Origin of the sequence: Verrucomicrobium sp. 3C (genome assembly GCF_000379365.1) — a bacterium.
Classification (GTDB): Bacteria; Verrucomicrobiota; Verrucomicrobiia; order Methylacidiphilales; family Methylacidiphilaceae; genus Methylacidimicrobium.
In genome coordinates this window covers 55,975-110,454 of sequence record NZ_KB901875.1, presented here as the reverse complement: position 1 = coordinate 110,454, position 54,480 = coordinate 55,975, and the positions used below count along the sequence as shown (strand labels likewise).

General features: G+C 60.1%; 60 protein-coding genes, 7 pseudogenes and 1 riboswitch (1 of these 68 only partly in view). Of the genes and pseudogenes, 44 read left to right on the top strand and 23 right to left on the bottom strand.

What is annotated here, in order from left to right; genetic code table 11:
* The 3 genes in view from A37A_RS0100705 to A37A_RS0100695 are tightly spaced (at most 38 nt apart) and all read left to right on the top strand, a layout consistent with a single transcriptional unit that may run on beyond the window.
* On the top strand, window positions 1-195 hold the final stretch of the coding sequence (locus A37A_RS0100705) for a hypothetical protein (protein WP_018289635.1). The gene continues 243 nt to the left of window position 1, outside the view; only the last 195 of its 438 coding nucleotides appear in the window; the start codon falls outside the window, past its left edge; its stop codon occupies window positions 193-195.
* A complete protein-coding gene (locus A37A_RS0100700; RefSeq protein ID WP_018289634.1) occupies window positions 192-1,532 on the top strand; it encodes a hypothetical protein in 1,341 nt (446 codons plus the stop codon). The genes A37A_RS0100705 and A37A_RS0100700 overlap by 4 nt, the downstream gene beginning before the upstream one ends.
* A gap of 38 nt (window positions 1,533-1,570) precedes the next feature.
* Window positions 1,571-2,392, top strand: a complete 822-nt coding sequence (locus A37A_RS0100695; protein WP_018289633.1) for a hypothetical protein — start codon at window positions 1,571-1,573, stop codon at window positions 2,390-2,392.
* Window positions 2,393-3,033: 641 nt separating this feature from the next.
* On the opposite strand, the gene A37A_RS0100690 is transcribed toward A37A_RS0100695, so the two are convergent.
* Entirely contained in the window at window positions 3,034-4,407 is a 1,374-nt protein-coding gene (locus A37A_RS0100690) for a hypothetical protein (RefSeq protein ID WP_155996376.1), read from the bottom strand.
* Window positions 4,408-4,607: 200 nt separating this feature from the next.
* Between A37A_RS0100690 and A37A_RS0100685 the strand changes: the two genes are divergently transcribed.
* The 8 genes from A37A_RS0100685 (at window position 4,608) to A37A_RS0100650 (ending at window position 10,557) form a co-directional block, all read left to right on the top strand.
* The gene (locus A37A_RS0100685) at window positions 4,608-5,405 is read left to right on the top strand and encodes an RDD family protein (RefSeq protein WP_018289631.1); all 798 of its coding nucleotides are present in this window, start codon (window positions 4,608-4,610) and stop codon (window positions 5,403-5,405) included.
* 49 nt (window positions 5,406-5,454) lie between these two features.
* The gene (locus A37A_RS0100680; protein ID WP_018289630.1) at window positions 5,455-5,994 is read left to right on the top strand and encodes a hypothetical protein; all 540 of its coding nucleotides are present in this window, start codon (window positions 5,455-5,457) and stop codon (window positions 5,992-5,994) included.
* Window positions 5,991-6,347, top strand: coding sequence for a hypothetical protein (locus A37A_RS0100675; RefSeq protein WP_018289629.1), 357 nt, complete (start codon window positions 5,991-5,993; stop codon window positions 6,345-6,347). Before A37A_RS0100680 ends, A37A_RS0100675 begins: the two co-directional genes overlap by 4 nt.
* A 133-nt stretch (window positions 6,348-6,480) precedes the next feature.
* Complete coding sequence (locus tag A37A_RS14855) at window positions 6,481-6,996, top strand: DUF29 domain-containing protein (RefSeq protein ID WP_018289628.1); 516 nt, start codon at window positions 6,481-6,483, stop codon at window positions 6,994-6,996.
* Between the two features lie 299 nt (window positions 6,997-7,295).
* Window positions 7,296-7,643 (top strand): hypothetical protein, encoded by a 348-nt coding sequence (locus tag A37A_RS0100665; RefSeq protein WP_018289627.1) that lies wholly within the window; start codon window positions 7,296-7,298, stop codon window positions 7,641-7,643.
* 16 nt (window positions 7,644-7,659) lie between these two features.
* Window positions 7,660-8,718 (top strand): hypothetical protein, encoded by a 1,059-nt coding sequence (locus A37A_RS0100660; protein WP_018289626.1) that lies wholly within the window; start codon window positions 7,660-7,662, stop codon window positions 8,716-8,718.
* 154 nt (window positions 8,719-8,872) lie between these two features.
* Window positions 8,873-10,153, top strand: a complete 1,281-nt coding sequence (iscB, locus tag A37A_RS0100655) for an RNA-guided endonuclease IscB (RefSeq protein WP_155996571.1) — start codon at window positions 8,873-8,875, stop codon at window positions 10,151-10,153.
* Window positions 10,154-10,197: 44 nt separating this feature from the next.
* Window positions 10,198-10,557, top strand: coding sequence for a hypothetical protein (locus A37A_RS0100650; protein WP_018289624.1), 360 nt, complete (start codon window positions 10,198-10,200; stop codon window positions 10,555-10,557).
* On the opposite strand, the gene A37A_RS0100645 is transcribed toward A37A_RS0100650, so the two are convergent.
* Window positions 10,554-10,976: a hypothetical protein gene (locus A37A_RS0100645; RefSeq protein ID WP_018289623.1), complete on the bottom strand. Its 423-nt coding sequence runs from the start codon at window positions 10,974-10,976 to the stop codon at window positions 10,554-10,556. The two genes, A37A_RS0100650 and A37A_RS0100645, sit on opposite strands and share 4 nt — an antisense overlap.
* Before the next feature lie 61 nt (window positions 10,977-11,037).
* Here A37A_RS0100645 and A37A_RS0100640 point away from each other — a divergent pair, with 61 nt between their 5' ends.
* The 9 genes and pseudogenes from A37A_RS0100640 to A37A_RS0100600 all read left to right on the top strand — a co-directional run bounded on the left by A37A_RS0100640 (window position 11,038) and on the right by A37A_RS0100600 (window position 20,180).
* The gene (locus A37A_RS0100640; protein ID WP_018289622.1) at window positions 11,038-12,189 is read left to right on the top strand and encodes an ATP-dependent RecD-like DNA helicase; all 1,152 of its coding nucleotides are present in this window, start codon (window positions 11,038-11,040) and stop codon (window positions 12,187-12,189) included.
* A 44-nt stretch (window positions 12,190-12,233) separates the two neighbouring features.
* Window positions 12,234-12,578 carry a hypothetical protein gene (locus A37A_RS0100635; protein WP_018289621.1) on the top strand — a complete coding sequence of 115 codons (345 nt, stop codon included), beginning with the start codon at window positions 12,234-12,236 and terminating at the stop codon, window positions 12,576-12,578.
* A complete protein-coding gene (locus A37A_RS0100630; RefSeq protein ID WP_018289620.1) occupies window positions 12,575-13,369 on the top strand; it encodes a hypothetical protein in 795 nt (264 codons plus the stop codon). The genes A37A_RS0100635 and A37A_RS0100630 overlap by 4 nt, the downstream gene beginning before the upstream one ends.
* The gene (locus A37A_RS0100625) at window positions 13,366-13,770 is read left to right on the top strand and encodes a hypothetical protein (protein WP_018289619.1); all 405 of its coding nucleotides are present in this window, start codon (window positions 13,366-13,368) and stop codon (window positions 13,768-13,770) included. The genes A37A_RS0100630 and A37A_RS0100625 overlap by 4 nt, the downstream gene beginning before the upstream one ends.
* Before the next feature lie 265 nt (window positions 13,771-14,035).
* A complete protein-coding gene (gene iscB / locus A37A_RS14850; RefSeq protein ID WP_018289618.1) occupies window positions 14,036-15,391 on the top strand; it encodes an RNA-guided endonuclease IscB in 1,356 nt (451 codons plus the stop codon).
* Entirely contained in the window at window positions 15,340-16,707 is a 1,368-nt protein-coding gene (locus A37A_RS0100615) for an AAA family ATPase (RefSeq protein ID WP_020493824.1), read from the top strand. Before iscB (A37A_RS14850) ends, A37A_RS0100615 begins: the two co-directional genes overlap by 52 nt.
* A complete protein-coding gene (locus A37A_RS0100610; RefSeq protein WP_018289616.1) occupies window positions 16,691-18,058 on the top strand; it encodes a hypothetical protein in 1,368 nt (455 codons plus the stop codon). Before A37A_RS0100615 ends, A37A_RS0100610 begins: the two co-directional genes overlap by 17 nt.
* 140 nt (window positions 18,059-18,198) lie before the next feature.
* Window positions 18,199-19,142, top strand: a pseudogene (locus A37A_RS14845) (IS1595 family transposase).
* A 75-nt stretch (window positions 19,143-19,217) separates the two neighbouring features.
* Window positions 19,218-19,279, top strand: a riboswitch (Fluoride riboswitch).
* A gap of 367 nt (window positions 19,280-19,646) precedes the next feature.
* Window positions 19,647-20,180: a hypothetical protein gene (locus A37A_RS0100600; protein WP_231363708.1), complete on the top strand. Its 534-nt coding sequence runs from the start codon at window positions 19,647-19,649 to the stop codon at window positions 20,178-20,180.
* 229 nt (window positions 20,181-20,409) lie between these two features.
* Here A37A_RS0100600 and A37A_RS0100595 read toward each other — a convergent pair whose 3' ends face one another.
* From A37A_RS0100595 to A37A_RS0100575, 4 genes are all read right to left on the bottom strand, one after another.
* Window positions 20,410-21,090, bottom strand: coding sequence for a hypothetical protein (locus tag A37A_RS0100595; protein ID WP_018289613.1), 681 nt, complete (start codon window positions 21,088-21,090; stop codon window positions 20,410-20,412).
* A gap of 243 nt (window positions 21,091-21,333) precedes the next feature.
* Window positions 21,334-22,614 carry an RNA-guided endonuclease IscB gene (gene iscB, locus A37A_RS0100585; protein WP_020493821.1) on the bottom strand — a complete coding sequence of 427 codons (1,281 nt, stop codon included), beginning with the start codon at window positions 22,612-22,614 and terminating at the stop codon, window positions 21,334-21,336.
* A 225-nt stretch (window positions 22,615-22,839) separates the two neighbouring features.
* Window positions 22,840-23,250, bottom strand: a complete 411-nt coding sequence (locus A37A_RS0100580) for a hypothetical protein (protein ID WP_018289611.1) — start codon at window positions 23,248-23,250, stop codon at window positions 22,840-22,842.
* A 21-nt stretch (window positions 23,251-23,271) separates the two neighbouring features.
* A complete protein-coding gene (locus A37A_RS0100575) occupies window positions 23,272-23,817 on the bottom strand; it encodes a hypothetical protein (RefSeq protein ID WP_018289610.1) in 546 nt (181 codons plus the stop codon).
* A 146-nt stretch (window positions 23,818-23,963) separates the two neighbouring features.
* Here A37A_RS0100575 and A37A_RS0100570 point away from each other — a divergent pair, with 146 nt between their 5' ends.
* Both A37A_RS0100570 and A37A_RS0100565 read left to right on the top strand, forming a co-directional pair.
* The gene (locus tag A37A_RS0100570; RefSeq protein WP_018289609.1) at window positions 23,964-24,278 is read left to right on the top strand and encodes a hypothetical protein; all 315 of its coding nucleotides are present in this window, start codon (window positions 23,964-23,966) and stop codon (window positions 24,276-24,278) included.
* Between the two features lie 28 nt (window positions 24,279-24,306).
* Complete coding sequence (locus tag A37A_RS0100565; RefSeq protein WP_018289608.1) at window positions 24,307-24,786, top strand: hypothetical protein; 480 nt, start codon at window positions 24,307-24,309, stop codon at window positions 24,784-24,786.
* Between the two features lie 351 nt (window positions 24,787-25,137).
* On the opposite strand, the gene A37A_RS0100560 is transcribed toward A37A_RS0100565, so the two are convergent.
* Entirely contained in the window at window positions 25,138-27,084 is a 1,947-nt protein-coding gene (locus A37A_RS0100560) for a GspE/PulE family protein (protein ID WP_231363706.1), read from the bottom strand.
* A gap of 60 nt (window positions 27,085-27,144) precedes the next feature.
* Here A37A_RS0100560 and A37A_RS0100555 point away from each other — a divergent pair, with 60 nt between their 5' ends.
* From A37A_RS0100555 to A37A_RS20965, 4 genes are all read left to right on the top strand, one after another.
* The gene (locus A37A_RS0100555; RefSeq protein ID WP_155996372.1) at window positions 27,145-28,638 is read left to right on the top strand and encodes a hypothetical protein; all 1,494 of its coding nucleotides are present in this window, start codon (window positions 27,145-27,147) and stop codon (window positions 28,636-28,638) included.
* Window positions 28,639-28,654: 16 nt separating this feature from the next.
* Window positions 28,655-31,297, top strand: coding sequence for a VirB4 family type IV secretion system protein (locus A37A_RS0100550; protein WP_018289605.1), 2,643 nt, complete (start codon window positions 28,655-28,657; stop codon window positions 31,295-31,297).
* Complete coding sequence (locus tag A37A_RS0100545) at window positions 31,279-33,645, top strand: hypothetical protein (RefSeq protein WP_018289604.1); 2,367 nt, start codon at window positions 31,279-31,281, stop codon at window positions 33,643-33,645. Before A37A_RS0100550 ends, A37A_RS0100545 begins: the two co-directional genes overlap by 19 nt.
* A 182-nt stretch (window positions 33,646-33,827) precedes the next feature.
* Complete coding sequence (locus A37A_RS20965) at window positions 33,828-33,971, top strand: hypothetical protein (protein WP_231363705.1); 144 nt, start codon at window positions 33,828-33,830, stop codon at window positions 33,969-33,971.
* Window positions 33,972-34,284: 313 nt separating this feature from the next.
* Here the strand turns inward: A37A_RS20965 and A37A_RS0100540 are convergent, their stop codons facing one another.
* On the bottom strand, window positions 34,285-34,752 hold the full coding sequence (locus A37A_RS0100540) for a PH domain-containing protein (RefSeq protein WP_020493819.1): 468 nt from the start codon (window positions 34,750-34,752) through the stop codon (window positions 34,285-34,287).
* Window positions 34,753-34,899: 147 nt separating this feature from the next.
* A pseudogene (locus tag A37A_RS20960) lies at window positions 34,900-35,113 on the bottom strand (IS30 family transposase); the annotation flags it as partial.
* Window positions 35,114-35,375: 262 nt separating this feature from the next.
* On the opposite strand from A37A_RS20960, the gene A37A_RS21950 reads away from it, so the two are divergent.
* From A37A_RS21950 to A37A_RS17860, 5 genes and pseudogenes are all read left to right on the top strand, one after another.
* Complete coding sequence (locus tag A37A_RS21950; RefSeq protein ID WP_343122727.1) at window positions 35,376-35,606, top strand: hypothetical protein; 231 nt, start codon at window positions 35,376-35,378, stop codon at window positions 35,604-35,606.
* Window positions 35,603-36,025: pseudogene (locus A37A_RS14835) on the top strand (transcriptional regulator); the annotation flags it as partial. The gene A37A_RS21950 and the pseudogene A37A_RS14835, both read left to right, overlap by 4 nt.
* A pseudogene (locus A37A_RS14830) lies at window positions 36,018-36,296 on the top strand (nucleotidyl transferase AbiEii/AbiGii toxin family protein); the annotation flags it as partial. The pseudogenes A37A_RS14835 and A37A_RS14830, both read left to right, overlap by 8 nt.
* 263 nt (window positions 36,297-36,559) lie before the next feature.
* Window positions 36,560-37,393: a type IV toxin-antitoxin system AbiEi family antitoxin gene (locus tag A37A_RS0100515; protein WP_018289599.1), complete on the top strand. Its 834-nt coding sequence runs from the start codon at window positions 36,560-36,562 to the stop codon at window positions 37,391-37,393.
* Window positions 37,390-38,112 (top strand): nucleotidyl transferase AbiEii/AbiGii toxin family protein, encoded by a 723-nt coding sequence (locus tag A37A_RS17860; protein ID WP_018289598.1) that lies wholly within the window; start codon window positions 37,390-37,392, stop codon window positions 38,110-38,112. The genes A37A_RS0100515 and A37A_RS17860 overlap by 4 nt, the downstream gene beginning before the upstream one ends.
* Window positions 38,113-38,122: 10 nt before the next feature.
* Here A37A_RS17860 and A37A_RS14820 read toward each other — a convergent pair whose 3' ends face one another.
* From A37A_RS14820 to A37A_RS21670, 8 genes and pseudogenes are all read right to left on the bottom strand, one after another.
* A complete protein-coding gene (locus tag A37A_RS14820) occupies window positions 38,123-38,551 on the bottom strand; it encodes a type II toxin-antitoxin system VapC family toxin (RefSeq protein WP_018289597.1) in 429 nt (142 codons plus the stop codon).
* On the bottom strand, window positions 38,548-38,820 hold the full coding sequence (locus A37A_RS0100500) for a type II toxin-antitoxin system VapB family antitoxin (protein WP_018289596.1): 273 nt from the start codon (window positions 38,818-38,820) through the stop codon (window positions 38,548-38,550). Before A37A_RS0100500 ends, A37A_RS14820 begins: the two co-directional genes overlap by 4 nt.
* A gap of 217 nt (window positions 38,821-39,037) precedes the next feature.
* Window positions 39,038-39,688: a PD-(D/E)XK nuclease family protein gene (locus A37A_RS17855; RefSeq protein WP_018289595.1), complete on the bottom strand. Its 651-nt coding sequence runs from the start codon at window positions 39,686-39,688 to the stop codon at window positions 39,038-39,040.
* 292 nt (window positions 39,689-39,980) lie between these two features.
* Window positions 39,981-40,895, bottom strand: coding sequence for a Fic family protein (locus tag A37A_RS14810; RefSeq protein WP_255324839.1), 915 nt, complete (start codon window positions 40,893-40,895; stop codon window positions 39,981-39,983).
* A gap of 82 nt (window positions 40,896-40,977) precedes the next feature.
* Window positions 40,978-41,046 (bottom strand): annotated as a pseudogene (locus A37A_RS21945) (hypothetical protein); the annotation flags it as partial.
* A 111-nt stretch (window positions 41,047-41,157) separates the two neighbouring features.
* Window positions 41,158-41,505, bottom strand: coding sequence for an endoribonuclease MazF (gene mazF / locus A37A_RS0100480; protein WP_026195560.1), 348 nt, complete (start codon window positions 41,503-41,505; stop codon window positions 41,158-41,160).
* Window positions 41,499-41,738, bottom strand: coding sequence for an AbrB/MazE/SpoVT family DNA-binding domain-containing protein (locus A37A_RS0100475; protein WP_020493816.1), 240 nt, complete (start codon window positions 41,736-41,738; stop codon window positions 41,499-41,501). Before A37A_RS0100475 ends, mazF begins: the two co-directional genes overlap by 7 nt.
* 84 nt (window positions 41,739-41,822) lie before the next feature.
* The gene (locus tag A37A_RS21670) at window positions 41,823-41,951 is read right to left on the bottom strand and encodes a hypothetical protein (RefSeq protein WP_018289590.1); all 129 of its coding nucleotides are present in this window, start codon (window positions 41,949-41,951) and stop codon (window positions 41,823-41,825) included.
* Window positions 41,952-42,162: 211 nt separating this feature from the next.
* Between A37A_RS21670 and A37A_RS0100465 the strand changes: the two genes are divergently transcribed.
* From A37A_RS0100465 to A37A_RS14795, 6 genes are all read left to right on the top strand, one after another.
* A complete protein-coding gene (locus A37A_RS0100465; RefSeq protein WP_020493814.1) occupies window positions 42,163-42,354 on the top strand; it encodes a hypothetical protein in 192 nt (63 codons plus the stop codon).
* A 235-nt stretch (window positions 42,355-42,589) separates the two neighbouring features.
* Window positions 42,590-42,823, top strand: a complete 234-nt coding sequence (locus A37A_RS0100460) for a hypothetical protein (protein WP_018289588.1) — start codon at window positions 42,590-42,592, stop codon at window positions 42,821-42,823.
* 293 nt (window positions 42,824-43,116) lie between these two features.
* Complete coding sequence (locus tag A37A_RS14800) at window positions 43,117-44,070, top strand: Fic family protein (protein ID WP_020493813.1); 954 nt, start codon at window positions 43,117-43,119, stop codon at window positions 44,068-44,070.
* A 401-nt stretch (window positions 44,071-44,471) separates the two neighbouring features.
* Window positions 44,472-45,119 carry an AAA family ATPase gene (locus A37A_RS0100450; protein WP_018289586.1) on the top strand — a complete coding sequence of 216 codons (648 nt, stop codon included), beginning with the start codon at window positions 44,472-44,474 and terminating at the stop codon, window positions 45,117-45,119.
* Between the two features lie 33 nt (window positions 45,120-45,152).
* Entirely contained in the window at window positions 45,153-45,401 is a 249-nt protein-coding gene (locus tag A37A_RS0100445; RefSeq protein WP_018289585.1) for a CopG family transcriptional regulator, read from the top strand.
* A gap of 284 nt (window positions 45,402-45,685) precedes the next feature.
* Window positions 45,686-46,258 (top strand): replication protein RepA, encoded by a 573-nt coding sequence (locus tag A37A_RS14795; protein WP_018289584.1) that lies wholly within the window; start codon window positions 45,686-45,688, stop codon window positions 46,256-46,258.
* A 367-nt stretch (window positions 46,259-46,625) separates the two neighbouring features.
* On the opposite strand, the gene A37A_RS0100435 is transcribed toward A37A_RS14795, so the two are convergent.
* The 3 genes and pseudogenes from A37A_RS0100435 to A37A_RS21940 all read right to left on the bottom strand — a co-directional run.
* Window positions 46,626-46,850, bottom strand: a complete 225-nt coding sequence (locus tag A37A_RS0100435) for a DUF6290 family protein (RefSeq protein ID WP_018289583.1) — start codon at window positions 46,848-46,850, stop codon at window positions 46,626-46,628.
* A gap of 651 nt (window positions 46,851-47,501) precedes the next feature.
* Window positions 47,502-48,380 (bottom strand): arsenite methyltransferase, encoded by an 879-nt coding sequence (locus tag A37A_RS18675; RefSeq protein ID WP_343122726.1) that lies wholly within the window; start codon window positions 48,378-48,380, stop codon window positions 47,502-47,504.
* 126 nt (window positions 48,381-48,506) lie between these two features.
* Window positions 48,507-48,728: pseudogene (locus tag A37A_RS21940) on the bottom strand (ArsR/SmtB family transcription factor); the annotation flags it as partial.
* 76 nt (window positions 48,729-48,804) lie between these two features.
* Between A37A_RS21940 and A37A_RS0100420 the strand changes: the two are divergent.
* The 6 genes and pseudogenes from A37A_RS0100420 to A37A_RS0100400 all read left to right on the top strand — a co-directional run bounded on the left by A37A_RS0100420 (window position 48,805) and on the right by A37A_RS0100400 (window position 51,538).
* A complete protein-coding gene (locus A37A_RS0100420) occupies window positions 48,805-49,407 on the top strand; it encodes a hypothetical protein (protein WP_018289581.1) in 603 nt (200 codons plus the stop codon).
* A gap of 32 nt (window positions 49,408-49,439) precedes the next feature.
* Window positions 49,440-49,694 (top strand): hypothetical protein, encoded by a 255-nt coding sequence (locus tag A37A_RS0100415; protein WP_020493810.1) that lies wholly within the window; start codon window positions 49,440-49,442, stop codon window positions 49,692-49,694.
* Window positions 49,695-49,999: 305 nt separating this feature from the next.
* Window positions 50,000-50,200 carry a hypothetical protein gene (locus tag A37A_RS18670; protein WP_018289579.1) on the top strand — a complete coding sequence of 67 codons (201 nt, stop codon included), beginning with the start codon at window positions 50,000-50,002 and terminating at the stop codon, window positions 50,198-50,200.
* Window positions 50,197-50,453 (top strand): annotated as a pseudogene (locus A37A_RS14790) (hypothetical protein). Before A37A_RS18670 ends, A37A_RS14790 begins: the two are co-directional and overlap by 4 nt.
* A 66-nt stretch (window positions 50,454-50,519) precedes the next feature.
* Window positions 50,520-50,819 (top strand): HipA domain-containing protein, encoded by a 300-nt coding sequence (locus tag A37A_RS20345; protein ID WP_343122719.1) that lies wholly within the window; start codon window positions 50,520-50,522, stop codon window positions 50,817-50,819.
* Window positions 50,816-51,538 (top strand): DUF6088 family protein, encoded by a 723-nt coding sequence (locus tag A37A_RS0100400; RefSeq protein WP_018289577.1) that lies wholly within the window; start codon window positions 50,816-50,818, stop codon window positions 51,536-51,538. Before A37A_RS20345 ends, A37A_RS0100400 begins: the two co-directional genes overlap by 4 nt.
* A gap of 116 nt (window positions 51,539-51,654) precedes the next feature.
* Here the strand turns inward: A37A_RS0100400 and A37A_RS0100395 are convergent, their stop codons facing one another.
* From A37A_RS0100395 to A37A_RS0100385, 3 genes are all read right to left on the bottom strand, one after another.
* Window positions 51,655-52,632 carry a nucleotidyl transferase AbiEii/AbiGii toxin family protein gene (locus A37A_RS0100395; protein WP_018289576.1) on the bottom strand — a complete coding sequence of 326 codons (978 nt, stop codon included), beginning with the start codon at window positions 52,630-52,632 and terminating at the stop codon, window positions 51,655-51,657.
* A complete protein-coding gene (locus tag A37A_RS14785; protein WP_018289575.1) occupies window positions 52,629-53,426 on the bottom strand; it encodes a hypothetical protein in 798 nt (265 codons plus the stop codon). Before A37A_RS14785 ends, A37A_RS0100395 begins: the two co-directional genes overlap by 4 nt.
* A 252-nt stretch (window positions 53,427-53,678) precedes the next feature.
* Window positions 53,679-53,987, bottom strand: coding sequence for a transposase (locus tag A37A_RS0100385; protein WP_018289574.1), 309 nt, complete (start codon window positions 53,985-53,987; stop codon window positions 53,679-53,681).
* Between the two features lie 73 nt (window positions 53,988-54,060).
* On the opposite strand from A37A_RS0100385, the gene tnpA reads away from it, so the two are divergent.
* Complete coding sequence (gene tnpA / locus A37A_RS0100380) at window positions 54,061-54,474, top strand: IS200/IS605 family transposase (RefSeq protein ID WP_081616143.1); 414 nt, start codon at window positions 54,061-54,063, stop codon at window positions 54,472-54,474.
* Window positions 54,475-54,480: the final 6 nt, after the last annotated feature.

Genomic DNA, 54,480 nt, shown 5'->3' with positions numbered 1-54,480 from the left:
CAGAAGTTCGCGTTACGCGAAAAAGGAGTTCGCCAGATCTACGAGCTGATCTCCGTCCGGGACGACGGCGCGACGGTTCAGGGTCAGGATGGGGAGCCGCAGACGCTTCCGTTCGTTCGCGAAACCGATGCGATGGAACCGGAGATGCCGGCGTTTGGTGGACCGCGGCTCTCCTTGAGGGGATCAAATCCGTGAAACGGCTGGCGCTGACGTTGCTTCTGGTTGGTATGGCGAATCCGTCGTGGGCGTCGAAGATTCCGGAGATTGAGGTTGATGTCGAGGGAGGGGCACGGACGACATCGGCTCCTCCCTCCTCCGGTTGGTCGATCAGCGAAATGCCGCTCGACGACCTGATCGCGGCGATGCTGTCGGAAACGGGACTCATCGGCGCTCCTCCCGGGGACCGACACCGGGTGAGCGTGGAGGTCCCGTCCGGCGAGCCGGTCGATGTGATCATGGCGGCCGCGAGCCGGGCTGGCTATGAGACCAGCTTTGAGAGCGGGAAGGTGTCATTCAAGCACATCGATCTGGCGACCGTCGGGAAACAATCGTTCGTGTACACTTTCCGCTACGCCCATCCGAACAAGTCGGAACCCGAGATGGAGCGCTGGCTGTACCAGGTATTGGGACTCTCGCTGACGTCGGGAGACGTTTGCCGTTACGATTCGCGGACGCGGCAGGTCGCGATTCTAGTGGATCGGGCGCGAATTCCGGCAATCCAGAAGACGCTGCAGGAGTTGGACGCCCGGGGCGCCGCGGTCGAGCTCCGGGTCGCGCGAGTCGAGGTCGACCGGCAAAAGCTGGCGGATGGGACGGCGTTCCCGAACAACCTGGTGGGACAGGTCGTGGCCTTTTTCTCGGGACAGACTCCGGAAGGTGATCTTCGAATGAGCCTTCCGGAAGCGGAAAGCGCTCTGGATGCCTTGCAGAGGCAAGGCGTCGTCCGAACGAAGGTGGCGACGGTGGTTCTTGATGATGGATCGACGTGGCGGACAAGAGTCGGCGAAGGGAAGACGACTCTTGACGTCGCTCCGACCGTGATCGGGCGCAATGCGGTGAAGCTCGATGTGAGCTCGAAGGCCGATGCCTCCGACGAGGCTTACTCGTTCGTGGCTCAGGCTGGCGACGCGCTGCTTTTCGATCCGGATCAGCCGATCCTGGAAATGCGCAGGACGGCATCCGGCGGTCTGCTTCTGGCTCCCGCATCGGTGCTGGGCCCTCGCTCGGCAGCCGAGGACCAGGCGCCTCACAGCTCGGACATTCCGTTCTCGATGCAGTCGGTTGCCCGGTCGATCGGTCGAAGCGGGCTGCCGCGGACGCCGGCGAGGGGACTCATGCCGGAGGCGGGCAACGGATTCGCCGTGAGGAAGACGAGCCTGACTACGGGGGGCGGCCAGCCGAAGACGGCGGCAAAGAAGCTAGCGGTCGGTGATCCGAAGAAGATTGATCCCAAGAAGAAGCATCTATCGAAAAAGGAGATTGAGGAGCTTAAGAAACAGCAGGCGAAGAAGAAGCACGATTTCTGGTGGTGATTGTCCTGAGGGGATTTCCGGTACATACTTAGCCTGACGTGAGCGCCTCCATCCACTCCACTGACGACATTTTGGCCGCCCTGCGGGAGCATCCGGACTGGCGCAAAGCCGTCTGGAGGGCCTTTCTTGCCGACGATCAGGAAGCGGCGGAGATCCGTAAAAACCTACTGACGGACGACCTTCTCAAGCTGCCAGCCCGATTCGAAAAGGCGGAAGAGGAACGGAAGAATGACCAGAAGAAGGTCTGGGAGGCGATTCAAGAGCTAACGGAGGCGCAGCGGCAGACCAACACGACTCTCCAGACATTCATGGAGTCGACCGACAAGAGGTTCGCCGCTCTCGAGAAGAAGGTGGACGGCATCGAGTCGGAGCTGAACTATGTTTCGGGCAAGACCATACAGGTTGATGCCAAAGAGAAGCTGAGCAGTTACCTCCAGTCTCACGTAAAAAGGATACGCCGATGCGACCGGGAGATGATCGATTGGATCATCGACACGGCATCGGAAAGCGGAGTCCTTACGGAAAGGGAAGGCAGCGATCTTCGCAGCGTAGACATAGCAGCTGCCGGAAAGGATATGGAGTCTGGTAAGCTTGCGTGCGTGGCAGTTGAGGTCTCAAGGACTGTGAACACATATGATGTGGAACGGGCCGCTAGACGCGCCAAGCTATTTCTTAAAGCCAGCCGGGCGGTAGTCACGGCGGATCCGCCGGAGTTCAGAAAACTCTTCCCCCAACTGCCCGAGAAAGCCTATGGGTTGGTCGTAGGCAGGCACATCGCCGAGGGAGCCTGCCGGGAGGCCGAGACAAAAGGTGTCCTCTTCGCAAAGTACCACAACGGCCATTACCGGGAAGGACGGTAAAAGGGCTTTCCGCAAGCCCAGTAGCTGGCAAAAATCCCCTTGACGCTTGAGCGCAATACTTTCTTAAAAAAGGGACCGCCATGCGAATCCTGCTGCTACCGATGATCCTGGCCGTTGGGATGCCGACCTGCTCGTACTTCGGAGGAGGCGGTCAGCCGCAGCAACCCGTCCAGCAGGCTGGTCAGGCCACGCAGGCTGCTGCGGCGGTGCCTGGTGGGTCCGCGTCCAATGGCATGTTTGGATTTCTCCCCGGCGGTTGCCCGGCGATCACGGAAGCGACCAGGGTGGAGGTTAACAACTGGATCTACACGGCGATCAGTGAAGAGGGGATGGCAACGCCGCCAGTTGTATCAGCAAGTAGTGTAAATACGCCATTCCTTACGTTAACATCACTTGTAGTAGCGCCAAGTCGCACGCTCCCTTGCGGAGTGTTTGCACAATGGACGACAGCTTATCGTTATTATAACTTCAACAGGACCATTGCTGGTTCAGCGGATTTGCCGCGAACCAGTAGCGGTGCTGTCGACCCTTCGGCAATCTCTACGCTAAAAGCGTGGACAAAAATGGTAGCCAATAATTATTGGGGGCCAGATATGGGTGCTTGGTGTGCTGCACACTGGCCTGGTCCTCGATAAGAAAAATCACGGACCAGGAGGACCTTTTCGCCTGGGCAAGCCGCGGAAGAAATCACCAGCTTGCTGAAACATCCCTCCGGCCATCTGACCAATCCCGCCGCTGACCGCTCCACCGATCCGGTCCATATGCTCCCGATGGGCATTGATCCAGGCGTTCGCCGCTGCCGAGAACGAGTTTGTCCACGAGAAAGCGACCTGAACGGCCGTGACCGCTACCGTCGTTGCGACGGCAATAAACGCTCCAACGATAGTGACTCCTACGACATACCGCAGGAAGTAACCAGAAAACTGAAACATCCATAACAAATATTGATCAAGGTGCATTCCACTGTTGGATCCTATGGGTCCGAGCACGGTACCTAAGCCAATATTGTTCATCGCTTGGCTAATCCATTGCCAAATGACGCCCAATGCTCCGCCCGTAAGTCCCGATGCGGCTCCTCCCGCAGCTCCCGCCGCACCGTTTATGGTTCCTCCCGTCGCTTGCACTACCGCACTGCGTATGAACGTGCCTACACTCCCGAGCGTGCCCAATCCGAAAATCGCATTGAAGAGCGTCGCCATGATCGCAACGCCGATCCCCGCCATGATCCAAAAGAGAGCAGGCAGGATTGCCAACGCAACCAATGTGACAAGGTAGTGCCGCCAGTAAGCTCGGCACATACCAAAGTATATCAACGGGATCAGAAGCATCCCGAGTGGGATGTACAGGTTCCAGGCCAGTTCTCCTCCTCCTAGGACGAAAAGTTGAGTTAGGGCGAAGGAAAAGATGGACACAATGGCCGTGAGGTAAGCGCCGAGCAAGGCGACGAAGATTGATCCGAGTCCAAAAAGAAATGCGCTGTAAAGGCCGATAGCCCAAGCGGTTTGTTGAATCTTAGCTGCACCGAGAGCAGCGTCAACAGACTGGGAACTGGTCTTAAGAGAGGCAATCAAACTTTGATCCTGCCACAAGCCCACGGGAGAGTCTTGGATCCAGTACATTGAGAATTTGCATGTGGGATTGTTGAGATTGAGACCGCCGATGGTTGCTCCCCCGTTGATCCAACTCATGAGCCATTGCGTCGGCGTGTTGCCCATCAGCCCGGCAGAATGCGCGATTTGGTTTCCAAGCTGCACCGCTGGCATGAGCAGCGCAGACCTCAAGTTGCCGAGAAGGGTCTGCGGCCACATCCCCACACAAAACACCCACACAATGGCCGAGAGAGCACAGACCTCGACAAATGTGCTTGCGATGGATCGGCCACGTCCACCGAAGGCCATGCTCAAGCCCGCCATCGCGAGGCCGATCTGGAGAGCGTACTGTCCGATGACCCGCAAAGAAGGAACTAAGGATTGGTAGAGGAACTGCCCGATTTCCACGGCTTTCTGCTGGAGCAAGGTGAGCTCCTCCGTTGGATCCGGTAGCGGCATCATCTCTCCTCCGCCTCCGACTCCGGGCATGCCGCCTCCGGCCGGGGTCTGCGCAAAGGACGGGGCGACAGACAAACAAAGAACGGAAAGCAGGAGAAGGACGGACCATGTGTTTCGGTGGCGCATAGTATGCCTATGCGCCGATCCGATCGTCGCATTATCGACTCATGAGCACGGAACAAGTCGTTGGAGGGGAAGCAAGCATCTGGCGACGAATGGGAGTTGGGTTGATCGACGCGATGGTCGTCTGGTTTCTCGTGACGCCGGTCAACTTCCTGTTGGCGTCAGCGCTGATGTCGCTGGATCCCGAGACCAGACTGCATATGGTGACCGACCAGCACGCGATCTTTCTGGTCGGTGGGCCCGAGGTGGCCGTCTGGTGGATCCTTGCTGCGATTTACTACGCGCAACCCGTGACGGTCGGGTGTCGCATCATGCGGGTCGCGTGGTTTTCCGGCGACACCATAGCATCAAGATGGAAGCGTGCTGTTCGCGGAGCGGCACTCGCGTTGCTCCTGCTTATGGTCTTCCCATTCAACTACCTTGTCTTATCGTTCTTCTGGCGCGAAGAACTCGCTCCCGTTAGCGAGAACTACCGCTTTCCCGAGCGAGCTACCTACTGGCGGCGATTCGTGGCGGGCCTCATCGACCTTCCGCTTCTCTTCCTTCCCTACACCATGGCAGTCAGCGCCGCTTTCCCCCATGGGAAGGTCGGCTGGATTCTGTGCAGCTCGTTCCCGCTCGTCTGGCTCGGGTATGCCGCGCTCGCCGAGCACTGGTTCGGCTGTACCCTCGGCCATTTCCTGTTAGGCCTACGCGTTGCCGACCTGCGCACGGAGAAGCCTCCCGGCTTGCTTCTGGCCTTCAAGCGCAATGCGTCGAAGCTCCTGGGCCTAACGGCCGTCATCGCGGATTCCTGCGGAGTGGCGGTGGTCACTCGACGGCAGTTGGACTCGGCGGCGTGATACGGCCGACCGCATTGTCTTTCCGACTTATCCAGATTAGAGTTCAGACGTGAGCGCTCCCATTCATTCCACCGATGACATCCTGGCCGCCCTTCGGGAACACCCGGAGTCAACCACTCCCGCCAACCGCTTTGCGGTATGGCCGGAGCTTGTGTTGAAAGTTTTCCTGGCCGATCCCGTGGAGACGGAGGAGATCAGAAGCAGGCTGTTGACCAGGGAGCTAATCGAACTGCCAGGCAAATTCGCCGCTGCGGAGGAATCTAGAAAGAGCGATGCCAACACCATCCTCGATTTGATCCAAAAGGGAGAGGAGGCGAGGCAGAAGGATTCCCAGGCCGTCTTGGAGGCGATCGGCAAGCTCACGGAGCGGATGGACCAGTTGGCCGAAGCTCAGCGGAAGACTGACGAGACTCTCAATGCCTTCATGCAAAGCACGGACAAACAGTTTGGACAATTGAAAGGGAAGATTGGAGATCTCAGGGGAGATATCTTTCAGATCAAGGCTTTGCCGATGTTCATCCGCAAACTCGCGAGCAAGATGGATGGCGTAGCTATTGTGGACGCGAATACGGAAGGCGCCTTATTGTGAAGATCGCAACGCGCAACGAAGAAATTACCGTGGAGCAAAGCGACGAAATAGCCAACGCTGATGCTCTTGCGGTCGGCAAGGACTGGGACACGAACAAACTCGTCTGTGTCGCTGCGGAAATCTCAAAAACCGTGCGGGACGACGATGTGGAGCGTGCCGCCAAGCGTGCCTCCCTGCTGTTGAAAGCCTCTAGAAACGTTCTCGCCAGTCATCCACAACGTTTCGGTTTCATTTTTCCTGAGCCGCCAAGCAACAGCCTTGGCGTCGTTATGGGAACGAGCATCACCGACCATGCAAACCGAAAGGCGGAACGCGAAGGCGTGCTTTTTATCCATTGCCACGAAAAGGACTAGGGCTGGGACTAGGGGTCAGCTCACGAAACGGAAAAAATCGTCCGCCAATCCTCGTGGAGGAAATGGACAGACAAGGCGGTGGAGAGCGGTTTTTCCGCTTGCGCGTCTTCTGGCGCAGCATGATTGTGACCACATGACGACGAAGGAGCTTTACGAGCGTGACCTGTATGCCTGGACGCAGGAGACGGCGCGGCTCCTGCGGGCGCGCCGATTTAGCGAGCTGGACCTAAAAAATCTCATTGAGGAGGTCGAGGACTTGGGAAGTAGCGAGCGACACAGGTTGGAAGGCCAGCTTGAGGCGCTGATCGAGCACCTCCTGTACATCGGGTATCTGACCACGGATCCAGAAAGGGACGGGCATGGATGGCGGTATGCCGTCGAACGCGCGAGAGACAAGGCTCTTCGCGTGCTGAAGAAAAATCCCAGTTTTAAACACGATTTGGGCGAGGTTATCGAGGATGCGTATCGCAGTGCTAGGGAGAGTCTTCTTGAAAAAGCGGACATCATGAAGGCCGACCGCAAGATCTGCTATTCTATCCGCAGAGAAGAGCTTCCGCCTCAATGCCCATGGCCCGACAAAGAATTATTTGAGAAAGAACGCTATTTCACGCGCGCGGAAATTGAGCGGCGGGAATTGAGACAAGGTTAGGGTGTCGTCGATTTCTGAGGCAACAGGAGCGTGCTTTATTTTCCGTTTCGTGAGACGATCTCCTACTTGGTGAAGTGAAGACGGGGAGCGGCTTAGCGTCCGATTTTTTCCGTTTCGTGAGCTGATTCCGACTACAGCAGATAACCTTCTTCTCTCTTCCGGAGTCCTGGCTCCAGAGTGGCATCATTGCTTGTGATAGGTTGGTGAAGGCGCCAGGGTTCTCCTGATTCTTTTCGGCAAGCGCTGCGATGATCTCGACCTTGATGGTCGCCGCGCTCTGATCGGCGCATAGCCATTTTATGAAATGGCTGTCTCTTCTTCTGCTCCCTCTGGCGTTCGTCGGCTGCGCCCACGCCCCGGATTCGGTCAAACACACCAGCGAGAATCCGCCCGTGCCGCCCTACGATCATCCCGAGTGCGATCCGAAGGTCGCCAAGTATCGGAAATGGATCGAGATGGGGAAGAACGAGGAAAGGAGCACTCTGCTCAACGGCGGTTGGGACAAGATCGCCAAGAACGGGAACGGCAGAGTCGGAGGACAGCAGCCGGGACAGGTGCAGTGGCGGACCAACTACGTTCCCAAGTACCAGATCGGCGGAGTCGAGTACGGCGGGCAGTACGAGACGATCCCGGTCGCCAATCCGTGAACGGCTTGGCTTTGGCTTGCTCCAGTCGATTGCGACGATCCTCTTAGGCCAACTGCTCGTCCATGGAGCGGTCCTGGGCCGATCGGCGCAACAAACCTCCATGAAGAGCGAGCCGAACGGCAATGCAGCGGCGGAAGGCAATGCGAACGAGCTCCGAAGTCCTCTGGACGATCAACGCGTCATGCGATTGGTAAACGCCTCGTCGCACGCGTGCCAGGCATTGGAGTTGGCCGAGGAGAATGGATACAGCATCGTTTGGGGTGAGACGGGAGGCGGCAGCTTCACCAACCGCGAAAAGAAGATCGTCGCAATCGATTCAGCCATGCGGAACAAGCCCGGCCATGCCGCGGCGTCGCTCTTTCACGAACTCGCCCATGCGACCAGCGGGGTGCGATTGGCGACAAGAGACGACCTCGAGGAAGCAACCGCATTGCAGTCCAGGCGGTTCTCAGTAAACGGGAGCAACGACAAGGCGGAGGGACGCAATGACTCCATGCGCCAGATGGTGAAGGAGGAGTTCGTGCAGCGGAACACCGATGCCGCCATCCGCAATGAAGGCAAAGCGGAAATCGGCAGGTGGGGATGTTCCGCGGAAGTGCTGCAGGCGGCCGCGAAATCGACGGATCCGCAATTCCGGAGAAATGCGCGGCAGATGGCCGAGCACAACTCGGCGGTAAGCGGGAAAGAGGCTGGCGTCTTCCGTGAGGCGTCCCGGAAGGGAACGTCGATCGAGCAACTGGAGGAGACCGTGGGACTGGTGTACACGGAAAACACAGTGCCGACTGGAGAGCCGGACAACACCTACCGGAGACGCTACGAGACGATGTTTCGCAACCAGCTCTCATCCGATCCGGGCCAGAACCGCTTCGGCTCGTTCATCGACATCGACCGGATCATGGGCGCGCCCTCCAAGGAGCAAGGACAACCCTGGTGGCAACAGGCTAAGGAGCAATCGGGGGTCAACCACTCCCGCCAACCGCATTGCGGCATGGCCGGAGCTTGTGAAAACAGGCTCCTGGTTGACCAGGCTCCGTCTCCGGGTTCGATCCTGGAGGCTACGTTGGGAAGGTCATGACACCCCGGAATGCGCGCGCCAGTTCCGGGCGACTGTCGGGGCGAGTTAAAAGCGAGTTGGGAGTGAAGCAAGCGGTGCTCGTTCCACGACAAGCCTTACCCAACATTGCCGAGGCGCACATTACCCCCGCAAGGGGAGAAGGCAGAGAGTAATGATGCAGAATCGCGTGCTCGTGCTTGATAGCCGGAGGCAGCCGCTCATGCCCTGTCATCCGGCCAGAGCCCGGGCGCTTTTGAAGGAAGGGAGGGCGGCGGTCTTCCGCAGCTTTCCCTTCACAATCATCCTCCTGGAGCGAGCCAGCGGCGATGTTCAGCCCGTCCGCGTGAAGTGCGATCCAGGCAGCAAGACGACTGGAATGGCTCTGGTAGCCGAGTTTGCTCGGCGGGGGCCGACGGTAGTCTGGGCGGCGGAACTAACTCATCGCGGGGAGGCGATTCGCAGCGCCTTGCGGCAGCGGGCAATGCACCGCAGAAGCAGGCGTAATCGAAAGACGCGTTACCGTGCGCCACGTTTCGACAACCGGAAAAGGTCGGAAGGATGGTTGCCTCCATCCCTTCGTCATAGGGTGGACACGGTGATGTCCTGGGTAGGGCGGTTGCGGCGTCTGGCTCCGGTCACATCCATCAGCCAGGAACTCGTCCGGTTCGATACCCAAAAGATGCAGAACCCGGAGATTACTGGCGTCGAATACCAGCAAGGCACATTGGCCGGATATGAGGTTCGCGAATACCTGCTGGAGAAGTGGGGCAGGAAATGTGCGTACTGCGAGGCGAAAGACGTACCGCTGGAGATCGATCATATCCATCCCAGGAGCCGTGGCGGCTCGGACAGGGTAAGCAATCTCACGCTGGCCTGCCACGCATGCAATCAAGCCAAGGGCAACCGGGATATCCGGGAGTTCCTTGCGAACCGGCCGGAACGTCTGGCGGCAATACTCGCTAGGGCAAAGACGCCGCTGCGCGATGCGGCGGCCATCAACAGCACCAGATGGGCATTGTGCGAGCAACTCAAGGCAACCAGCCTGCCGGTAGAAACCGGATCTGGCGGTAGGACAAAATACAATCGCAGCCAGCAGGGGTATTCGAAGGCACATTGGATTGATGCCGCTTGTGTGGGACATTCCGGTTCGGCTGTGTGGCTGGATGCCGGGATGCGGCCGCTGCTCATGGAGGCTACGGGGCACGGAGAACTGCAACGCGCTCGTGTGGACAAGCACGGCTTTCCTCTTGCGCACAAGCGCGGTGGAAAGTCTTTCCGTGACTTCCGAACCGGAGATCTGGTGCGTTGCCGCAAGCCCGGTCTACCGGATTTCCTTGGTCGGGTTGCGATCCGGTTCCGGCCCTCGTTCGTCGTGAGTGGATCGGACCGAAAGATCGAAGTTCATCCGAAGCATCTGGTCGTAGTGCAAAAGGCGGACGGATATGCGTATGCGTGAAACCAGAGGCGGCTCTTCCTCTCCAACCAAGCCAAAGGCCTTGGATGGAGTACCCGCGCCGACGGGTGGATGGCGATCCCGCATTGCACGAGAAGGAGAGCCAAGTCTGGCAGGACATTGCCAAACACAGGATCTCTCCCAAACAAGCCGAGCACGAGATCGGACGGTTCTTCGCCGATCACGAACGGCCAAGCACTAGACCGGGCATCACCTATCGGCAGTTTTACGGTACAAAACCCGAGCGGGATGCGGCGAAGACGAATGGCGCAAAGGAACATTCCCATGGCCGGTTCGGAGGATTCATCGACCTGGGCAAGCTCATGGGCGGCCACGAAAAACAGGACAAGGAACGCGAATCCTTTGTCCGGCACCAAGGCATTCAGGCGTTTGTCGTGGAGCGCTAATTCCGCGAGTTAGCCTTCTGCGAAGTCTGGGAGGAGGGCATTCCGCCGACGTATTGCCGGATGAGATCCTCGAATTCCTTGCTTTGCCTCTTCTCTTCCTCGGTGTAAATCTCTCCGATCCGCCGAAGCATCCTCGTCTCCTTTCCGGAGATTCGGTACCAGGTCAGACGCGCCTCATTGATCAGGTCCAGAGTCAGCTCGTGGACCTTTTGGACGGCCAGGATGACCGCATAGGCGAGGTATACGACTCCCGCCAAGCCAGCCAGAATCACGATGGCGAGCTCGGCGGCGTGAACCAGATCGGTGAGAATACTCGGGAAGGAGATTGGATCCTGGAAGCCCGAGAGGACCGCATGGAGCAGCCCGAGATAGGTGCCCACGATCCAGGAGATCAATCTCTCGATCCAGTCGAGGTTCATGGTCGCACTATGCGCTGATTCTTCCAATCGCGCAAATCGGCGAGGTACTTTTGGGATCAGCATGATCTTCCTCTGCGATACCAAGGCCTCCGCCTTGGCGGCGATCGAGCGCTTTCCCGTCGTCCTGCTCACCGGAGGAGCTGGCACGGGAAAGAGCGTCTTGGTTCGCCGGATGGGAGAGCGTGGATGGATTCTCTGCGCCTCAACGGGACTGGCCGCCTGGAACATCGGAGGCAAAACGGTTCATTCCTTTTTTGGGATCAAGCCATCGTCCGGCAATCCCGGACTCCGCGAGGAACTCGATCGCGCGCCCGGCATCGTGATCGACGAGGTGTCGATGCTTGACGCCGAAAGCCTGGATGCGATCAACGGAGCGTGTCAGGACGCTCTCGAAACGACCGAGCCTTTCGGGGGAAAACAGGTTCTTCTGGTCGGCGACTTTCTTCAGTTGCCTCCGGTCAAAGGCAAGTGGAGTTTCCTTTCGCATGCCTGGCAGGAGGCCGATCCTCCATTGGTGGCTCTGACAACTCCTCGCCGTCATGCCGACGACAGATTCTGGATGGCTCTGCAGCGGTTGCGCTGGGGCAAGGTATCGCCAGCCGCCGAAAAGTTGCTGGCGAGCTCAAGCGCCAAATGTAGCGGAACCGAGACGCCGGTGATCCTGGTCGCCCGCCGGAAAGCGGCGGATCAGATCAACGCCTGGATGGTGTCCCAGTTGACGGGGGAGAGGTGTTCCTACGAATCCTCCGAGGGTGAGGGTCCGGACGGAGAAGGCGGCCTTGAGCTTGCGGTGGGCGCCAAGGTCATGGTTACCGTCAATTTGCCCGATCTTGGCCTGGCCAATGGGTCGATCGGATTCGTGAGGAGGCTCGGTTCCCGATGGGTTGATGTGGAGATGGGCGGGGTCGTGAAGAGGATCGGGCGGATCCAGCAAGGAAACGGTCTGAACCGACGTACGTGGATTCCGTTGCGGCTGGCTTGGTCCGTGACGATCCACCGGGCGCAGGGACTCACTCTTGACGAGGCTCTGGTGGACTTGGACGGAGTATTCGCCCCCGGGCAGGCTTACGTCGCCCTCTCGCGCGTTCGCGATCCCAACCGGATGACCGTCCGCAACTGGAGCCGGTCGTGCGTCCGAGCCGATCCGGTTGCCGTTGAGTGGCTCAAGCGAAAGGCGGCCGCATCGCTGACCATTGAGCCGAACAGCGCATAGTATTCCTTATGCGGCCGGTGAAAGAATCCGGAGCTTGAGGAATCATGCGAACCGAAAACGAACTCACGGACATTCTACTTGAGCGGGCCCGATTTTTCCAAAGCTCCGGCGCGCTCATTCCGCTGAAAATATTCGAGCGGATCGAGACGCTGATCCGAGTGGCTCCGAGACTCGGCGGGGAGGATGTGGAGAGAGCCGTGGCCGAGATCGACGAGGAACTGATTGACGACTGTCTCTCGCCCGATCTTCGCGAGCAGCTGACAAACCATCCGCGGCATGCGCCTCACATGTATCTTAGCCCCAGGCGGTCCAGCCGCTTTGAGAAAATCCACGACATGGCGCATCTGGAAAAGAGCGTGGCCGGGATTGAGGGAGGACGGCCGGAATGAATGACCAGGGCACGACGGGAATCCTGGCGAGCACGCCTTACGAGGCATGGGCGAAGTCCGCCGCCAGGAGCGGGAAGCTTGAGATCAAGCATGCGGCTGGACAAATCGTTCTGCGCACGATTGATGCGGATGGATTTTCGCACAACGATCTCGGCCCGGCGGAAGTGACCATCGGTCTGGGTGGAAGGCTGTCTCTGGTCGCATTTTACCGGCACGGACAGATACATCGGTCGGGCGGGCCGGCGCTGATGCTTGTGGATCCGCGAGGGCGGATCCGTGCCGCGGACTGGATCGAGAACGGCCGGTATGTATCGGATGGGCTGCCGTCCAGAGTCGAGTTCCATAACACTGGCGTTCCCTCGCGAGCCGACTATTGGTCAGGATTCTTCCATATGGGTTGTCTGGAACGGCACGACGGTCCGGTGTCGGCGACCTTTCATGGAGGAGGGGAGATTCGGTCGGTGGAGTATCGCGCTCGAGGCGCGGATGGACTGTCGGAGTGGCAATCCTTCAGCTTCGATCGCGATGGCCGTTACGTTGAGAGCACATTGCCGGATCCGAGGCCGGAAACGATTCGGAAGGCGCTGACGCAGGGAAGGGAGACCGTCAAGATGACCTGGGTACGCCGAGCCGAGGCGTTGCGGGAAATGGAGATTTGGCGCGCGACAAGCGCGTCAATGGAACTGCGCAAGCAGTTCGAGCAAGCATGCGAACGCGAGAAGGGAAAACGCAAGCCGAGCGATGGGAGGACGGACCTCGGCCGAGACGACAGCAGGGAGGAAAGCCGATGACTGAGGAAAAAGAGACGGAAAGGGTAGTGGAAGGGTTGCTATGGGGACATGTGCATGAATGTCCCGACGGCAGGACCTGGTGGTATGGAATCGGAATCATAGGGCCATTCCGTGGAGCCACAAACAGCCTGGAAGAGGCCAAGCGGCTGGCGCGGGAAGCGGTTCTCGACAATCGAAGGCGGTACGGAGTGGAGCGCGCAAAGTGGCCCGAGCCGCGCATAGTGGGAGGAGCGGGCAAGCCTTATCTGCGGGAAGCGTCGGAGTTGGCGGGAGGAATCGTCTATTTGCCGTCGCTGGGAGCCTGGTTGCCCAACGATCTCCCTCAAAATGGAAAAACCCTCATGGAGAATGTCGCGGAATTTCACGCGAAGGAAGGCAGCGCGTCAACTACCCCTCCCTGAAGGGAGGAGCTTGAGGGAGACCGAGAGCTAGGTTGACCAGGGAGCGCCAGAAGATGGCTACGTATGCGACAGGTGAACGGACCCACTCCGGGGTGCTTCCTTAGCTCCGGACACTGGAAGGGGAGGATCATGCTGGGCAAAGGCAAAAGCCCGAAGGTTCTCTCCGCCGCCTCGAGGCGGAAGCCGGTCGCATACCTTCCCGAGGGGAGCGCAGCCACAAGGCTGCCGTTACCAGGCCCGTAAGGGCGATTGTTAGGAAGTAGGCATGGTACTGGTACTGGACAAGCGGAAGAAACCGCTGATGCCGTGTACGGAGAAGCGCGCCCGGCTGCTCCTGACGCGAAAGCGGGCGGTAGTGCATCGGCGTTACCCGTTCACGATTAGGCTTAAGGATCGTGAAAATGGGATGCATCAGCCGATACGCCTCAAGCTCGATCCCGGCAGCAGGACAACCGGCCTGGCATTGGTACGCGAGGCCGCGAACGGCACGCAACATGTGATCTGGCTGGCGGAGCTGGAGCATCGGGGATCGGCGATCCGGGATCGGATGGCTGGCCGCCGGGCGTTCCGGCGGCGCAGGAGGTCAACACTGCGCCATCGGCCTGCTCGCTTCGACAACCGGAGACGGCCGGAAGGCTGGCTAGCGCCGAGCTTGCGGCATCGGATGGACACGACGATGTCCTGGGTAGGGCGGTTGCGGCGTCTGGCTCCGGTCGCGGCCATCAGCCAGGAGTTAGTTCGGTTCGATCTGCAAAAGATGCAGAATCCAGAGATTACTGGCGTCGAATACCAGCAAGGCACGCTGGCAGGATATGAGGTACGTGAGTACCTGCTGGAGAAGTGGAACCGGCAGTGTGCGTACTGCGATGCAGAGAACGTACCGCTGGAGATCGATCACATCCATCCCCGGAGCCGTGGCGGCTCGGACAGGGTGAGCAATCTCACGTTGGCCTGTCACGAATGCAACCAGAACAAGGGAAACCGGGATATCCGGGAGTTCCTTGCGAAGCGTCCGGAGCGATTGGCGGCGATACTCGCCAGAGCAAAGACGCCGTTGCACGATGCGGCGGCCATCAACAGCACCAGATGGGCTCTCTACAACCGGATCAAGGCAACCGGCTTGCCGGTCGAAACCGGATCTGGCGCTAGGACGAAGTGGAATCGCGGCAAGCTGAATATCCCCAAGGCGCACTGCCTGGATGCGGCTTGCGTAGGGGATCTCGACGGACTGCTAGGCTGGAACTCGCCAGCATTTGCTATCCAGACGACTGGCCGCGGTAGCTACCAGCGGACGCGACTGACGAAGGATGGGTTCCCTCGCGGCTATCTGACACGGAACAAACGTCACTACGGATTCCAAACGGGGGACTTGGTGAGAGCCAGCGTGCCGAGGGGGATAAAGGCTGGCCTCCATCTCGGCCGCGTGGCGGTACGCGCGAGCGGCAGCTTCAACATCCAAACGCTTCATGGCGTGGTCCAAGGCATCGGCCATCGCCACTGCTCGCTGATTCAGCGAGCGGATGGCTATGGCTACCGCATCAAACCGAAGATAGCGGAAACGAAAGGAGGATGCGGGAACAGGGGCGGCTTGCAGCCGCCGCGCTATCCCTCCCCGGCATGAATGCCAGGGTTCTCCCGCGCAAAAAGATGATCAAGAAGCTGTTGTGCGACTGGGCCAAGAAGCGCGAAGCCGAATATCGGGACAAGCACGCGGCGAAATTGCCTTCCATCGCGTTTGACGACATCAAGGCGGTCTCCGGCTATAAGTTCAAGGACCCCAAGACCGAACAAGAGGTTGAGACCGGCGTTGTCGTCGTGCGCACGCGGACGACGGACAAGGGAAATCCGCGTTTCCATAGCGTGGTGATCGGTTTCGCGCCTGGAACAACGGATCCAATGGCCTGGTGCGGCGACAAAGCCATCGAAAGATTGTTTCCGGAAAAGGATAATGAATGTGAATTCTTCATAAAGAGACAGACCAAGCCGGATTACTGCTGCAAGCACATTCAGGCTGCATTGACCTGGATTGCGCATAACGATCGCATCGCGGAAGACATTGCGAACGGTCTGGATTCGGTTTTACCGGAAAAGATGCGGGCATCGATTCCGGAGCCGGAGAACGAGAACGAGAAAGACGCGAAAACCGTCTTGGACGCCGGCATGCCGGTGCTCTTCTATGGTCCGACCGGGAGCGGCAAAAGCTGGCTCGCGGCCAAGCTCATCGAAAAAAGCGGACGAAAGCCTTTTCACATCCATGTCAGCGATGGCCTGGAGGATGTCGATCTGTTGCAAAAGCTCATTCCAGCTGGAGATGGAAAGGGGTGGAAGAGGTTGCCGGGCGAGATCGTCAACGCCTTTACCACGGCGGAAAAGGAGCCGGTAATCGTTCTGCTTGAGGAAGTGACCAGAAGCAGCAAGAGCATGCGGAACATGCTCATTCACGTGCTCGACCGCAAAGGAAGTTCCTATCAGTTGCACAATTGGACCAGCGGCCGGCATTACCGGGTTTCCATCGATCGGATCCAATGGATCGCCACCGCGAACCTGGGCGGAGGATACAACGATGCGAACGAGCTAGACCCAGCTCTCATGCGCCGGTTCGGGTCGGCCATACATATCGATTACGATACGGCGGCCGAGCGGAGGCTGCTACATGGGATGGGGCTCGAAAAGGACCTCTCGGACAAGATGGTATCGGTGGGCTCCCAACTCCGAACCCAATTCCGCGAAGGCCGGCTTCCGCGTCCACTGGACACGGCCTCGATCCTGGACTGGGGCAAGCTGGTCAAAGCCGGGATGTCGCCATTGCGCGCCGCCCAGCGAAGCTGGGTGCCTCGCGTCGTCGAGATCGACCGGCATGGCTATCCGGAACAGGGGCATGTCTCGACGATCGAAAAGCTAATCCAGAGGGAGATCGGGAATGAAAAAGCTAAATGAAAAGAGCCTCCAATCGAAACTGGAGCTCGAAACCGGTCTATTGGCCGGCGACGTCGCTTTTCGTCTGCATCTCGATCCCATGGATGACAGCAGCTGGTGGAACCATGAGCACCAGATCATTTCAGTCGGCGTCAAGGATATCGCGCCGGAACGCCGGGAAGAGTTGGCTTGGTTGATCGCGCAACACGAAGTCGGACACACGCTCTTTACCGCGCGAACGGGCGACAAGTTGGACAAGAAACTGTTTAGCATCTGGAACGTGCTGGAGGACGCGCGAATTGAGCGGCGCATGGCCGTTGCGCATGGCAGCGAGTTCGGGCCCTTGCATGAGGACAGTGCGCGGCGGCTATACACGGGAGAAGGCAATCCCGCTCGCAGCCATCCGATCAACGCTGGAATTCTCTTGCGCTGGAAGCGGTGGGGAGTCGCTGGATTCGATCCGGATCCATCTCTGCCGGCGGAGTTTTTGCGGGATTGGGACAAGTCCATCGACGAGTCGATCCGAGCGGGAGACACCGCGGGAGTCATGAAGATCGCGACGGCGTTGCGCGAAAAGTGGCGCAGCCTGTTCGATCCAGAGCACCCAAGCGGGGATCCATCGGGACTGACGGAACGCGATCAGGAATCGATGTCCGGCGAGGGAAAGCCATGCGAGGAGTCCAAGGACACCGGCAACGGCAGCAAGTCGCCACGCTTCTTCGAATGGGATCAACGGTGGCTGCAGCAGGAAGAAGCCGCGTTACGGCGATACCTCGTCTTTCCGAAAGCGACGGGCTATGGCTACGCATACAACGGACATCGGATCGACCCGCGGAGGGCGGAGAATCCTCCTCTCGCTCCGTTTCGCGTCAGAAGCGAGCCGCAACCAGCCGTGCGTCCCTTCCGAATGTTGGCCGTGATCGATGCCAGCGGATCGATGAATTGGAAGCCGTTCATATGGGCCGCCCACACGGTCAAATTGCTGCACGGCTTTCTGGGGAAGAAGTTGTCGGTGGCGGTAACGGGCACCCAATTTACCAAACCGCTGGAAATCGACGATTTGGACGACCTCAGGTTGATAAATCCGAATGGAGGCGGCGAGAACTACAGGAGTTTAAGAGAGAGGCCATTCAAGGAACGCTTCACCCTGTTCCTGTCGGACGCATGCGTGGGCGAAAAAGACGCGGAATTCGTGAAGAAATTGAAGGCTCTGGGTTGCAAGATCGGATGCGGTTACGTCGGAACGCAACAGACGAGACTGGATAAAGTATTCGGCGAAGGCATCTCTTTCCAGTCCGCCGCTCCGGAGGGTCTCGGTCAAATGGTGGGACTCTTTCTCAAGAGCAGGTTTGGACGGGAACTCGAACGGTAAGCTTGGGGTCGTCTCAGAAAACGGAAAAAATCGTACGCTAAGCCGCTCCCCGTCTTCACTTCACCAAGTAGGTGGTCGTCTCAGAAAATGGAAAATTATGCTTATCCCGTTGACGCCCCTAGCCCTGCGAGCATGATATAGTGGTGGCCCGGCCCGATTTTCCCAAGACCTTGAAAGAGTTTCGTGAACGTTTTTCCCAGGAAGACGCCTGCTTTGAGTATCTGGCCAGCAGTCGCTGGCCGGAAGGCTTTGTCTGTCCGCGGTGCGGTGGTCAAGCCTGCTGGATTAAGACCAGACGCTTTGAGCACAAGTGTCAGAGTTGCGGCCAGCAAATCTCCGCGACGGCGGGCACCCTCATGCATGGCTCCCACTTCCCTTTGCGCGAATGGTTTTGGGCCGCGTACCTGGTGGCCACGCACACACCCGGCATGAGCGCGACGCAACTGCAACGGCAAATGGGGTGCAGCTACAAAACCGCTTGGTATCTGTTGCACCGGTTGCGCCGCGCCATGGTCAACGAGACCCGCTCCCGCTTGAGCGGACGAGTCGAGACCGACGAGGTCATCATTGGAGGTCCGGTCAGAGGTAAAAGAGGCCGGGGCGTGACGGCGGCGCAACACGGCACCCTGGTCTTTGGCGCGGTGGAAGTGATCGCTTATACTAACAAGCATGGCGGCTACATGGAAAAAGCCGGCAGGTTGCGCCTGACTGTGGCTCCCCGAGCCGATGCGGGTTCGATCCGCCGCTTTCTGGAGAAAAACGTGGAGCCGGGCACGGAGATTGGCACCGATCAATGGAAGGGGTACTCGACGACAGCCCTCGCAGGCTATCGCCACGAGCACCAACATCCCGAAACCCATGCGCTCCATATCCACCGGGCTTTCGGCAACCTCAAAACCTGGCTTAATGGCACCCATCATGGCGTTGATCCCAAATATCTGCAAAATTATCTCGATGAATGCGTGTTTCGCTTCAACCGGCGCAAGACTCCCATGGCTGCGTTCCAGACATTGCTCGGGCTGGCCACACGATCAAAATCCCCGTGAACTACGAGAAGATGACGTTAGGGGCGTCAACGGGATAAGCATATGAGTCATTCGCGCCCATGGTCTGGAGTTCACAAGAGTCTTGACGGGCTTGGCATCTTCGCTAGTTTGAAAGGGCAGATGGGGATGGGGTTCCCCGTAGACCGCCATTTAGGCTAATAACTCCTACCACGCGGCAAACGCGAGAAGGAGGAGTGGTGTATCGAGAGGAGCCGGCGGTTTTAACCTGCATTTCCGGGAGCCGTGGCCTGCCATTCTCCCGACCCTCGACCCGATCTCCGGTGCGCGTCTTTCGAATTCTATGGGCATTAGGCCTCTGTTGCCTCGCGGTTGCGAGCGTGGCGCGGGTTTTGGCACGAGCGCCCAATGTGGGGGAAGCAGGAGAGGACGGGGTCTTCGTCCGAGAGCCGCAAAAGGGCAGCAGGCCTCCGGTTCTCTCAGGCCTCGGAAATGAGCCTGTACCCGCCCGCCATCACTCCGGTAGCTGGTTTCTCAGCGTGGGGACTGGAACGGCCTTTCCGCAATATGACCGAGGGGAAATCGTGAATGACCGTACGGGTGCCATCGAGTCCGCCGCGGGGAACAGCAACTTCGCGGTGAACTCGGCACTCTCGTTCGGCTATCGCTGGTTCGATCCGGAGCGCTGGGGCCACTGGTCCTTCGACGTCGACTTCTTCGGCTCGTACATGGGAGTCGGCGTTTCCGGCTTCGGCGTGAGCGGTGCCGAGAATCTCGGCTTCCTCGGCATGCGGGGGCGAGTCGGCTACCGGGTATGGTACGATCGGCTCGAACCCTTCATCGGCATGATCGGCGGCGGCGTCCTGGCCAATACCGAATCGGGGGGGGTCGATCACGGGGCGGTTTGGGGATACTGGTTTTCCCCCACCGGGGGCGTGCGGTATTACATTCCCAACACGCGCTGGTCGATCAGCCTCGATGGCTTCTTCCGGTTCATCGGCGGTATCAACGGGCTGAGCGGACCGGGGGTGACCATCAACGAGACTCCGCATGCGGGGCTGGGCGGACGTTGGCTCTACGAACCGGTCGGCATCGTGGCGCTCGGCTATCGTTTCTGAATCGCTTCCGGAAACCCCTCGTCGTCGAGAAGTTGCGCGCCCACGAGCAATAACCCGTTGCCTCAAAAAATAAATGACACCGAACGGGTGGGAAGAGTGAGGGCCGTTGCCTCAAAAATCGACGACACCCTAACTTTGTCTCGATTCCAGCGGTGATCGCCGCCCTTAGCGTACGATTTTTTCGTTTTTCCGAGGTACCCCCAGCTTGCGTTGACCGAAGATCGACCCGCTAGCGACCGCCCCTGGACGGAGTGAGAAACGGATGGCCGGCGGGAAGCTCGATCGGCAAATCGAGTTGCAGGTCATGCCTGGCTATGGTCGTGCGTTGCTTGTAGCCTTCGAGGCCATAGACCATTCCGGATATCGACGATGAGGGAGTCGACGCAAGGATGCCGGGAACGGTCCTGGTTTTCGCCGATTTGCTGGCCGGGATGCCATGGGCCGGAGTCTCGCGCGCAAAACCACGGAAGAACTTGCCGACGCCTGGCACGGTTCTGGGCGGGTGGATCTCCTCGGTTATCGATCCGCCGATCATTACGGATTTTATCGGACCAGCCGACTCTGCCGCTTCGATTTGCGTCCGGATTGGGGCGGTGGTGACAAAGTGGCAACTCACCTCGAAGCTGCCGCATTCCCGAACCACGGTTCGGCGTCCGGAAGAGGTTATCGTTAGGCCGAGCTTGTCGGCCACCACCTTGGCAAGAGCGCTATCGAGCAACAGGGAATCGATTTTGAACGTGCAGAAGTGCTGAGCCTCCTTCCCCGTCCAGTCCAGCACACAGACCTCATCGCCGACATTCATGCTCTTGGCGAGGCTTGTGGGAACCTTGCGGGAAATGCCGAGCTTCTTTGCTTCGGCAACGAACTTGGATGGCGTGTAATACCCGCCCGCAAATGTGATCCAGCGCATGATGCTTCATGCGCCGATGACCGTCGTGGTCCAACGACGGCGATTGAGACTGCGGTTACCGTGTTCCAGGAGGAACGCCCGCAATGAATACCGTTCCCTTTCCGCCCGCAAGCCGGGATGCGGATTCGATCGGTATTTCCTGCTCTATGGCGAAGGCTGCACGCCAATTTCCATCCATCCGTCGGCGCGGGTACTCCATCCAAAGCCTTTGGCTTGGTTGGTGAGGAAGCGCCGCCTCTGGTTTCACGCATACGCATATCCGTCCCCCTTTTGCACAACGACCAGATCCTTCGGATGAACTTCGATCTTCCGGTCCGACCTGCTCACGACGAACCAGGGACGGAACCGGATCGCAAGCCGCCCAATAAAATCCGGTAGGTCGGGCTTGCGGCAACGCACTAGATCCCCGGTTCGGAATCCACGGAAAGACTTTCCAGCGCGCTTGTGCGCAATAGGAAAGCCGAGCTTGTCCACGCGGGCGCGTTGCCGTTCTCCGTGTCCCGTAGCCTCCATGAGCAGCGGCCGCATCCCGGCATCCAGCCGCACAGCGGAACCGGAATGTCCCACACAGGCCGCATCGATCCAGTGCGCCTTCGGATACCGCTGCTGGCTGCGATTGTATTTCGTTCTGCCGCCAGATCCGGTTTCGACCGGCAGGCCAGTTGCCTTGATCCGGTTGTAGAGAGCCCATCTGGTGCTGTTGATGGCCGCCGCATCGTTCAGCGGCGTCTTTGCTTTAGCGAGTATCGCCGCCAAGCGCTCCGGTCGCTTCGCGAGGAACTCCCCAACGTCCCGGTTTCCCTTGGTCTGATTGCAGTCGTGACAGGCTAAGGTCAGGTTACTCACCCTGTCCGATCCGCCCCGGCTCTTGGGATGGATATGATCGATCTCCAGCGGTACGTCTTTCGCTCCGCAGTAAGCGCATTTCCTGCCCCACTTCTCCAGGAGATACTCCCTCACCTCGTAGCCAGCCAATGTGCCCTGCTGGTGTTCGATTCCGGAGATCTCCGGATTCTGCATAGCCTGCATATCGAATCGAACCAGTTCCTGGCTCAATGCACTGACCGGAGCCAGACGCCGCAACCGTCCTATCCAGGTCATCGTCGTGTCCACCCGATGACGTAGGCTCGGAGGCAACCATCCTTCCGACCTTTTCCGGTTGTCGAAGCGCGGCGCGCGGTAACGGGTCTTTCGATTGCGCCGGCTCCTGCGGCACGCCGCCCGCTGCCGCAATGCGCCGCGAAACGTCTCCCCGCGATGAGTTAGTTCCGCCGCCCATGCCACCGTCGGCCTTCGCCGAGCAAACTCGGCTACCAGAGCCATCCCAGTCGTCTTGCTTCCGGGATCACACTTCACGCGGACAGGCTGAACATCACCGCCAGCGCGTTCTTTTACGATGATCGTGAAGGGAAAGCGGCGGAAGACCGCCGCCTTCCCTTCCCTCAGCAGCATCCTGGCTCTAGCCGGATGACAGGGCATGAGCGGCTGCCTCTGGTTATCAAGCACGAGCACACGATTCTGCATGACTACTCTCTGCCTTCTCCCCTTGCGGGGGTAACGTGCGCCTCGGCAATGTTGGGCAAGGCTTGTCGCGTGACGAGCACCGCTTGCTTCACTCCCAGCTCGCTTTTAACTCGCCCCGACAGTCTGCCCGGAACTGGCGCGCGCATTCCGGGGTGTCATCACCTTCCCAACGTAGCCTCCGGGATCGAACTCGGAGACGTAGCCTGGTCAACCAGGAGCCCGTTTTCACAAGCTCCGGCCATACCGCAAAGCGGTTGGCGGGAGTGGTTGACTGTCCAGTTGCCAGAACTCCGTTGCCTGTTTGCCGTAGGGCGTACGCACGGCCCGGGTCTCGATGGGAAGTCGAAGCCAGCGCTGGATCAGCAGAGTATTCACTCCGGCCGCGAGGAGGACGGATACCAGCAAGATTGTTGAAGCAATGGCGGCAACCGAACGCCACACTCTAGGTAGGAACGCTCCGAATACGGCTAGCATATATGCCCAGAAGAGCGTCGGAGCGCCGCGGGCAAGCGTTCCAAAAATGCCAATGCCCACGGGAACCACGGCAGACAAAACCGCAAAGACGGGGATCGACAGCATTGTGCCAATGAGCAGCGGGTTTGTGCTGGCGACAAGAGCGGGTTTTGCGAGTTTCATGTCCAAAGGCGGCGCGAGTTTTCAGATTTGAGGCTTGGCGGAAGCGATTCTCTGGCTTTCGAGGAAAAAGAGCGACCAAGTGCCAATGACGAAATAGGCGATGGCGATGCCCTCAAGGTAAAACGGCAAGAACTCGGCCGCGATTCCCAGAAGCACGGTCAGTCCGGTCAGCGTTGCGGCAAGCCGGTTATCCCGGATCGCGTGCGGCCAGGCTCGGATATTCATCATCCACGTGTACCGGCCGGACGTGCGCTGGATCGCCTGATTGGCCTCCCACCAGCGTTTCGACCGCTGCCGGGCCAGATTGTCGGCTAGGCGTTCCACGATGCAGAGAATAACGTTCAAGCAGACTGGGACAGCCAACAGATACGCCCCAACCGTAGGTCCATTGGTTGGGCCGACCAATGCCACGCCGATAAGAATCGAGGCGATCATCAGAACGGAGAGGCGCAGCAGGATGCGCCGTTTTGGATCCCAATGGTGAAACCAGATCTTCCAACCGGCCACCCGAAGCAGCCATGGCGGGAACCCGGACCGGCAACCGGCAAAGCAGAATCCGTAGAGCACGGCGGCCGAGACCTCGAACAGAAACGAATGCGGATGCAGATTGATGTCCGTTTTCTGCGCCCATCGCGATCAGCGCATAAGCACGGAAAGCAGCCAAACGGGCCGGGTGGCTCGGGCGGCTGTCCACAACCCAAATCGGAGGTCATATGCAGAAAAAGATCATTGGGTTCCTGGCGTTCACGCTGTGCCTGACGGCATCCGCGGCTATGGCGCAGGTCATGCCGGACGCGCGGACGATGCTGATCGATGCTGGTGCATCGGGCGGCATCTTTTCCGGAGGTCTCGGGATGCTCAAGAACGTTGGCTACCTCGGAGCGATCGGGACCGGCGCCGTCATGACGCCGATCGGCCTTGCGACGCATAAATGGGGAATGGCTGCGGCTGGGTTTCTCGCGGGAGCTGGCGGCTTGGCGGTCTCCCCGGTTGCCATGTCGCTCTACGCCATGGTTCCGCACACATAAGCCGCGAAGGCGCTGCTCCGCTTCCTTTATGAAACAGGAAGCGGAGCGGATGCCTCGCGCCAAAGAGGAGGAAGGAATGGGCTTCAGTTCCGCGATAACGACATTCGCCACTCAAGCGATGTCCTATTTTCACATGATCGCTTGGCAGCTGGTCGGCGTGCTGGGGATCTGGCACGGCCTGACCTACATGCAGGGCGAGCTCACGATTCCGACTTCCTCCAGAATGGCGATCGGCGTCGGCATGTTCATGGCGGCGGTGCCGGTTGCGAACACGTTTAACCCATGGATGCTGTCCATGGGCGTGCCATCCACCCTAATGGCGCAGAATCTGGCGACGCTGCTGGGAATCTATGGGGGCACGATCGGCGCGTTGGGATTAGTGCATCGCAACCCGCGCTGGGTTATCCAGGGAATCGGCGGAACGGTCATTTCCTGGGCTTGGCCGGCGATTTGGCAACGAATGGGAGGCTTGATAGGCGGCGCCGCTTCCTTGCCTGCGGCCCCGTGAAGCCCAGCTCCAGCGCGCGCTGGGAACCAGGTTCTCGGTGTCGCGGAACGGCGGAGTGGGCAGCGCCCGCGCGCGGTGTCCGAACCGTTTCGGATATGCCAGGTACTGAAACCAGTATGTGGTGAAATTCGGCGGCTTGTCATGGAGTAAGATCCAGAACGCGGTATAAGCAATCGCTCCGGTCAGCAGTCCGTTGGTTAGGCTGCCTCCGAAAGCCCCGTAGCCCAGGAATCCCAGCTCAATGGGGACGATGAACCAGTAGCCCGGCAACCCGAGGAGATGCTGCCGCTTGTTCAGGATGACCGGCGCATCGACTTCCCGCAACTTATCGCGAATTCCTAGCACAACGCATCATGCGCCGATCCATTTCTGTCCCGCCGCGGGCGGCAGATCCAGGAATCTCGCGGCTTCCTTGATCTCAATTTCGCCGGAGAACGCAAGCCTGGCCGCTTCCTCGTCGATCGTCGGATATCCGCGTTCTCGATTATGCCGGCGGATCTTCTCCGCGGACGCCCCGTCGGTGAGCAAGGCGCGAATATGGGAATCGACGGGCAAGACCTCGAAAATCGGGATCCGCTCCATGCCGTTCTCGATCCCCGTCCATCGGCACCGGATGCACCCGCGCCGCTCGGCTATCTGGTAGGAGGGCAACTCCACATCTGGGAATACGGCCACTTCCTCGGCCGTAGCCTGACGCACCTCCTTGCAGTGGCGGCAAAGCCTGGGAGCCAGGCCCTGCGAGACGCAAAGCTTGGTGGCGTTGGCGATTGTCGATCGGTCGATGCCGAAGCCGATCTGCATTCTCATCAGCGCCTGGGCGGGATCGGACGCATGGATCGACGTGAGCACCTTGTGTCCCGTGAGCGCGGCTTCCACGCACTTTTGCGCGGCAAGCTGGTCGCGGATCTCGCCGACCAGCATTGCTTGCGGAAATTGGCGCATGGAAGACTTGATCAGTTCGCTGTAGGAGATTACTCCCGCTCTGGTCTGTGAGGCCTCGGCGAAGCGACGCTCCGGCGGATCCTCGATCGTGATGAGATGAACGGGCTCGTCGACGATTTCGAGCAGCATGGCGTACAGGAGAGTCGTCTTCCCGCTGCCGGTTGGGCCGATGGCCATAAATAGGCCGTGGCGCTTGCCCAAAAACCAGCGCAGTGCGGAAACGACTCTTTCCGGCAGTCGTAGATCTCGAAGCTTCCTCGGTTTGTCCTCGTGAATCCGCACGGCCAACTGGTCGTTGCCCGCTTCCAGCGGAAGGACGGACAACCTGAGCCGGCGCAGTTCTCCGTCGATCAGGATCTGTCCGTCCCCGTCCTGTGGAAGACAGGTGAGATCCGGCTTCATTCCTTCTCCGACCGTCTTCGCGCGGATGAGCAGCTCCCGGTGCTGATCGCCGGTGATGCACGCCTGCTCCACCCATTCCCCGCCAATGGCGAACCGAATCCGGCAACGCCCGGACGGGAGGGGAGTCGCAAGGACATCACTGGATCCCGAGCGGATTGCGGCGCTCATGATCGTCCGAAAAAGAACATCTTGATCCTTGGTCGCCGGCCAATGGGTCATCGAGAGCGATTCCCCGGCGACCTTGGCGTGATGATTCGTGGCGGGCAACCGGGATCGCAAGACCGCCAACTCTTCGGATCCTTGTGACAGCAGAATGGGCCGCTTGCCCATCAGCTCGGCAATGGCATCGCTACGGAATCGGCCATTGGCGAACCGGTCGGTGGCAACCCAGGCCATGGTCTCTGTTTCCCAGATCAGAATGCCGCCGCAGCGCAGGAGTCTGGCTGGAGAGAGCCAGGATTGCGGAATGGCCAGTCCCGCTTCGGATTTGTGTAGACTTGCGAGTACGTCCGAGGGGGAGGGATAGAGTTCCGGAGGCCAGCCTGATGCACGCAAAAGGGAGTCGGTCGACACCGATGCGCCGGACTCGCCCGATTCGACCGCCTTCCATGTTTGCGGAGTAAGCAAGCAAGACAGCCACAGCTTATTTGGGTAGAGCACGGGTGCAATCGTCATGATGCCAGACAATCGAAAGGGGTTGAGGCATCCGATCAGGACCGCTGGCTCGCGCATCAGCACGACCGCCCACTCCTGGACGAGTTCCTTTGGCGTTTCCTCCCGCCCGGGTCTGCAACCATCGGCGGGGAGAAAAGACGGAAGATTACACCGACTGAGAGCCTCTACCCAGCGTTCGGACGGAATCTTCGCTTCGAGCAGCGCCTTCTCGGCTTGACGATCAGGGTCCAGAAACCGGCCGCCAGGGATGGCGCCGCCGTTCTGTAGCTCATGCAGCAAAAGCCATCCAGGATCCATTGCGGGTGTTATGCGCCGATCCGATCAGCGCATACATGTGACATGAAAAGCTTTCGAAGTTGGCTCGTAGCGGTGGCGCTTTGCGCGATGCTGTGGAGCGCTTGCGCGCAACAGGCGGTGGATTTCGTCGGAAACGCGGCATACTGGACTGCCGCGATGTTCTCTTCGCTCGGGGCGATGCAGCTGAGCATGGGCAGCAAGCTGGGCGAGCATACCGCCGTCATGAAGCGCCTGAAGGAAGGCGCCCATAAAACGGCGCTCTCGCTCAACAAGGCTGCCGGATCTGGAGCCGGCACTCTCGGCACAACGGTGTCGAACGCGCCAAACAGCACCGTTACGCCTCTCACGGGGCGATACGGCACGCCGATGAGATCTCCGGTGACAGGCGTGGCGGCGCCAGGCGGTGGAGCGAGCGCAACCGGCATCACCGGCATCAACGGCCTACCGATCTCCACCAACAGCGTCCTGCCATCGTTGGTTACGATGCTGCCGATGGAACTATTGGGAGCCGTGCCGATGCTCGCATCGAGTTACTCCTCCCAGCCGACATCCGGAGCCAATCAGGAGCAGATGGCGGCAAATCTAGGAACGACGCCAGTCGGCACGCCAGTTGGCGACGGAGCTTACGTGCGAGGGATGACGCCATCGGATGTTGCCTACATGACAGCCGTTCATTCGGGATCGCCGCAGGCGATGCAGGAGTTCTACGCCTCAAGCTCGGCGAATTCGTCGATGATTTATCATCCTTTGACGGGCACTCCCGTTCCGATTGACGCCTTAAACGGCTCTGCATCGTCAACGGCTGGAACTCCGACCTCCGCACCATCCTCATCATCAACGACTGGCACGCCGAGTGCCTCTATTCGCCGCATTCGTTCCGGTCCCATGGCTCTCTTTGAGAGACTGCTGCTATCCGTGGGAAAATTGCCGCTGGCCTGGGTGTCCACGGCTCACGCCCAAGCAACGACATCGCCATCCTATGCCGCCGCCGTCATGGGTTTGCCGGCAGGCGGAACGCCGTCGAACATGGTGCTGGTCACGGGGTTGTCCGCCTCCGAGATGGCCAAATACCAGAACTACATGTCGGAATCGAACGCCGCAATCACGGCGAACATGGCCCAATCCGCAGCCAACACGCAGACGATCGGATATCTGCAGGAAGCATTCGCGCAACTGACTGCAATGAATACGGATCTGAATGGGCTGAGAGAGAGTCTAAGCGAAACAAACGCGATTCCGAGCGTCTTGTCGGCCCAACGCAACGTGCAGAACGCGCAGATCGCGGTGAATGCGGATATCAACAGGACGCAGAACTACCTGAACACCAACAACCAGACTTTGCACGGCCTTCTTGTCCAGAGGAACGACGAATACAACAAATACGCCGACCTCTCTCAGGCGGAAGCCGGCAGCAAGCAAGTGGCCATCCTGACCGCATTGAGTCAAGCGGCTAGCCAGAACGGAGCTGGAGGCGTCACGGCGACGCCGGAACTCGTCAACACCGGAATAGTCCCTCCATCGACACCCGCCAACTGAATCCGGAAGCATTCACATGACAGCGATAACCCTGCTTAGAAAACTCCGTCCCAAGCCGATCAGTTTCCGACCGAACCGGGACCAGACGCCGGTCGATTTCGCGAATGTTCTGCCCTACGCCGGAGACCCGGTGGATGGCACGCTGATCGACAAGTTCGGCGGCGTGCATGCGTTCTTCGACGTGCGCTTTCCACACCCGGAAGCAATGTCAATGGAAGGCGTTGAACGCCTCTTCGACCAGATTTCCCAAGTCTACTGCCGCCTTCCGCAAGGCATCGTACAAGTTGCCTATCACTGGGTCGCCAATGGGGACTTCGAAGAAGAGCTGCGTTCCGCCGAAGGCTACCCGAACGCCGTTCCCAGCCTGCGGCGGGACGCTCTAGCCAGGATTCGGACACGGATCGCCGGACGCAAGCTCACTTCTGTCAGCTTGATCTGCGTCCTGTGCGCTCGTCCCGAGCGGCCGGAGGATCAGCGTCCGGCCTGGCAACGGAAGCTCTCGGCCAGCGCAAGCGACTACGTGATCCCACGCAAGATCAGCCAGACTGAGTGGCGACGGGCCGTCGACGCCATCGATACAGCGGAGCCGGTGCTTCGCGAGATGATTCGGAGCGTCCACGGCGAAATCCGGCGGATGAACATGGAAGAGCTAGCCTCTCACCTCTACAGACTGCTTAACCCGGATCTGGCGATCGATTATCGAGTTCCATTCCCTGGCGGATCATTCCTCTCCAGTTTCCTCTGTTCCCCGGTACAACTCCTGCCGGACTCGATCCGCTGGGGGGAATATTACCATGGAATGGTCGCTCTGGCTCAATTGCCCAGGCGAACGAGACCGACTGACGCCGATTTCCTGGCCAGTCAGATTCCCTTCCGCGATTACCGGATCACCGCCATCGTCCGCCGCCGGAACAACGCGCAAGCCGCCGCCGAGTTGCTCGACGAGATCTCCAAGCAGGAGGCATTGGCTCCCGTGTTTGGACGTGGATGGCTCGACACGATCCTGGGAGCCGGTTTCGACCAGGATATCGTCGAGAAAATGGAGCGGACCAAGCGAATCGAGGGCAACCCGGAATATCGTGCCAGGATCGACGAGGCGAAGGCCTTGCACAAGGACATCCTTTCCGGCCGGGAGGAAGCGGTCGTCGTGCAATGGACCGTTCATCTTTGGCATCGAGACCTGGCGGAACTGCGCAAGCGGCGCTCGATCGTCCTGGCGATTCTCGGCAACGTCTGCCAGGCCAAGGGATGGAGCTACGGCCCGGACGGGCTGATTCAGATCTTTGTCTCATCCCTTCCGGGCGTCTACGCACCGCTGGTCTACACTCACCGCTGCCCCAGCCGGGTTGCCGGGGATTTGACGCCCAGCGCCCGGGGATTGCGGAGCGGAGAGCGGGCGGTATCGGTCTTTGAAGCCGGTGGCGGTCTCATAGCTTTGGATCCCTACTCCCGGGAGAACGTTGCCGCCCCGATTCATGGGGTCTCAGGGCAGACTGGCGCCGGAAAAAGCGTTCTCCTGGGCAAGCTCGCCCTGGACGCACACCAGCGGGACGGGACGATGGTGATCCTGGAACGCGGCTGGAGCTACGAGGCTCTTGTCGGTCTCCTGGGCGGACAGACCATCCGATTCGACCACAACCACCCGGTTCGCCTCAATCCGCTGGAGGCGTTTTCCCCCGATGGACGGGTGATCGAGCCCGATTCCGCCACCATCGCCACGGTCGAGCAAGCGGTGATTGCCCTGCTTGCGGCAGCCGGAAGCGCTCCGCAAGGTTCCGAGGAACAACTCAGGCTCAACTCCTGTCTCAAACAGACATTCGCCGATGCCGCAACGCGTGAAAAACATGCGGAACTGTCCGATTTGCACAGGAAGCTCCGCGCGGTTTCGGGAGGAGAACGGCTCGCATCCGGACTTCGCTTGTTCACGCGCGAAGGCTCGCATGGGGCGTGGTTCGACGGGCCGACCGAGCTCTCCATTCGATCGAAGGTGGTGTATTTCGATGTGGACGGCCTGGTGCGGGCGCAGGACCTGCAGGACCCGACCAGGGACATGACGTTGAGCAAGGCCTACGTGTCCCTTCTGGCGATGCTCGCGCGCAAGCTCCTGCTCGCCAGAAACCAATCCTCCAAGATCCTGCTGTTCGGGGAATTCTGGTCCTTTCTCAACGATCCGACGCTCTCGGCGTTGATCCTGGAAGCAATGAAAACCTACCGGAAGGAAGGCGTGGCGGTATTCGCCGAAACACAATCGCTACGCGACTTACGGAGGAACGAATCGGTGGGCGTGGCGGTCGAGCAGAGCGTGCATACTTGGTTTCTGCTCGAACAAGGGCCGATGCCGGAGATCGAGGAAGCCGCGAAGTTCTTGGCTCTCTGGGACGGTGAGCGCGAAATCCTGCAAAGTCTCCGCTCCGGATCGGGAACGGATCCAGACGGAGAACCCAACCTGTACCGGGAAGCTCTTCTCGTCCGCGGAACGGGTACAGACAGGCTATCGGGCCGAATCAGGATCAGGCTTGAGCCCGAGGAGCGGTGGCTTCTGACGACGAACACAAACGAGCGGAAGTTACGCCAAGAAGTAATCGCCGAATTCGGAGGGGACGTGGAGCGCGCGATTCGAGCGCTGGCGGTCAAATATCCATGCGGACAATCGTCCTGATCGCTTATTGCTTCTTGGTGGCCGCAGCCGCCGATCTTCTGGCCGATCCGGACACTCGCATTGCCGGGATCGAGGGAGATCCAATACTCGCCAAGTCTGGTGGCGCGGCCACGGTCCTTCAATGGCTCATCCGTGAGGGCCGAAGCAGCGATTACCTCTCCCAGTCGCTTTTCGCTCAGACGGTACGCGAGGAGATTCTGGAGCGTCCGGAACGGATTGCGGGAGCGATACAAGGCGGAGACGCCTCATTCGCCCTGGCCCTCGAACAGGCGTTTTGGAGCGTGGGCGTTCCGGAAAAGGAGGCCCATGCCGAAGTCGAAAACCTCGCCAACGGCAATGCGACGAAATACCTGTCGGCCGCCGCATCCAACCCGCGGATGTCGGTCTCCCTGCTGGGCTGGTGGGTCGAAGCGACGCCGGAAAGGTGTTTGACCGAGAGGGCTCTGCTGCTCGGGAGGGCGCCGAAGTCTCTCGCCGAGGCCGCCGCCGCGGCGGCCCGGGCGCGCCCGCCCGGGAAAGACGAACCTCCGCAGCAACGCTGGGAGGAGGCCGCCAAGATCGCCTCGCGAGGAGGCTCCTACTCCACCGCCCTCGCTCGTTACGGCCGGTCGACCGACTGGAAGCCGGCATGGGAAATCATTCTCGATCGCTTGCGCGCGGATCTCGCCGCCGATCCGGCTTACGGCGCCGAGCTCGTCCGGAGAGTTTCCTCTTGGGACGGACCGTATCGGTCGGCGGTAAAGCTGCTGGCGGACGCGCTCAGTAGCGACGGAGGAGGTGAATGGGCGGGGACATATTTCGCTCTAGGCTTCACCGGCAAGCTTTGGGGACGGCCCCGGTGGCTGTGGGAAGAAGTGGCGCCGGGTAGATCGCCTGTGCAAGCGGAAGTCTTCAAGGCGGCTCCCATTGTCGACAACTGGCTGCTGGCCGGTAAGTTGCGACTCGCCGACTGGTTGCTGTACGATTTGGGCCGGCCAGCGGAAACGGCGGGACTCGCCGCGCGCGAGGCGCTGTCCAGAACGCTGGTCGAAAGCCCGGAAGCCGCGGCAATGGCGTTGCGCGGAGTCTGGCAGGCTGGAGCGTCCTGGGAGGAAGCATGGCTGGATAGCCCATGGTGGTGGTCGGATCCTGCGGTATCGCACACCACGCCGGCCGAGCTGCGCCGGAAGTTGAATGCGGGACATTTGGGACAGGACGAGCTGCTCGGATTCGGAGCCGCGCTCGGCCGGTATCTACGGACTAGCGACGTGTGCTGGAGCGGTCTGATCGAGGCGGACCAGGAACTACTCCGCCGTCTACTCTCCGATGCCTACGCCAGGGAGCCTGGCTACGCTGGCGTCTGGGCCAAGGAGCTGGTAGGCAACGATCCCGAGCTCCTCGAGATCTTTGCTTCCGCTCCCGTCCTTCGCGGAGTGGTCCGACGCGAGGAGGTCTGGTCTTGGTGCAAGAGCGCGGCGGAGGACCTTGCGGCAAGCGACGCGAAAGCCAGTCTCCCGCCGGCGGGCACTCCCGGGGAGCAATTCCGCACCGCCTTCGGCCAGTGGGCATTTGCCGACGGATGGCCTGCGGTTCTAGGCCGATTGCGGCAGGAGGCCAGGCGCGCGGCGGTCTTGCGGAAGCTCATGGCGGCTCGTTGGAAGGCGAGACCCGAGGCTTTCCTGTCATTCTACGGGCGGATCCTTACCCTGCCCGCGGCATCGGGGCTGGCCGAGCGCAGCGCGGACGAGTTGTCCGGCACCGACGCGCCGGTCACGATTCTTCGGGCGCTGGACGCATGGAACATTCCTACCGCATCGGTCCTGACCGGGGTCTGGAGCCGCTACCTTTCGGATCCCGCGATCTTGGCTGACCTTTACCGCTCGCTGGCCGAGGCGGGCCCTCATTCGCCGCTGCATTCGATTGCGGTGCCCGCGTGCAAGGAACTCGATAACCGAGGCTGGCGACTGCCTCAAGGATCGCTCGATCCGGTCGAGGGGATCTCGGTTAGGCGGGAACTGTTTGCCTCCGCTCCGAAACCTGGATCGGAACTCTGGAAGTCGATGGTCGCCGTGATTGCCTACGGCAACGGCTGGCAACCGCTGGCCGGCTGGATTCTCGCTTCGCCGGAAAGAGTGGTTGCCTTCCGGTTGGCGTTGAGGACGGTTATGCGGGCAGATCCTGGTATTCCAGGCGCGCTGGCGTCCGCGGTTCGGACACCTGGAGACCCGGCGCTTGCCAGACGGCTGGATCGGATCCTGGAGCAGCTCGTCGATGTCGTGCTATCCGACAGGACGCTTTGGGAGGCGTTGGTCTCTGACCACACTGGCGGCCTGCGGGCAATGCTACAGCAGCGAGTGGCGGAGGAATAGGAGAGCCACGGAGCAGGAATCGTGTCCCCGCCCCGCAACGCAAGCATGTTACGTCAAAACGACGTACTATTCTCTAGATGTTGGGGTTCGCATGATTACATTCTGGAAAATCGCCGTCCGTTGTTGCTCGGGCGTGCGGTGCTTCGGGTGGTTGTGGCAAACTGGAAAGCCGAGGTAAAAGTATGAGAATCACCCTGTACAAAAATGTGACGACTACGCCGGCGATCCGCACGGCGATTCTGGCGGGCAAAGGGCAGCGATTACGAGTTGGCGAGGCAGTTTCGCGTGACTCGGCAGACGATTCGCCGGTGGCGGAAGCGGGATAACGCCCGCGGACGCCAGCCACACGCCGCATCATCTTCCGACGACACTCAATGCGGGACAGGAAGAGCTGGTGATCTACTTGCGCACGCAGCTCCTGCTGCCGCTTAGAGGCCACGCTTCAGAGGTTGGGAGAAGCCGGGATGAGCCCCATCCCTCAATGAAAAGTCTGCTCCCTCCACCCACTCCGTACAGGGAAGAACCGCCATGCCTCTCTTAATGTGTTATTGTAGCAACTAGTCGATCCGCATAGTCAGCTGGCTATGAGGCGCGGCGCAATTGTCAGTTTGAATTGATGCGATCGTTGTGCAATTACTTCTATTTCGAACCCTGAACAACGGCAATTTGCTCGTGTGCTTTTTTTCTAAACTCAAAAGGTGCGGCTATGTTAGGATAAGGATCTTTCGTGCCACCCGTACCACCAAACGTGATGGAACCAAACCCCAGAATCCTGCCCAAAATTCCCTGGTTCACTTGAATGCCTTCAACCTGATTAAGCAACACCTCTGTTGATCTTCTGCGGATAAAGCCAGCTTTCGCGATAAGGCGTTTATTTGTTATTCCAAATTCGGATGTCCTGTACTGAATAAATGAATCAATAGCTGAAATTAGTGCGATCAGAATAAATAGGACGCCAACGCTAGACGTAGTGCTATTGCCACCGAAAACAAAAAACATGATAGCAACGATAAACCAAATTATTGGCCGAAGAAATATTACCCAATGCAACTTGCCGAGATAAACCAAGTTCTCACCATTCATAAGATTTTTATCAATATAGCTCATAATCTTCCTTCTGCTTGTGGTTTGCTCTTAAGACATTGCGTAGAAGTAGCCGGCCTGCACGGCTTTTCGCGCTGGTCCGGTCGACTGCCGGGTTCAGCATCATGGCGCTTGCGGCTCGCGCTTCGGCCAAATGATCTTGGGGAGGTTTCAAGTTTCAAGTGCAACGGCACCGTATAACTCTTTGATGTGCTGAAGCATGGCTTCGTCTGGTGCTGGAAAGCCCAGTGATTACCCGGGCCGATTATTGAGTTCTTCGGCAACGTGGGTCAAGTAGCGTTGCGAGCATGGACAGGTTGGTATCTTTGGTGGAATACTGCCGCGGCAGCCCGTTGAGATTCTCGTTCGTGGGTCGTTGCCAAGGACCCGAGCCATCCGCTGGGTCTTCCTCGCCATCCAGCGCACAAAGACCGCGGCGGCCCGCCCGCAGCTTCCTCCACGGGCTGGCCATAGCGGCACCCGTGAAAATCCGAACCATCCTTATCGATAACGGCAAGGAGTGCACCGATCGGGTCTTCGGCCAAGAACCCAAGGATGCCACTGGATCCCATGAGTTCGACGCGCTCTGCCAAGCATTGGGCATCGAGCACCGCCTGACCAAGCCGAAAACGCCTCGCACCAATGGCATGGTGGAGGGCTTCAACGGAAGACTGGCGCAGATCCTACGTACTCATCACTTCCCAAGCTCCCTCGACCTAAAAACCACGCTCCACCGCTACGCTTGGCTCTACAACGAGCACCTCCCTCAAAAATCGCTCAATCATCAAACCCCGCTTCAGGCCCTAAAAACATGGCAACAATCCCATCCGCAGCTCTTCCAAAAAACAGTACGTAATCATCCGGGACCTGACACCTAGCCGAGGCGGCCAAGCGTTTCCCCAAGGGCGTGATCTGCCTCATTTCGGCGCTCGCCTTTCATGGGCTCACGGATCAGCTTCCTAAGAAAGTGTGGATCGCGATCGGCCGGAACGACTGGACGCTAAAACCGGGCGACATGCCGATCCGCGTGCTGCGTTTCTCGGACGAGCTACTCGCCGAGAGCGTCGAGACCCATCTGATCGAAGGCGTATCGGTCAAGGTATTCGGCGTGGCGAAGACGACCGCAGACTGCTTCCGGCATCGCGGCAAGATCGGTCTCGCCGTCGCCCTCGAAGGCCTTCAGGAAACTCTGCGTCGTCGGAAAGCCACGCCGGCCGAGATCGCCAGGGCGGCGGAAACGGGCGGGGTCGGAACCGTGATCCGTCCCTATCTAGCGGTATTGACCGCCAATGGGTAAGGCGATCAAGAACGTCGGCGCCTCGGTGCGTGCGCGCCTGCTCAACCTATCCAAGGCCAACGGGCAGAGCTTCGATCTGGTGCTCACGCGCTTCGCTCTGGAGCGCCTTCTGTTCCGGCTGAGCCGGTCAGTCTACGCCGATCGCTTCGTGTTGAAAGGCGCCATGCTGATGACGAGCTGGTTCGGCAATCCGCAGCGCGGGACGCGCGATCTCGATCTGCTGGGCTTCGGCGACCTGAGCGAAGACGCGATGCTGGCGGCATTCCGGGATAAGCAGCGGACGGATCCCCTCAGCGGCAGGGAAAAGGCCGGAGGCATGAGTCGGTGATTGGTGGATCGGAGCCGAATCTGTCGCGAAGATGGTCCCGCTGAGCCCCGGGCCACTTGGGCGGGAATCCCGGCTGGTTGCAAGACCGGGATTGAGGATCTGTTCTAGACATATAATGGCGAACATTTGACAATATCCAATGTTTACCTCGCTAAAACTACGAATGTCTCCGCAGCTTGCGAAGCACGGAGCTTGGAGCAAGCTCGATGGCAGGCCGTACCAAGAAGACCGATGTCGGGATCGAGCTGGTTCGGCTCCTCGCGGCCGAGGGGGATAGGATCTTCTCGACGGATCGGGCTCGCCAGTTGGCATCTAGAGTCGGGCTCAAGGACGCCTATCTTTGCGAGTCACTCTATCATCTCCGGCGCAACGGCTGGATCGTCTCGCTCCGCCGGGGGTTGTACGCGCTTTCGCCCGCGATCCCCGGCGTCGCGCCCCTCCACGAGTTCGAGATCGCCATGGCGTTGGTCGAGCCGGCGGCCATTTCGCACTGGTCGGCGCTGCACTACCACCGCCTGACGGAGCAAGGTCCCAGGAAGGTGTTCGTCCTCACGACCACCGAGGCCTCGGTTCCGCGCATGCGGGGAGCTAAGGCCAAGCGGCGCGGCCAGGGCTATCACGTCGGCGATACGACCTACCAGTTCGTTCGGGTAAAGCCCGAGAGATTCTTCGGAACGGAGAAGGTGTGGGTCGACCAGACGCGAGTGACGATCACCGATCCCGAGCGCACGTTGCTCGACTGCCTCTCCATGCCTCAGTACTGCGGAGACTTCGCCGAGGTGCTGCACGCCTTCGAGGCCCGCGGCGCCGACCTCGATCTCGAGCGGATCATCGAGTATTCGCTCAAGCTCGACGCGGCAACGCCCAAGCGCCTCGGTTGGGTGCTCGAACGGCAGGGATTGGATTTCTCGAAGCTCGAACGGCTGGGCGCGTGTCCAATCAAGGGCTACCGAAACCTCGATCCGAGTGGGCCGCGCAAGGGATCGACCAATGCACGCTGGATGATCCAGGAGAACCTTCCCGGGAAGGTAATGGCATGAGGCCCCTCCGCACACGACTAGAGGAAGCCCGCAAGCGCCTCGGTCTCCCCTGGGATGTTCTCGAGCGGGATTACCTGCTCTCATGGATGCTGGCCGGTATCGGTACGGTCGAGTGGCTCCGGGAGACGCTCGTCTTCAAGGGTGGGACGGCGCTCAAGAAGTGCTACTTCGGCGACTATCGCTTTTCCGAGGATCTCGATTTTTCCGGGCTGGAGGGTGTCCCCACAGGCGAAGCGATGGAGCGCGCCGTCCGGGAAGCCTGCGTCGCCGCGTCGACGTTGTTGAACGAATACGCTCCGGTGGAGATCGTCTGCGAGCGCTACACGGAAAAGGATCCGCACCCGGGAGGCCGGGTGGCCTTCACGATTCGCGCGCGCTTCCCTTGGCAGCGGCAGCCGCAGAACCGCGTCATGATCGAGACGGCTGTGGATGAGAAGCCAAGGATCGGCAGCGCACTCGCGCTAAGTAGCGCAGCTGGTAAGGGCGACTGGAGAATGAACGGGAACGAGGTTATGATTAGGCAAATAAAGGGACGTGCTGAACGTCGGCCGGTGCCAAGGCCGCCGCATAACGGGAGAAAGCCAATGCTCGAAGAACAAGTCCCGGCCGATCACAATAAATCCGTCGTCGCCGCCTTTGGTTGCCCCTCCCTCCGCTTCGGGCAATCCTCTGCGGGGATGTCGCGGAATCGGAGCTGGCGGGACCGCTCAGCGGCCTGATGGCGGCAGTTCATTTCTTCGATTTTGTTGAACTTAGCGCCGGCCGAATATCGGTGAGATCAAAGTCGTTCCCGACATAGAGCAATGGCGCCGAATGTTGTTTGGCCAGGGCATAGGCGAAGCAATCGCCAAAGTTCAATCCGCCGCGCGTGCCGAATCCCCGGCCGTAATCGATCCTCGCCTTCATCGCCGCGCGCGTCAGACGATCGTCGACCGGGGCGATGTCGATGCGGAAGTCGGTCAGGAAAACGTCCAGATCGGCAATCGCCTCGCGACGGTTTCCGCTTCTGATCCTGCCCGCCATGACCGTTCCGGCTTCGACGTAGTTCACCGCCGAAATGAGACGTGCACCCTCCTTTTGAAGGGCCGTCATACAACCGGAGGCTTCCGCCTCATCGAATAGGATTGCGATGATGGCGGATGAATCCACGACAATCATCGAGAAAAGCCGAGTTCTTCGGGCGTGTCTCCGACAGCTTCGTCCCATTCCCGTTTCGTGACCGGGCGACGATCGTAGCTGTCGACTCGTTCGCGCACGAATGCCTTCATGCGCGCAACGTAATCGCCCTTCGCCTGCTGCTCGGCGCGCAGCCGTTCCAGCCGCTCGCGCATGGCTTTGGTGATGGCCTCGGTCATGGTTTCGCCGGTCAGGCGGGACAACTCCCGCGCCAACCTGTCGGCTTCCTCGGACTTGATGCTGAGGCCCATGGCGACACTTTCTAGAACAAGCTTCTAGATATAACCGGGGATGACCTGAATTCAAACGCAAAGCTCGTTTCCAGGCGACTTCATCCATCTGTTTCTTGGCCAGCCCAGCTGCGACGGATCTGCTGGCGGGGGGAACGATGGCCGAGGCACGAGCCGGTGAAGCCTTTCGGCCGAGCCACGTTCGGCTCCGGCCGGTTGCGTCCCGCGAAACGGCCGCTTAGAACAGATCCGTCGTGGCCGCCTTCGGCTGCTCCTCGACACGATCCGGGCAATCCTCCTTGGGTATGTCGCAGAACCGGCATTCCTCGAAGGAGGGCGACTTCACCGGCGCAGACTCCTTCGCCAGCAACGCCATCGTCGACTGGAACTTCGGCATGAGCGGATCCTCCTTGCCCTGGAAAAGAACTTCCGTGGCGGTCCCGTCGGCGTAGAGGACGGTGCCGGCCTTCGGCTTGGGGAGCTTCTTGTAGGACCACTCGACCAGATGCGGCAGGCAGACCAGGTAAATCCAGACCTGCATCGAGTCCGAATGCCGCTGCTTGCCGGTCTTGGCGTCCCAGACGCGGACCTCGCCGTCGCGGAAAGCCACGATGTCGGGCTTCCCGCCGATGGTGCCCGATCGGCCCTGCAGGTTGAAGCTGTTCTCGGACTCGAGCTTCACCTCCCAACCCTGGTCGCGCAGGGACTCCGCCTGCTTCTGGACGAGCGCCGTGTGATCGGCGGTCCATCGGGCCAGGTCGAAGGAGGACGGAAGCTTCGCGTAGCGGTAGTTCGCCCGCAGCCAGTAGGCGAAGAGGCAATTGGCATCGCCGGCCATGACCTTGGCCGCCCAGGTAGCCCAGACATATGGGGAGGGACGCCGCTCCATGACGATTACTCTATGGCTTCCAATGCGCCGTTACAATACGGATGAGTAAGTCGTGCCACGCATTCCTGAGAACAAGCCGGTAGGGCAACTGGGAGGGAAGGACGGTGAGGGGTCCCATGGGTTCAACTGCCAGCCTCCGCAAGCGACCCTGCAGCGGCTTATTCTGGTCCTCGGTCGCCTCGTCCGGCCCGGGGCGGCGCGCAGGATCCCCTCCGGCATCTGCACGGGGAGGCCACTTTCGTTTCACAAACTTCGTTTCTCGGGCAGACGAATCGAAAATCTCGTGTTTTTGCTATCGCCGGGATATTTTGGCAGAACGCCGAAACCGACCAGACCACGAATGTCTTGCTCGGATGTCGATAGAGAGCACTTGGCCAGCGTCGCCCACTTCCTCGCCGTCAAGCGACCCTTGAAACCGTCCAGGTAGCGATTGAGGACGGCCTTCTGCCTTCTTTCGTTGAGTGGAGCGCCAGCGTGCTGCATCCAGAACCGCGCCCTTGTTCAAGACACGGGAGTGAATCTCTTGGGCGCCATCCACCGCCCGGGAAAAGCAGTCGAGAAACCAGAAGAGCCAACGGGTCGCGTCCAGTCCACCCCTGTCCGCGCGCTCCAAGGCCGCGTAGTACGCCTTCCGTTCTTTTAGGATCTGGCCGGATAGGCTGTAGAACCGCTTGTCCGAGCTCTCCGAGCGGGCCAATACCATGTCCGTGAGCGTTCTCGCGATCCGCCCGTCGCCGTCCTCGAACGGGTGGATCATCACGAACCAGAGATGGGCCAAGCCCGCCTTCAGGATCCGGTCGATGGGTTGCTCGCGGTTGAACCAGTCGAGAAACCGCTCCATTTCCTTGGGAACCCGTGATGCCGGCGGAGCCTGAAAGTGGATTTTCTCCCTCCCGAGGGGTCCGGAAACGATGACCATGGGCCATCTCGCGTCGTCGCGCCATGCGCTCGTCCTGATCCGATACATGCCGGAATAACCGCCCGGGAACAAAGCCCCATGCCAGCCGAACAACCGCTCTTCCGTGAGGGGAGCCTGATAGTTTTTCGCTGCATCCAAAGCGATCTCGGCGGCGCCTTCGGCCCGCCGATCGTGCCGCGCTGAAGCCTCGAGACCGAGTCGCCTCGCCACGTGGGAGCGGACCGCTTTCTTGTCGAGTTTCTCGCCCTCGATCTGGCTGTTGCTGACGATCTCTTCGGTGGTTGCCAACGCCTGGGCTTCGGTGCTCAGGGGGGGAGCCGAGAAGCGACATCGCTCCCAGCAGGCGGCCCTGCTTCAGCCGGGCAGCGGACAATTGGTCGCGGACGACCGCGTCATCGAATCGGAAGGACGGCCAATCGGGTTCTTCCCAGAGGTGCATATTCACCGCAACTATTGACGCGTCACCCATTCGTTCGGAGACGCCCGCACATCGCTCAGATAGGAGCGAAGCGCCGCAATGGTCTTTTCTTCGAGACACTCGGGCATTAACCTATGCGCCGAGCAACGGCCGAAGCTTGGCCGTCACTTCGGCTATGACCTGCGGCGGCGCCTCGGCCGCGAATTGGGCGCGGCGCGCGGCCCAGTCAACGCTTTTCACGTGGTCGGCGAGGACCATACCGGAAATCGAAAGCCCTTCGGGTAGGGCGACCTCGAACGGATAGCCTTTGGCCTGGTTGGTTATCGGGCAGAGCAGCGCCAGGCCCGCGCGCCGGTTGTACGGCGCCGGCGAAAGCACCAGGGCGGGACGGCGGCCAGCTTGTTCATGGCCGGCCTGTGGATCGAAGGTGAGCCATATCAAGTCGCCGCGCTCGGGCACGTAGCGAGCCGGGCTCACCAGCTCTCCTTGCCCATCGGTTCGCCCCAGTCGGTCTCACCGTGGCGGTTTTGGGGCGTTATCCCGGAGACAAGCTCTTCCAGTTTGTATTCCGGCCGCGCCGGCGTCAGCACCAGCTTGCGGCCCGAGAGCTTGACCTCGACGGTCGCCCCTTCGGACAGGCCCACCTCTTCGACGTAGGCCTTCGGGATCCTGATGGCGAGGCTGTTACCCCATTTCGAGACTTGCGTGCGCATGGCTTCGTTTGTCTTCTGGATATACAAAAGATATACTGGCTTTGACCGCAAAGAGCAAGGCGTAATGATCAATTCTTACCGCATTCAGTTCAACCGCTGGGCAAACGGCTTCCAGCCGGAGCCGGTGCCACCCAGTTGCATGGCAACCATTTGCGACTGCAAGGTCTTCTCAGCGGCGGCGCATTTCAGCAGTTCGCGTTGGGCGTTCTCCATGCCTAAGTCCCAACGGGCCTAAAGCTCGATCAACTAAATCGCAGCTACGGCCAACCCGAAATCGAAGTCGCGATCATCCGCTGGGCTGTGAAGGAGATCGAATCCCGACTTCTCGACGGACCCCTTTCGGCAATAGGGACTACCAAGGTCGCAGACCTTGAATTTAGGGGAAGCGTGGCTACCGGAAATTGAGAAAACCGCCGGACACAAGATGCGCGCCAACCAGGTTGAGCGTTGCCGAGAACCGTTCCGCTCCGCCACAGCTTCGACCGACCGGATCAGCCGGGAGCCCCTCAGGATCCTATTCGATTGGGCTGGCGGCCAGCACAATCCGGTGAAGGAAGCGGTCGAAAAACTCGCGGAACAAGGCGTGATTGTCGGGTGGACGTCACTGGCCCGATGATTGAAGCGGAATAAGTTGTGTAAAAACGACGACAGACCATGCGTGATAAGCACGCCATCATCCAGCTTGTGCAATCGATCTACTTCGGCTGACGGGTGGAGAGCACCCTGACCCAGGCGGGAACCATCCGCTCAGCTGGCACCCGCCCGCCCAGCGACGGCTGAATGACTCCAGCACGAGGGAAGACAGGGAAGCATGAGCCGCGGATCCGAAGATCGACGCAGAAACCTCTGTGATGAGGGAAAGCACGATCGATCGGGTCCCGAACCGGAAGCGGGCGAGGGCGGCCGCGGTAGGGGCTTTCCGCTCCCTGGGTCTGGACAGTCCGGCTCTCGGACATGCGATGCGGGCATTCCTGGCGGAAAAGCCGGTGGAACGGCTGGCCGATAGTCCGGACGACCGGATCCGGGAGGAGGCAACCCGATTCCTTGATGCGATGCCGGCGCTTTCGCCCGATATCGCCGGCTGATCGAAATGCGGGGAATCCCTCCTCATGCCTGCCGGCGACTGGCAGTACGGGTAACGAAACCATTCGGCTGGAGGCGCGGCGCGGGCCTCCCGCGGACGCGGAGAACGCCAGGGAGAGGAGGGCTTCCGCGGATTCGCGGACGGAGCGGATAGCGGACGTCCGGAACCGCCGGGCCCGGGCTGGATCGCCGTCGAACTGGCTCCGCGGGAAACCGTATGGGAGATTCGAGAGCGGTTCGCCTTCCTCCGCCCGCGCCCGGGAAGGGGGCGGGGAGCCCGCCGTAGGAGAGGATTATGGGCAAAGAGAAGCGGAATTTCGATGCCGCCATTGAGTGGAGACGGGAAATGCTTGGGCGGCTCGGCGGGCTGCCGGAGCCGAGCGTCGCTGACAAGGAGTGGCTTGATCTCCTCAAGGAGGAAAGCCGCAACTCGGTGATGCTCGAGGGGTATTTCGTCTCCGAGGAAGAGATCGAGCGGGTTCTTTCCTCCGGACGGGCGGAAACCGGAAACGAAAAGGCCTTCTACGGCTATTTCAAGGCCGCCCGATTCGCTTACGACTTGGCCTACCGGTGTTGGAAGGAGAACGCCTTCCTCTTCGACATCCCTCTGATTCGGTCGATCAATTCCTTCGTGGCGGGAGAAGGGATACTCCGGTTCGGCAACGTGAGAATCGCCGGCGCGAAAATTACGCCGCCGGATCCGTCCCAGATCGAACCATGGCTGAAGTTTTATATAGCCTATGCGGAATCGGCCAAGGCGCATCCGTCCGAAGAGGCCCTCGCTCGGCAGCATGTTCTCTTCGAGTGCATTCACCCGTTTCCGGACGGTAACGGGAGGACGGGAAGGATACTGACCAACTACCTGCTGGTTTCCTGCGGGTTTCCCCCGATCGTGCTGAAGGGGGATGAGGAAAGCAGGAAGGCTTATCTGAAGGCAATCGAGGAAGCGGAAAGGGCATTGGCTTCGGTCCTCGACGAGAGCTTCGACTGGGAAAATGTCGCCTCCGCCATGGCCGGGATGGAGGCGGGCAGGCTCGCCGCGTTGATCGGGCGGCAACTCAAGCTGAGCGTGGAGCGGATCATCGTGTCGCTGGGCGGAGAGCGAGGAGTTGCAGGCGGTCCTTCGCGATCGGGAAAGGGGCGGGAAGCGAGGGAAGAGTCGACGTTGGAAACGGGGAGGACGATCGCGGACGCGATCGAGGACCGGAGAATCGGAGAAGAGAATCAGGGAATTGTGAACTCCGAGTAACCAAGCGTCTCGGATCGTGCAATCGCCCCCCCGTTCGAACCCTGCGAAAAGGCAGCCGTCGCGTCGGGGAGCGAAGATAGCAGGACGCGGCTGCACCGGGAGCCGCCAGGAGCGAGGAACTCTCGCAAGCACCGTTCTTGGGGATGCAAAGTGCCGTGTTTTGGGATGCGGAATGCATCGCAATCCCGTTAGGGAGCGGTGCAGATGGGATCTACGAGAGATCAGGCCCTAAAAGGGACTGAACTCACGTCCCCGCAAGCGCTACATCCTGTCCCGCGGAAGGGGTCGCTTCGTGCCTTCTCGCGAGGGAGCGCCGCGAAATCGCACATTGCAAAAAAGGATGACATACGTCTGAAAAATAGCCTTGTGCAACAGTATGTTCATATTAAAACAGGTGAAACATGATTCTCACGGTCGGCAACACGAAAGGCGGAGTCGGCAAGACGACGCTCGCGGTGAACCTGGCGATAGCCCGGGCCCGGGCCGGCCGGGACGTCTGGCTCATCGACGGCGATCGTCAGGGCACGGCCCAAACGGCGATCAGCCTGCGGGCGGAAGCGGGCCGGCAGCCCGGAATCGCGTGCGCCACCTATCCGGACGGCCCGACGCTGCGCTCCCAGGTCCAGCAGCAGCGGGCCAAGTTCGACGACATCATCATTGATGCGGGCGGGCGCGACTCGACCTCTTTGCGGGCCGCCCTCGTGCTGTGCGACGTGCTCCTGGTGCCATTTCAGCCGCGGAGCTACGACGTTTGGGCCTTGGGCGACATCGCTGCGCTCGTGAACGAAGCCCGGAGCATCCGTGACGGACTACGGGCCTTCGCCGTCCTGAACTGCGCCGATCCCGGCGAAACCTCCTCGGATAACGCGGAGGCCGCGGCCGCGGTGACAGACGTGCCGCCTTTCGAGTACTTGGCGACCCCGATCCGCCGCCGGAAGGCTTTCGCCAATGCCGCCGGCGCGGGGCTTTCCGTCCTCGAGCTCAAGCCTCAAGACCCGAAGGCGACCGCCGAGCTAACCGCACTGGTTAACGCATTGTGTAAATCGTAAAGTGATATGAAAAACACTGTAATATAGGTGCCTATGGCGATTGTGCGACCGAAACCGAAAAACGCGGAGGCCTTCATTTCCGGTGCACCCGATGCGGAGCCCAAGCCAAAGGGCGTCAGAAAAGGAAAGAAGCAGCAAATCAGCCTGACCATCGCACCCGCCCTCTTGCGGAAGGTGGATGAGTTGGCCGCCGAGATCGGCCAGTCCCGCGCCGCGGTGATCAACCTGGCGATTCACCGCGCCGTCGAGCACGGCCTGGAAATCGAGGGATTGCGGAAATAGACTCTATTAAGGGGCTGACCAATACGATAGTCGATGCGGTGACCAAGAGTTCTACGCGTCCTGACGCCGGGCCTTTGGCTTTTATGCGCGGCGTTCTGTGCCAGATGGCGCTACTTCGCAAGAGAGTAGAGGGACGCAATTTCCTTCGGCGCTTGGGTGCGGCATGGGTAAACGTGCAGGCTGGCTTCCTTGGCCTAGTCGAACAGCCAATCCCGTGCGGCGTAATGCCTCGATTCATCTTGGGATGGGCCTCCACGTTCGCCATTCGGAACTGAACGAAAGAAATGCCGATCGGCAATACGGCCGCTCACTTTTTGCGCTTAATTGGTCTAGAGGGGATCAGATGGGATTGTGCGACACTGCGGAACCAGATGCGCGCCCTGGCTGCTTGCAGGTTTCAATTCGGATTCTGGGGTCGAACGTACAATTACCAACCGATCGAGCAGTTTTATCCCTGGCTGATCGGCGACCCACCCGAGCATCCGCTGATCGCGCCGCGGAGAATGATTCTCTCGGAAGCCTATTACCACGACATCATGGAAAGCGCTGTGCCGCTCGACACCAGGACTTTGCAAGCGCTTGATGGCTCGTGTCTAGCACTCGACGTGTACTGCTGGCTTGCGCACTGGCTACACCGGAACGGAGCCAGCCCTGTCGTTCTGCCATGGAAAGACCTGCACGAGCAGTTCGCCCAGGAGGGCCAGGGGAAAAACGCTGACGAAGACTTCAGGAGGACGTTTTTGCTCGCATTGCAGGAAGTGTTAACGGTCTACCCGCAAGCCAAGGTGAAGCCAATCACCGACGGGCTGCTGGTCATGGGTTCGCCTCCTCCGATCCAGAAACACAACGGAGACTGAACAAGTCGGCGAACTGGGAAAGTTAATAGGTTCAGGAGAGGTGCGTCCACCGTTGTGGGTAGATCGCCCCCCCCTCGGGTGTGCAATCGCCCCCCTGAACCCGATGGGTGTCTTCGGTAGCTAGGCAATCAAAAGAGAGAGGTACCGCTGCGCGATCCCCCCCCGGCGCCAACGCGCTGGCTCGCCCTCCAGACAGTCATCCCAGCCTAGGGCGAGGTACATCGCCCCCCCTGTCTAGGTTCAGGTGGGGTAGATCGCCCCCCCTGTCTAGGCGAGTCGCCCTAGGCGGCCATACGGGAAAGCGAGGATGCGGTGGCTGATTGTCCGGTGGATCTTGTCCAGCTCGCGCTCAGCGGCTGGATCAAGTTCAACCTTCCATGCCATAGCGTCGCATCACTTCTTCGATTGGCACGGGTTGTGTCTTGCCCGCACGAATGTCGATCAGCCGTTGCTCCGCGAGATACAAATCTTCGAGATCATCTAAATGCTCGAGAATGGCTTCGCGGGCGTAGAAAGTCTTGGTGCGCCCAGTAGCTCTGGCGAGCGCCGCCAGGCGTTTTTCCACTTCGGCAGGCAGTCGGATGGCAAGCATGTCTGGTTTCCTGCGGATCGCTATACAAGTATATACAAGTATAGCTAGCCTCCACTTGGATGCAGCGGTGCGTGCAAATCAGAGCACGCCTTCCCGCTTTCTGAGATGAACCTCACCTGAAACAATGAGGAGGCAAAATATTAGTCTAGAAACCGCTTCCATTGGTCGGACGTACTGGGAGCACCTCAAAGCTCGCTCAACTGGATCGGGCAGCCGGGTTGCATGGGCGGCTGGTCTGGGGAGTTTGCACAGCCCCCGATGGTTCCAAGGAGCCATGCGTCCGCGCAAAATACCCCAGCATGTACAGTTACCGGGACGTGACCGACGAAAACGGGCATCGGTACGTTGTCCCCGAGTTCAAGGAGTTCAAGACTGAGGCTGGCGGGAAGCCATCTCCCAAAAAGCCCTAGTGGAACTTCCTTGAAGTAGTCCACATAGCAACTGGATGATCGGTTCGTTGACGACGGATTCCAAGCACTCGATGCCGATGGCGCCCAATCGCGTGTGGACGGGGCGACGTCACGCACATCCGGCCCGGAGGGCTACAGCTCACCAATTTGCTTTCGCGAGAACTGGATCAGCAGGAATGAGAATCAGCAATCCATAGCAATATGAGAATGGCTCACTGGAAGGCGAAATTTGACGGGCACCTCACTTGCCGCCGCCGCAGCCACCAGGCTTGACCGCTTCGATGGTGGCGGAAACAACGTAGTCCGTCACGTTGTGGCCCGGCGCCCAGTCCTTGATGAACTCTTTTGACTCATCCTTCGGCTGAATACGGATCTGCTCAAAACCAGTCTCGCGCATCATTGCTTCCAGGTCATCGATCAGGGCGGCGTTGCCTGTGCAGCCGGCAATGAGGCCGGCATCGTTGCGCATCTCCTCGGGTAGTTCGACGGTAGCGACAACATCCGAGATGGCCAGTCGTCCGTCCGGCTTGAGTACGCGGAAGGCATCACGGAAAACCTGGGGCTTGTTCGGCGACAGGTTGATCACGCAGTTGGAGATGATCACGTCGGCGGTCACATCGGCAATCGGCAGGTGCTCAATCTCGCCGAGACGAAACTCCACGTTTTCATACCGCCCCTTCAGCGCGTTTGCGCGCGCCTTGGATACCATGTCCGGAGTCATGTCGACGCCAATGACGCGGCCGCTGCTACCAACCTCGCGAGCGGCAAGGAAGCAGTCAAAACCGCCACCTGAACCCAAATCGACTACTGTTTCGCTAGACTTGAGTGCAGCGATGGCCTTGGGGTTGCCGCAGCCAAGACCCATATCGGCACCGGATGGGACCAGATCAAGATCTGCCTGGCTGTAGCCTAGACGGGTAGAAATGAGGGTGTTGATCGCACCATCGTCGGTGGGGCCGCAGCAACTGGTGCCACCACCGCAGCCTTGCCTCTCGTTGTTTGCCTTCGCTACCTGGGAGTATTTCTCGCGCACGCTCTGACGGTATGCGTCGTGGTCGGCGGCGGACGGACTCTTATCGGTAACAGCGGAAGTGCCGCAACAGGTGTTCTGTTCGCTCATGGGTTTGTTCCTTGTATCTTTCGGTTGTGCGGGCAGCTCGGCAAAGAACGCGGAGAGCTGCTCAAGGGTTTGCGGGGCCACCCAGCACTCAACCTGCTTGCCCTTGCGCGCCATCTGGACCAGACCGGCGCGCTTGAGCTCTTTCAGGTGATGAGAGAGGGTGGAGATCGAAATATCGATGTCTGCGCCAAGCTGGCCGACGCTGTAACGCACCGCATCCTCGGTACTACAGCTTGTGCCGGGTGGGCAGCAACTGGTGAGGCGGCGGAACAGGGCTAAGCGGTGAGGATTGCTCAACGCCTTGAACTGCGCGGCGAAGGAGTCGACATCATTACGATGATTCGACATGTTTCGAAGTATAGAGAAACCAGCTAGCGGAGTCACGCGGTTTTCGTTCGTTCGCCGCTGCCTTGAGACGGGTTGTATGCTGGAACCTCAGCTAGCGATAGCCCGGGCGCGGGCCGTCCGCGACGGGTGGCTGATCGACGGAGACCAGCAAGGCACGGCGCAAACCGCAATCAGCATTCGTGCCGAATCGGGCCAGCAGCCCGGAATCGCGTGCGCCACCTATCCCGACGGCCCGACGCTCCGCGCCCAGGTCCAGCAGCAGCGGGCCAAGTTCGACGACATCATCATCGACGCGGGCGGGCGCGACTCGACCGCTTTGCGGGCCGCCCTCGTGCTGTGCGACGTGCTTTTGGTGCCATTTCAGCCGCGCAGTTACGACGTTTGGGCTCTCGACGACATCGCTGCGCTCGTGAACGAAGCCCGGAGCATCCGTGACGGACTACGGGCCTTCGCCGTCCTGAACTGCGCCGATCCCGGCGAAACCTCCTCGGATAACGCGGACGCCTCGGCCGCGGTGACAGACGTGCCGTCTTTCGAGTACCTGCCGACCCCGATCCGCCGCCGGAAGGCTTTTGCCAATGCCGCCGGCGCGGGGCTTTCCGTCCTCGAACTCAAGCCTCAAGACCCGAAGGCGAGCGCCGAGCTATCCGCACTGGTTAACGCATTGTTTAAAGCGTAAAGTGATATGAAAGCAATATAAGGTAGGTGTCTGTGGCGATTGTGCGACCGAAACCGAAAAACGCGGAGGCCTTCATTTCCGGTGCCCCCGATGCGGAGCCCAAGCCGAAGGGCGTCAGAAAAGGAAAGAAGCAACAAATCAGCCTGACCATCGCGCCCGCCCTATTGAGGAAGGTGGATGAGTTCGCCGCCGAGCTCGGCCAGTCCCGCGCCGCCGTCATCAACCTGGCGATTCACCGCGCCGTCGAACACGGCCTGGAAATCGAGGGATTGCGCAAAGAGCCGTGAGCGAAAGACGCGTCGGGCCGGAGACAACAAGCATCGTCGCTCAGGATACGCCAGCAGCGTGCAATCGCACCCCCCTGTCCAGGCGTGGAGTTCGCGAAATCGCCCCCCCCGGAAGTCGCGTCCGTAGCGCTCCTTCGCCGTCATGAAATCGCGATGACGCTGCACCCGAAGAGCCGCAAGCGGAAACCTCCGCCACCCGCTCCCTTTCCGGTAGACAGAGCCGCCTCCGGCTTTGGAAGCTCGCATTGAGCGCCGCGCGAACGCTCATATAGCCGCCACAGGCGCGCTTCTGGTAATCTCGCAATATGAGCAAGGTTCAGCAAATCGAAGATCTGGTGTCCAAGCTCTCACCGCAAGACCTTGAGCGCTTCCGTGCTTGGTATGCCAAATTCGACGCCGACGCATGGGACCGCCAGATTGAGCGCGATGCTGCTGCTGGCAAGCTGGATCGTCTGGCGGAAGAGGCACTTCAGGCGCATCGTGCTGGCAGTACCAGCGCTCTGTGAAGCACTCTGCCACACCGGCGTTCTGGAAGGCTTACGCATCACTTCCAGCGCAGGTGCAGCGGCTCGCCGACAGGAACTATCAGCTTCTCATGGCCAACCCGAATCATGCCTGCTCCACTTCAAGCAGGTGGGGCGCTTCCGATCGGTTAGAGTCGGGCTGCACTATCGGGCGCTGGGTGTGCAGGCTCCGGACGAGGTTGTTTGGTTCTGGATCGGCAGCCACGCGGAGTACGACAAACTCGTCGGCGGCTAACAGGTCAATCCAGCGGACGCCGTACCGGCGCCGCTGATTTCTGGCGTTAGGCCGCTCAGGAACGTTGTGGCAAACCCATTCTCAGTTGCCAGTGCTGTGCTGAGTGCAATCGCGGCTCTGTTGCACCTGGGCTGCATCTTCTCTGGAGGCGAGGAATGCCCAGATTTGGCGGCCAACAAGTATCTCTGCATGAGCGCCGCCCGCCTGGCGGGCCTGGAAGTGCCGGAGTTCTGGTTGTCGAACGATCGGCGGCTCTTCGTCATGCGCCGGTTCGACGTCTCTCGAAAGGAACTCTGTCTGAAGGATGTAGCATCCTTCGGACACTCCTTGCGTCTGTCCGAAACATGTAGCATCTTTCGGACATGACGAGCTTGGCGCAAGACACCGATCTCCGTTCCCGGCTGCTCGCCCGGATAGCGTCCAACCCGGACGAGGTCTGGACGCCAGGCGACTTCGCCGATCTCGGCGGCCGCGCCGTCATCGACAAGACTCTCCAGCGCCTTACCGCCGCAGGCGATCTGCGCCGCATCGATCGAGGTCTATACGATCGGCCGCGAAAGAACGAGCTGACTGGCCATCCGACCGTGCCCGACTATCGCGCCGTCATTCGCGCCGTCGCCCGCCGCGCCCGGCTGCGTATTGTCGTCGATGGCATGACCGCCGCCAACGATCTCGGGCTCACCACGGCCGTCCCCGCCCGGATCGAGGTTTTGGCTGACGCGCGGCTGAAGCCGATCAAGCTCGGCAACCAGGAGATCCACTTCAAGTTCGCTGCGCGCAGCCGCCTCTATTGGGCCGACCAGCCAGCCATGAGGGTCGTCCAGGCCCTATATTGGATGCAGGACCTGTTAGCCCAGGACAGCGAGCGTCAGCGCGTCCAGATCGCATTGCGACGCCTGCTCGCCGATCCCGAGCATGGGCAAGCGATCCGCAAGGATCTCCGCGCAGGACTCTCCGCCCTGCCGATCTGGATGCAGGAGTTCGTTCGGCGGCTGCTCGCTTCCATCGAGGCCACCAAGGTGGGTTCACGAGCCCCGAAGCCTACAAACAGTGAAGTACTCCCTAAAAATCCGACCAGTGGTTAAGCTAAGAAAAGGAAGCCACTGGAATGTGAGACAAGACAAGCGAACGGCCGCGCCAAGGGCACCGCGAGGAGCTCGAGGCAAATGGCCGGCGCGGCGCTGCGCGAGGGCTTGCGACACTACCCGCTCAAGCCCCGATGTCTTCGCGCATGCAGGCACTTCCAGGCCAACATCGGTATGCTACCTATCCGAGCACGGATGTCGGAATCGATATCGAGCAGATCGGCAACAACTTCTCCCCGATCCAACACGCCGTCCAAGAATTCGCGCTCATTCTCCGTCAGCGCGAAGAGGAAGGCCAGCCGCTCGCGGCAGAGGGTGACGGTCTCCTCCATCCATGTGTCGATGTCTCCCTTTTCGCTAAAACGGTCTCGCGGAAGGCAGATCGAAAGCTTCTGCCGAAACTCGCGTGGATCGCCTCGGATCGCGTCGAGGGATGCGGTCCGCCAGTCGCGGCGCGCGCACGCGCCGATGGCGAGAAGGGCGGCCTTCACCTTCCTCCAGTCGAGCCCGTCGATCAACAGGATGCGACGAGCATCGAAAAGGTCGCGGGCCGCCTGCCGATCCACGAGCGCGACCAGCTTGCCGGCGACAATCTCGTGGAGATCCAGGACCAGAACTCCATAAGCGCGTATTCCGCCGAGCGGGATCGAGTCCATCCGCGCGACACCAAACAGCGGTTGCCGCGCCATGTAGCTCACGTCCACTTCCAGGGTACCGCTGCCGCCGAGCGCCGAAGCGTAGCGGCCGATCCATTTGCCGCCGGCATGCTCCTCGGGCTGGCGCCGGACGGCATAGCCCTGGGAAGCGAGGAGGCGGCTGATCGCGGCATCGACGCTCGGCCTCTCCGACTCCATCACGGCGCGATCGAGCGCGCCGACATAGTTCAAGTCGATATCGACGGACAGCCGATCGAGGCTGAGGTGAAACAAGTTGAGCGCCGTTCCGCCCTTCAGGGCGAGCCGTTCGGAGAGGACCGGATCATGCGCGATTTCCTGGAGCAGATCGAGGAGCCGCAGGACCTTTTCCAGCGTGGCCGCCTGATGGCCCGTCTCTCCGGCGAGACGCTGCAGGGTCTGGGCGGAAGGAGCGGTCATGGGAGTCCCTCGAACGGGCGCTCGATCACCTCGATGGGGAGGATCACGTTCCACCCTTTGGCCGATCGCCCCGCGTTCGGCTTGGCGCCCAAGGCATAGCGAGGCCGGGGCGGCGCGAGCAGCCGCAGTTGGTCGATGACGCTCTCCGGCACGCCGAGCCGGGTCTTCTCGCGTTCGAGCCAATATCCCAGGGCGCCGGAGGCCGCCGCGTTGCCGAGCGCTCGCGCGAACCGGAGCAGGGCGGTCGCGTCCACGCGCGGAACCAGATCCAGGGAGTTAAAGAGTTCTTCTGGGCCGCCGGCCAGGTCATAGCGGTCGAACAGGTCGGCGATCGTCCGTTCCAGCGTCGTGACCCTGACATCCAGTCCCAGGCGATCGACGGTGGTGACGCCATCGGGCGGAGCGAATCCATGCGGTGGCTTGACGAAGCGGCAGAGGAAATCGGCCGTTTCGAAGGCCCCGGGCTCGCCCGGAGCGATCACCTGGACCTCTTGGCCGTCCGTATAGGCATAGCCAAGCAACTCGAGCGCCGAGTGATAGGCGATCACACCGTCCCGGCGCAGGCGAGACGCTGCCAGGAAGCGGTCCACGATCCATTGGTCGGCGGCGGCATGCTTGGGGACGGAGGCGAACACGCCGCGGGCAATCCGCCGGATGTTGCCGGCGCGAAGGTGTTGGCTGAGCATCGCCGTGACGACCCTATCGTCCGGGCGACGGCCTACGGCCTTGGCGTATTCCGGTCGAGTGAAGACCGGATGGGCACTGAAGAACGGGGCGGATATGAGTTGCGGCATGAATGCAAGGTCTGTTGCTTTAAGTAGCGTAAAGCTATATGTAAAATATAACTGAATACGGCAACAACGAACTTTTGGTGCCGGGACGATTTGCGAGAGAGGAACGCCAGGCCTGTATTGTCGCGGGCAGGCTCCGGGCGCTCCAACCCGAGCACCGTTCACGCTTCCTGCCGTCGCTCACGCCGTCACCCTGACAGCTTAAATGTGGCTCGCGCCGACGGAAGTGGAAAAGGTGGACACTAGTACATCGACTCATAAGTTCGCAGCAGCATATTCGGCTTGGAATTGCTGGGTGAGCTCGATGATGTGCTGAAGCTTTTCCGGCCCTTTAGTCCAATGGAAGGGCTGGCAGTGATCATTGTATTTGGCGAAGTAAGCCTTGAGGAAGCGCTCTAAGTCCTTGCCCGATTTGTGAACAGACTGTTGAAGGCCCTGTCGGGTCAGGATGCTGAAGAAGCATTCGATGAGGTTTACCCAGGAAGCATGGGTCGGCGTATAGTGAAAGCTGACGTTAGGGTGAAGCCTGAGCCAGTTTCGGGCCTTTTCATAGAGTTCCTGCAAGGAAACCTGCGATTTGAATCGCGGGAGGAATTGCGGTTGCTGGGAACGCGATATGTGACGTAGGATTCCAGATGTGCAACGAGTTGTCACCAATCGCAATTGTGTTTACCAAACTGCATACCATGTGGTATGGTGCCCAAAGTATCGGATCGACGTGTTGACGGGACCGGTGGCCGAGGAAATGCGAGCGATGCTGGATTCGATTTGCGCGGAAAGAGATTGGCCGATGATCTCCAAGGAGATTCAGCCGGACCACATCCATCTGTTTCTCAGCATTCCTCCCGCCATTGCCGTGGCCGACGCCGTCAAGGTGCTCAAGGGCGTTACGGCTCGCTTGCTGTTTCAACGGTTTCCAGCACTTAAGGAGCGGTTGTGGGATGGACATCTCTGGTCTCCATCCTATTACGTCGGCACCGCCGGCAATGTCAGCGCGGAAACCATCCGTCGCTACATCGAACGATCCGAACACGTCACCAAGAGGCGATAGGCCATG

Excerpts from the sequence above, each read along its gene's own strand:
- A37A_RS0100630 (WP_018289620.1), top strand. The coding sequence starts at position 12,575 with ATGAATGACCAGGGCACGACGGGAATCCTGGCGAGCACGCCTTACGAG.
- A37A_RS0100540 (WP_020493819.1), bottom strand. The coding sequence starts at position 34,752 with ATGAGCTATATTGATAAAAATCTTATGAATGGTGAGAACTTGGTTTAT.
- A37A_RS0100435 (WP_018289583.1), bottom strand. The coding sequence starts at position 46,850 with ATGCTTGCCATCCGACTGCCTGCCGAAGTGGAAAAACGCCTGGCGGCG.
- A37A_RS14855 (WP_018289628.1), top strand. The coding sequence starts at position 6,481 with ATGACGACGAAGGAGCTTTACGAGCGTGACCTGTATGCCTGGACGCAG.
- A37A_RS21670 (WP_018289590.1), bottom strand. The coding sequence starts at position 41,951 with ATGGAGAACGCCCAACGCGAACTGCTGAAATGCGCCGCCGCTGAGAAG.
- A37A_RS21950 (WP_343122727.1), top strand. The coding sequence starts at position 35,376 with ATGGTGGAGGGCTTCAACGGAAGACTGGCGCAGATCCTACGTACTCAT.
- A37A_RS0100395 (WP_018289576.1), bottom strand. The coding sequence starts at position 52,632 with ATGACCGCTCCTTCCGCCCAGACCCTGCAGCGTCTCGCCGGAGAGACG.
- A37A_RS14795 (WP_018289584.1), top strand. The coding sequence starts at position 45,686 with ATGCCGATCGGCAATACGGCCGCTCACTTTTTGCGCTTAATTGGTCTA.
- A37A_RS0100650 (WP_018289624.1), top strand. The coding sequence starts at position 10,198 with ATGGAGTACCCGCGCCGACGGGTGGATGGCGATCCCGCATTGCACGAG.
- iscB (WP_020493821.1), bottom strand. The coding sequence starts at position 22,614 with ATGCAGAATCGTGTGCTCGTGCTTGATAACCAGAGGCAGCCGCTCATG.
- A37A_RS17855 (WP_018289595.1), bottom strand. The coding sequence starts at position 39,688 with ATGGAGCGGCGTCCCTCCCCATATGTCTGGGCTACCTGGGCGGCCAAG.
- A37A_RS0100420 (WP_018289581.1), top strand. The coding sequence starts at position 48,805 with ATGCTGGAACCTCAGCTAGCGATAGCCCGGGCGCGGGCCGTCCGCGAC.
- A37A_RS17860 (WP_018289598.1), top strand. The coding sequence starts at position 37,390 with ATGAGGCCCCTCCGCACACGACTAGAGGAAGCCCGCAAGCGCCTCGGT.
- A37A_RS14820 (WP_018289597.1), bottom strand. The coding sequence starts at position 38,551 with ATGATTGTCGTGGATTCATCCGCCATCATCGCAATCCTATTCGATGAG.
- A37A_RS0100610 (WP_018289616.1), top strand. The coding sequence starts at position 16,691 with ATGAAAAAGCTAAATGAAAAGAGCCTCCAATCGAAACTGGAGCTCGAA.
- A37A_RS0100595 (WP_018289613.1), bottom strand. The coding sequence starts at position 21,090 with ATGCGCTGGATCACATTTGCGGGCGGGTATTACACGCCATCCAAGTTC.
- A37A_RS0100400 (WP_018289577.1), top strand. The coding sequence starts at position 50,816 with ATGACGAGCTTGGCGCAAGACACCGATCTCCGTTCCCGGCTGCTCGCC.
- A37A_RS0100685 (WP_018289631.1), top strand. The coding sequence starts at position 4,608 with ATGAGCACGGAACAAGTCGTTGGAGGGGAAGCAAGCATCTGGCGACGA.
- A37A_RS14785 (WP_018289575.1), bottom strand. The coding sequence starts at position 53,426 with ATGCCGCAACTCATATCCGCCCCGTTCTTCAGTGCCCATCCGGTCTTC.
- A37A_RS0100665 (WP_018289627.1), top strand. The coding sequence starts at position 7,296 with ATGAAATGGCTGTCTCTTCTTCTGCTCCCTCTGGCGTTCGTCGGCTGC.
- iscB (WP_155996571.1), top strand. The coding sequence starts at position 8,873 with ATGCAGAATCGCGTGCTCGTGCTTGATAGCCGGAGGCAGCCGCTCATG.
- A37A_RS0100465 (WP_020493814.1), top strand. The coding sequence starts at position 42,163 with ATGCGCGCCAACCAGGTTGAGCGTTGCCGAGAACCGTTCCGCTCCGCC.
- A37A_RS0100445 (WP_018289585.1), top strand. The coding sequence starts at position 45,153 with ATGGCGATTGTGCGACCGAAACCGAAAAACGCGGAGGCCTTCATTTCC.
- A37A_RS0100565 (WP_018289608.1), top strand. The coding sequence starts at position 24,307 with ATGAAACAGGAAGCGGAGCGGATGCCTCGCGCCAAAGAGGAGGAAGGA.
- A37A_RS0100550 (WP_018289605.1), top strand. The coding sequence starts at position 28,655 with ATGACAGCGATAACCCTGCTTAGAAAACTCCGTCCCAAGCCGATCAGT.
- A37A_RS0100580 (WP_018289611.1), bottom strand. The coding sequence starts at position 23,250 with ATGAAACTCGCAAAACCCGCTCTTGTCGCCAGCACAAACCCGCTGCTC.
- A37A_RS0100475 (WP_020493816.1), bottom strand. The coding sequence starts at position 41,738 with ATGCGCACGCAAGTCTCGAAATGGGGTAACAGCCTCGCCATCAGGATC.
- A37A_RS0100625 (WP_018289619.1), top strand. The coding sequence starts at position 13,366 with ATGACTGAGGAAAAAGAGACGGAAAGGGTAGTGGAAGGGTTGCTATGG.
- A37A_RS0100545 (WP_018289604.1), top strand. The coding sequence starts at position 31,279 with ATGCGGACAATCGTCCTGATCGCTTATTGCTTCTTGGTGGCCGCAGCC.
- A37A_RS0100460 (WP_018289588.1), top strand. The coding sequence starts at position 42,590 with ATGAGGGAAAGCACGATCGATCGGGTCCCGAACCGGAAGCGGGCGAGG.
- A37A_RS18670 (WP_018289579.1), top strand. The coding sequence starts at position 50,000 with ATGAGCAAGGTTCAGCAAATCGAAGATCTGGTGTCCAAGCTCTCACCG.
- A37A_RS0100555 (WP_155996372.1), top strand. The coding sequence starts at position 27,145 with ATGAAAAGCTTTCGAAGTTGGCTCGTAGCGGTGGCGCTTTGCGCGATG.
- A37A_RS20965 (WP_231363705.1), top strand. The coding sequence starts at position 33,828 with ATGAGAATCACCCTGTACAAAAATGTGACGACTACGCCGGCGATCCGC.
- A37A_RS0100570 (WP_018289609.1), top strand. The coding sequence starts at position 23,964 with ATGCAGAAAAAGATCATTGGGTTCCTGGCGTTCACGCTGTGCCTGACG.
- A37A_RS0100615 (WP_020493824.1), top strand. The coding sequence starts at position 15,340 with ATGCGGGAACAGGGGCGGCTTGCAGCCGCCGCGCTATCCCTCCCCGGC.
- A37A_RS0100635 (WP_018289621.1), top strand. The coding sequence starts at position 12,234 with ATGCGAACCGAAAACGAACTCACGGACATTCTACTTGAGCGGGCCCGA.
- A37A_RS0100515 (WP_018289599.1), top strand. The coding sequence starts at position 36,560 with ATGGCAGGCCGTACCAAGAAGACCGATGTCGGGATCGAGCTGGTTCGG.
- A37A_RS0100500 (WP_018289596.1), bottom strand. The coding sequence starts at position 38,820 with ATGGGCCTCAGCATCAAGTCCGAGGAAGCCGACAGGTTGGCGCGGGAG.
- A37A_RS14800 (WP_020493813.1), top strand. The coding sequence starts at position 43,117 with ATGGGCAAAGAGAAGCGGAATTTCGATGCCGCCATTGAGTGGAGACGG.
- A37A_RS0100640 (WP_018289622.1), top strand. The coding sequence starts at position 11,038 with ATGATCTTCCTCTGCGATACCAAGGCCTCCGCCTTGGCGGCGATCGAG.
- A37A_RS0100450 (WP_018289586.1), top strand. The coding sequence starts at position 44,472 with ATGATTCTCACGGTCGGCAACACGAAAGGCGGAGTCGGCAAGACGACG.
- iscB (WP_018289618.1), top strand. The coding sequence starts at position 14,036 with ATGGTACTGGTACTGGACAAGCGGAAGAAACCGCTGATGCCGTGTACG.
- A37A_RS0100645 (WP_018289623.1), bottom strand. The coding sequence starts at position 10,976 with ATGAACCTCGACTGGATCGAGAGATTGATCTCCTGGATCGTGGGCACC.
- A37A_RS18675 (WP_343122726.1), bottom strand. The coding sequence starts at position 48,380 with ATGAGCGAACAGAACACCTGTTGCGGCACTTCCGCTGTTACCGATAAG.